Source organism: Methylobacter tundripaludum (genome assembly GCF_002934365.1).
Lineage (GTDB): Bacteria > Pseudomonadota > Gammaproteobacteria > Methylococcales > Methylomonadaceae > Methylobacter_A > Methylobacter_A tundripaludum_A.
This window is the reverse complement of record NZ_PTIY01000013.1, coordinates 57342-112432: the sequence shown is the minus strand read 5'-3', so window position 1 is coordinate 112432 and position 55091 is coordinate 57342. Positions and strand designations below refer to the sequence as shown.

Here is a 55091-nt window from a genome sequence, read left to right as displayed (position 1 = left end):
ATAATAAGCCAGCTTTCCGACTACGACCGGGCTTGTCCAACAACCGGTTCAGATTGTGGCTCGCTATCGCTCACACAATCTAACCTTATTCGTTAGGCAGCGGTCAATATGTTCGCACCAGAAGATAGCCAGCCAGCGGAATAAACGCGAAAAGCACAACGATACCGAGACAGCCTGAACCGGAGCCGACATTGCCACGGGAAAACTGAGGCGGCCTGGATTGAAGCCACTTAGCATGGCACGCTGGGCAGAAAAATTTGGTTTTGTTGTTACGCCATGCCTCGATTGTACGTTCGGTATGACGTGAAACTACACCGCAACGTGCGCACTTAAAGCTTTTCTCCTTGGGCTGACGCTTTGGTAGAAGCCTGCTCACAAAGGATAGGACAATGACGCCTGCAATAATAATTCCGAAGATAGCTTCCGATGACATTTGGCTCCCCATGCCTAACAAGTGATTATATAGTTTCCGTATATCATCCCTGATTGCCGCGTTCTAGGCAATAAACTCTGGAGTTTTTGCAAAATCCTGACTGTATATCTTTCCGTATCGGCAGATTGTAGCTTCTTTTATTACGTGACAGACGGTTTCCGGCCATTCAACGCTCGCGTTAATATCGATCAACAAAAGTAATCAGATCAGGCAATCAGGACAAGCCGGACTTATGCATTATGACCGCGAATTTCTGACGTGCTCGGCCTTGTTCGCCAATTCATAAGTTTCCTAATGCAAATACTTACCTGTAAAATCCACTGTTTTATTATCATTGGAGCAACAGCAAAATGGGTAGAGCCTATCAAAACCGAAAAGTGTCCATGGCTAAGACGGCAGAAGCCAAGACCAAGGTCTACAGCAAATACGGTCGTGCAATTTATGTGAGCGCCAAGTCGGGGGGCGTTGACCCGTCAGCAAACTTGACCTTGCGCGGCTTGATTGAACGCGCCAAGAAAGACCAGGTTCCTACCCATGTTATTGAAAAAGCCATCGACAAGGCTAAAGGCGCCGGCGGTGAAGATTTCGCGGTTGCCCGCTATGAAGGCTATGGCCCCGGCGGCTGCATGGTGATAGTCGAATGTCTGACCGACAATCCTAACCGTACTTACGGCGATGTGCGCCAGTGTTTTGTCAAAACAAAATCCAAAATCGGCACGCCCGGCACGGTCAGCCACATGTTCGACCATGCCGCTATCCTGGCATTTAAACATGACGATGAGGATGCGGTTCTTGAAGCCTTACTCTCGGCAGATGTCGATGTCAGCGATATTGAAAGCGAGGAGGGAAAAATCACCGTATTCACGCCCCAGGCCGATTACTTCAAAGCCAAGCAAGCCTTAACGGATTTGTTAGGCGAAATTGATTTTGAAGTGGACGAGATTCAATTTCTGCCCAAAGGCGGCAGCCCGATCAGCGGCGATGATGTCGCGCAGTTTGAAAGGTTTTTAGACTTGTGCAACGATTTGGACGACGTGCAGAATGTTTATCATGATGCGGAGTATTAACAGCCGTACCGTAAAGCAAACATGACGCCCATTAACAGCATCTGTATCTATTGCGGTTCCAGTCCGGGGCGGCTCGACGCCTACGCCTCGGCCGCTGTTGCGCTGGCCGAGTCGCTGGTCAGCCGAAACATCAGGCTGGTATACGGCGGCGCGAGTATCGGCATCATGGGCAGGGTGGCGGATCAGGTATTGACGCTCGGCGGCCAAGTTGTCGGCGTGATACCGAAAGCCTTGGCGCATAAAGAAGTCGCGCACCATCATCTGACCGAGCTGCATGTGACCCAATCGATGCATGAGCGGAAGATGCTGATGGCCGAGCTTGCGGACGGCTTTATCGCACTTCCCGGCGGCATAGGAACGCTTGAGGAATTATTCGAGATTTGGACTTGGGCGCAACTGGGGTTTCACCATAAACCTTGCGGCCTGCTCAATGTGGAAGGTTATTATGATGCGTTGATCGAGTTTTTAGATCACGTAAAGGCAGAGCAATTTGTTAAAGAACATCACCATGCGATGTTGATGGTGGAGACCCATCCTGATGCGTTGCTGGAGCGCTTTGTCAATTACCGGCCGCCTGCCGTGAAACATTGGCTTGGCAAAGACGAGACCTGATCGGTTAAACTGATTCCAGCCGGGGAAATAAGCCCCCAACTATGGTCGGGTGCTTGGCGCTCTCAATACGACTTAATTTAAAGGAGATAATTATGCATTCCATTTCAGGGCGGTTTAATCATAAATGCTGCCGCTTTGTGATTTTGATCCTACCACTGATAATCACCGGCTGTTCTTTCTCGGACAGTTCCAGGAGTAGTTCCAATAGCTCCGAGAGTATTTCCGACAGCTCAGGGAGTTTATCCGATTCATCAGGCTCTAGTTCCAGCAGCAAGTCGAACAGGGAAAAGAAATACGAAGGCGAAGTGTCGGATTACACGATGGCTTATGTGAAATCTTCCCATGCGGATGCCGATTACGCCGGCTTTCTTAAGGGCTTAAGCGATATTGCCGCGAAGATCGGTATCGTTAACTGGGATGAGGAGCCAAAAACCTACAGGGGGATCGGCAAAGGCTTGAAGAAAGCAGGGGTTGAGGGTGCCGCTTACGAAACCTATAAAAAGAATTTTGCAGGCTCCGATCAGCAGCACATGCAAAGTATTCAAAAAGGTTACGAGTCCGAGAAATAAACTATTCGTCTTCAAGGTCGGCGATCCGGGACGTGATGCGCTCGAAATTACAGGCCATCGGCGTTCTGGCGGCCTTGGCTTTACCGCCATCCGCCGGTACGGCCGCCGGCTTTAATTACCTGTATATAGAAGCCGGCGAAGGCAATTCGAGCGGGGGGCATACCGCGATTCAATTCGATGATGAAATTTACCATTATCAACATGTCGATTCCGGCCTGATCCGCCTGTTCAGGCAAGAAAAAACCGAATTTCATTTTTTATACCGCTACTTGCAGAATCGGCCTATGCATCTAAGCCGCGTCGAGGTTGGCGAAGACACTTTCGATCTGCTTAAAAACCAATTCAAATGGCGGTTTTTGACGCAGGAACGGCAGTTCAAACTGCTCGACGATCTGCATAAAGAGCGGATGTTTATCCGGCATTTGTTGCAGAAATCAACCGGCGGCCACGCTATTGCCTCCTCCGATGCGGCTCCGGTTTTGCGGTTAAAAGGCGTCGGGCTTTTTTATCCTGAACCGGGCCGGCAGCCTCAATACACGGACAGCAACCTAACAAAACAACAATCGCTAAGCGTTCAAAGTTTGCGCCGGAAAGTGGAGCAGCGCTATGGCCCGGACTTTTTGCAGCGCCGCCGTGAAATGATCGAAGCGCAAATCAAAACATTAGCGCCCAGCCAGTGGCCTGCGATAAATTCGGATTTGGTCGCTGAGGAATTTCCTTCCTCAATCTATACCTTCACGGAAAGATATTCGGACTATCTGACCGCATTATTTGCGATCAAGGCCCTAATGGATGCGCCGCCGTTGCAATCAGATGTTCTGTTGCTGACGAGTCAGCCTGTCTTCAAAATTTCCGAAGCGGAAAGACGGGCATTGGCTGAGTTGCAGGGTGATTTCGAAACCGGCCTGATCAAAGCGCTCGATTCAAACCGCCCGGACTGGGGCTATGCCGTTTTAGTCGATATGGCCCGCTATATCGCTATCGACGCGTCATTGCAGTCCGGGTATTGGGTTTTTATCGACGATTTTGCCGACAACAGCGAATCGGTCGGGCCGGATCAGTACCTTGAACACAGCGCCCAAATACGGATGCTGGTTAGCGACGCCAGGGCGACTCTGGAACGTAACCGCCTATCGGCAATATCCCGCCAACAGTTGGGCGAGGCGGAATACAGTCAAATCGAAATGGCGGGCAACCGTTATATCGAACTGCTGAACAGCGAACAGCGTCATGATTTCCGTTATAACGGTCAAAAAGCCTTGCCGTCAAAGAGCGTCGGTTTGCCGAACGGCCCGGTTCCGAATCTTAGCCCGGAACAATTAACAACGGCGCTGTCCGCATTGGATAACCTTGAAAACAGCCTGTCTGAAACGCTGAATCAAAGCTATCGCTATGATCTGTTTAGCCGCAATTGCGTGACCGAACTGTTCGGAACCATCAAACAGGCTTTGATAAAGCCCTACCGTTCCGGCGATAAAGTTGCGGACCCGGAAGCTTTAACGGTAAAGGAATCCGAACAGCGTTTGGGCGGATATATCGAGACAGCCTATAACTTCGTCCCGTTTGTCGCTTACCAATCGGTTCTGGATCGTTACCATGTGACGCAGAGCCGTGATCTGGATTCTTACCGCGGCCTCGAATTGGCAAAACTCTCAGCCCGGCAAAACAGCCTGATAACGGGACTGAGGGAATCGAATATCATCAGCAGCCGTTTATACAAGTACAATCCCGACGACGCGTTATTTGTATTTTTTACCGACGACAATGTGCTGTTGAGGCCGTTGTTCGGTGTTGCCAACATCGGAGCAGGAATAGGCCAAAGCGTTTACGGCTTTTTCAGCTGGCCGCTGGATTCGGGGAAAAATTTGCAGTCGGGCGCAACCGGCATTCTAATGAGTCTGCCCGAATTGTTTTTTTTCAATATGCGCAAGGGCAGTTACCGGTATTTATCCCTGAATCAATTGACCCATGCGGACTTGCCGGATCATTGATATGATCTTTTACGTTTTTAATTTAAACTGCGACAGAGGAGTACGGGCATGAACGATAGATTTTTTGAAAGAGCGGGCGGTCTTGCGATCGTCGCCGTGCTGGTCATTGCCTGTCTGAAGATCATCGCGCCTTTTTTGGGACCGATGCTTTGGGGAGCCATCATCGCAATATCGACCTGGCCCCTGTTTGACCGGCTGCAACAGCGGTTGGGGGGGCGACAGGGCTTTGCCGCCTTTATCCTGACGACAGGGCTGATCCTGGTTTTTGTCGTTCCCATATTCCTGCTGGTTTACTCCTTGACCGAGCATGTCGCTTCAGTGAGCGGGCTGATCAAGGATCTGACAACGATGACATTGCCGCCGGCTCCGGTTTGGCTGGTTGATGCGCCGCTGATCGGCCCGAGAATCGACGCATTCTGGCAGCAGGCCAGCACCGACATGCCGGCCCTTCTGGAGACCGCGAGGCCCGCCCTCAAGGACGGGATGACTTGGCTGCTGAAACAAAGCGGAAATTTGACGCTGTCGCTTTTTGAATTTCTTCTGGCAATCGTGCTGGCCGGATTTCTGTGCGCTAACGGCGCCGGGGCCAAGGAATTGCTGAAGCGTTTAATTTGCCGGGTCGCAGGAGAAACCGGCCTTGAACTGATTGCTATTGCGGGGCAAACCGTCCGGGCGGTATCCGTAGGCGTGGTAGGTACGGCGCTGATGCAGGCTTTATTGAGCGTGTTCGGCTTCGCTATTGCCGGCATCCCGGGTGCGGGCTTGTTAGGCTTATTCTGTTTTATTCTGGCTATGTTGCAGCTCGGCACGTCCTTGGTCTGGATTCCTGCAGCCGTCTGGCTGTCCTATCAGGGCGAAACGGGGTGGGCGGTTTTTACCGTCGGCTGGAGTATCTTTATTAATATAGCGGACAATTTTGTGAAGCCCTACCTGATCAGTCACGGTAGCGGCCTGCCTATTCCGCTTATCTTTCTTGGCGTATTGGGCGGCTTGCTGGCATGGGGTTTTGTCGGCATATTTGTCGGCGCTACCCTGTTGGTCGTCTGTTTTACATTGCTGAAAAGCTGGTTGGATCTGGAACAAGCTATTGATCCCGTCGATACCGGGGATTCTAAGGAACATGCATAAATTAATTTAAGCAATCACCATGAAGCGCATGAAGACTTAAACCCTTCATGCGCTTCATGGTTTAAAAATAAAATTTGCTCAAGTTATTTCATGCACGATCCTAAGCATTAGGCTTGGCCTTAGAAAATTTCGTAGGGTACGCTGTGCGTACCTTATCGAAGGCTCAGCCTCATCGGCTTGGCCTGACTATTTGCGCCAAAAACCGACTTTCCGGCCTTGGCTGAGATGCGCTGGTATTTGGCGTAAGCGAGGCCGGCGGAACTGCGCAATTCCGCTTCACTCGCCTGGGTTGCAAAACCTCGGGCAATCGCTTCCAGCACATAGGCTTCCGGCGCCATGAAGCTGAAAGTGGTTACTACCGGCTTTGAACCTGCGGCAAGCAAATGCCCCGAGAAAAACTCATCGCTCAGGCAGGCCAGGACAACTGCCGGTTTATCGTGTTCGGCATGTTTGGGGAAGCGCTTTATGATGGGCTGGTTTTGTTCGTCCATCAAGCCGTCATGGCCGATGAACACGACCATTTCACGCTGCGCCGCATCGGGCGGCGTAGCGGCTTGCTGCATAAAATCAAGCATCGCCTGGTCAATCCGGCTGCCGCGATATGCGTCGGCGGTAACGGTGAGCCGGTCCTTCCAGGAAAATTGGCAGCGCTCCAGGATAGTCTCGTTAATATCTTTTTCGCAGCCCAAGTTTTTCCAGCCGTCCGCCTTGCTCAAAAAGGTTTTCACGCCATAAGCCGCGCCCCAATAGAGGTTGTTGTGCGGGTCATCGCCATTGCCGATTTTCGCAGGAACAGGCACGATGCCTTGCGATACATTGTCGACCAGGGAAACAATCACGGAAATATGCGTGTTAGGTACGGCTGCTGCATAAGCCGGCAACGCCGCAAAAAACAGCAGGCTGAATAAACAAATCGAGCGTAGGGTAATCATGTGGACGAACCCTCCAGAAGGAAAACCAAGTTTCATTTAAGGACCGTAATATGGGCTCTTCTGATAATTTAAAGCCGGAAAAAGAGGAGTCCGGCAGGAATCATAGCGCAGTGGGTTTAGACATGGCAAAAAATGTTTTTCATTGCTGTCGCCTGGGCCGGGTTCATAAAGTCTACGCTATTTCACTATCCGCCAGATAGCAGCCCGGATCTTCAGCCCAGAAATTTCCTGTTGTTTGCGCGGCCCTAACGCGGGTGTTACCGTTGCAGATAGATTGATAATGGCATCTTGCACAACGCCCTTCCAGCGGCCTTGGGTTTTGCTTGAGCCCCGCCATTAAAGGATCGCTGGTATCCATCCATATTTCCGAAAAGGGCCGCTCTTTTACATTGCCCAGCTCATAATGCCACCAGAAGGTGTCGGGATGGACGTTGCCCAGATTGTCGATATTGGCGACATTGACGCCCGAGGCATTGCCGCCCCATTGTTCCAGCTTGGCTTTGATGTGATCGGCTTGATCGGGAAAATGACGCGCTACCCAGTGTAAAAAATAAACCGCATCGGCGTCGTTATTGCCGGTCACGAATTCCCGGTCTTTACCTTCCTTGAGCCATTGGTAACTGGTTTCAAACAGCAAATCCATCGCGGTCCGGGTCATCGCAAAATGGGCGTCGTCCTTGCGGTTCTTATTGCCGCGGCCGCCGTAATTCAGATGCGACAAATAGAATTTGTCGATATTGTGTTCATCCATTAGCTGCAACAGGGCAGGGAAATCCTGGGCGTTATCCTGCGTCAACGTAAAGCGCAGGCCGACTTTGATGCCTTTTTCCAGGCACAGGCGGATGCCGTGCAGGGCTTGGTCGAATGAGCCTTGTACCCGGCGGAACCGGTCGTGGGTATCCTTGATGCCGTCCAGGCTGACGCCGATATATTGGTAATTAATCGCGGCGATTTCATCGATATTAGCCGCGGATATTTTGGTGCCGTTGGTCGATAACGCGACATAAAAGCCCATGCCTTTCGCGCGCCGGGAAATGTTAAAGATGTCGGGATGCAGCAATGGTTCGCCGCCGGACAAGATCAACACCGGCACTTTAAAGGCTTTCAGGTCGTCCATGACCGTATAGATTTCCGGCGTGCTCAATTCGTTCGGGAAATCGATGTCGGTGGACGTCGTATAGCAATGCTTGCAGGTGAGGTTGCAGCGGCGGATTAAATTCCAGATAACCACCGGAGCCGCCGGTTTGCGCGCCGGTTTTAACGGTGTCGGGTCTATCAGTTCGCGCATGTAGTGGCTTAGTCTAAACATAATCAATAACTACTCAAAAGTTAGAAAAATAGAACACGGATACCAAAAGTAGGCGCCTCTAGGCGACACGGCTTTAACGGATAAACACTGATAAACCGTGAATAAAAAATCCGTTTAAATCCGTCTAATCAGTGCTATCCGTGTTCTATTATGCACTCGTTCGAAAACCGGTTTCGCTCGTTCCCAAGCTTCAGCTTGGGAATGCAGTCTTGGAAGCTCCAGCTTCCCGAGTCGCGAAGCTGGAGCTTCGCTAACTGGGTTCACCACGAACGGTTTAACTTAAAGCGGGGCGGGGTTTGCAACCCCGCCCCTGACGTTTCCGCGAAGCCTAAAGCAAAGTGGGTATGCTTAATCAGCGCAAAACGTTTCGGACGGGGCAACATGCCCCGTCCGGCTTGCTAGGATTTTCTGCTGCTCGGCGACTGCTCCATGCGTCGCCTAAAGCGCCTACTTTTGGTGCTCTACCTCCTTGCAGTCGTCCGAAAACCGGTTTTTTTCAGGATTTTTGTGCTATATAAAACATCAGAACCCAGATTATAGTCGCCGAGCAGATCGGAAATTTGCTGAATCTGTTGATCGACGGCTTCCTGAGTTTTTCCATGCACCATCGCAAACAGGTTGTATAGCCATTCGGGCGGATGCCGGGGGCGATGGTAGCAATGGCTGACAAATTCCAGTTGGCCGACTTTTTGCCCCATTTCATCGATGAACTCATCCGGGATATTCCAGACGGTCATGCCGTTAAAGCGATAGCCCAATTTATAGTGGTTGGGCACTGCGCCGATACGGCGGATGATGCCGCTGTTTTGCATGGTTGACAGTCTCATCATAACATCATCCGCGGTCAGGCCGAGTTGCTCTGCAATAGCCTGGTAGGGCTGAGGCGTTAACGGCAAACCGGCTTGGGTCGCCTGGATGATTTTGCGGTCCGTTTCATCGAGCATGCTTAGGCTTCCAGCTTCAGGTTGACAAAATATTCTTTGTTTTTCGGCATGTTGTAGACGGTCAGTCCCGTTTGTTGTTCTATTGCACTGACGGTTTGCCGGATTTGTTCGGGCGTTTCCGTGGCGATCACAAACCACATATTCAGCTCATGGCTGCGTGCGTAATTATGGGCGACTTCAGGAAAGCTGTTGATGATTTCGGTGATTTCATCGAAGCGCTGTTGCGGGGCTTTAACGGCCGCCAGGGTCAAGGCTCCGCCCATTTGTTCGGCGTTATACAAGGGGCCGAAGCGGGTCAGGACGCCGTTATCCAACAGCGCTTTCAGCCTAGCTATCAGCTCCTGTTCGGTCAGTCCCAATTGCACGGCGACTTGTCGGTAAGGCGCGTCGCAGATCGGAAAGCCGTTTTGCAGGGCGTTGATAATTTTTTTGTCTATTTCATCCATCAGCTAAAGCCGGGGTAGGATTTTTATAAATGGCGCCGCGTTGCTTGAAACAGCGCTTGCTGAACAGGATTTCCTTGTCGAAACCGCTTAAGCCGCAAGCGTCAACGAGTTGTTCCAGTTGCTTTAACACGGTGGCCTTGTCTTTGCCGTGGATCATGCAATACAGGTTATACGGCCATTCAGGCTGCCGGGGGCGCTGGTAACAGAGCGTCACGAACGAAAACCGGCTGATATGGCCGCCCAGTTGCTTGATTAGATGATCCGGTACGTTCCAGACGATCATCGCATTGGCGCGGTAGCCCAGTTGCCGGTGTTTGACGATGACGCCCATGCGTTTGATCAGGCCTTGTTGTTTAAGCCGGGTTAGGCGCTCGATCACTTCGGCTTCGGGCATGTCGCAAAGCTGTCCGATTTCGGCATAAGGTCTGGCGCAAATGGGCAGACCCAGCTGGATATGTTCGAGCAGTTGACGGTCACGAGAATCAATCATTATTCAAGTCCAGCTTAAAACCCAAATCAATGAAAAAATCGTCCAGCATCGGCAGCAGCATGGCCGGGTAGGATGTTTCCCGTTCTATCGAATCGATCACCGCGTGTAAGTGTTCGGTATCGGACGCGATGACCACGAACCAGAGATTAAACCGGTGTTCGCGTTCGTAATTATGATTGACTTCGGGATACGCGCTGATTATATCGGCGACAGTTTGCAAATGTTGTTCGGGTACCGACATGGCGACCAAGGCGCTGACACCGATATGATTGGGCGGAATAACCGGCCCGATGCGGCTTATCAGGTTGTTATCGTTCAGCTCGGTAAATGCCGATAAAACCTCGGCCTCGGTCACGCCCAGCGCATCGGCGATGTCCTGATAAGGCCTGGCCGACAGCGGGAAATCGTGCTGGTAGTCGTTGAGCAGCTGTTTGTGCAAGGTCGTCAGCATGGGTTTATAAACCGATTTTATGCGCGCGCGAGCTAAAGAAAATGCCGTTGGGTTTGTTGGCGGGTAGGCGGGTGATTTCCTGCAAGGTGTCCGTGTCGTAAACCACAAGCTGGTTGTCGTCTCTTAGCGCAACCCAGACTTGCTCGCCGCGCGGCGTGAATTCCATGTGCAGAACGCCTTTTCCGGGCGACAAGGTTTTGTGCAGGGACAGGTCTTTGACGTCGATAATCTGCACCTGATGATTGTCGGGGAAGGCGAAGTTAACCCAGACGTGCCGCGCATCGGGCCTTGCCATCACAAAGACCGGTTGCCCTGCGACCGCTATGGTGTCATGCAGTTCCCAGGTGTTCTTGTCGATGACCAGAACCTTGTGCTGGCCTATCGCGGGTGCAAACACGTAGTCGCCGGCTACCGCCCAGCCTTCAAGATGCGGCATTTTATAAACAGGCAGTTTTTCATCGTCTTTGCCGTAGTCGGGCAATATGTGTTTGACTCCAGCCTCGGTGTTCCATAAATCCAGCAATGCCAGTCCGGGTTCGCCAAACAAACCGGCGATATAGTAGTGTCCGTCCGGCGACATTAACGCGTCGTAAGGCTGTTTGCCGATGTTCGGGAATTTTTTAATGACCGGCGCTTTGGGATTTTTAAAGTCGGCCATCCATATTTCACCGGCATCGAACAGCGAAAATACAAAGCGCTGTCCTGGGGCGTCAACCAGGCCGACCACTTTGGAGCGCAGCCCCTCGCCGTAGTCGGAAGGAATGTCGGCAACCAGTTCCAGCGTTTCGGCTGAAAAAACCTTAACGCCGCCGGGTGTGTAGTTGGACACGGCGATTAATTTTCCGTCCTGGGAAATAGCACCGCCGATGCTGTTGCCGGCCTGGATGATGCGCTTGTCGATGGCATCCTTGAGCATATCGATTTTGGTCAAGCCCCCGTCGCGGCCGAAAACATAGGCGTAACGCTGGTCGCGGGAGAAAACCACGGAAGCGTGGGACAAATCGCCCAGTTTTTCGATCTTGGCTAAGCGTTTATGCTCGGTGGTGTTGATGATCAGCGCATTGCCGTCTTCCCGTTCGATCACGATGCCCAGGTCGCCGGTGGCGCGGGGTTCTGCGATGGCGTTGAGGGAGAATAGCAGGGCTATAAGAGGGAGTAGCTTAATCATAGGTATATGTGTTATTCCAGCGTAGGCCGGAATAAGACCACCCAAGCCTGCCCTGAGCTTGTCGAAGGGCGTAGCGCGAGGTGGCGTTTCCGGTGAATTCGTGTGGTGTTTGCTGTGTTTTTTATTCACCACGAAGATCACGAAGAAAAATAGACTTCGTGATCTTCGTGCCTTCGTGGTGAGAAAAATGCGTAATAAAAATCGATTTTTAATGCTCAGGCTTCCGCAAAACCCCAACCAGCCAAGCAGCCTCATCCCGATTCATAAACGGCTGCCAAGGCGGCATGGCGGTTCCTTCTCGACCGTTAAGAATGGTTGAAATTAAAAAATCATCGGGCTTCCCGGCCAATACTTCGGGCAACAGGGCAGGGCCAAGGCCGCCTTTTAATGTCAGTCCATGACACGCTCCGCAATCATGATTGAGCATGTTGCGCAGCGTGCTTTGCCTTTCCTGAGACGGCTCGCCGGCCAGGCCGGCTTTGGCTAAAACAGCTGTCATAACCAACATTAAAAGCGGCAGTTTTTTCATCGATGTTACGGTTTTAGCCTGCCATAGTACATCGCAACATTACTAATATCGTCATCGCTTAAGGAACCGGCGATAGCATTCATAATGTCGGACTTGCGGGTTTTATCCCGGTACTGTTTTAGCGCCGTTTTCAAGTAATCCGCATCGCGTCCGGCCAACGGCGGAAAAGGCGCGTCGGCTGAAGGCGTTCTAATGCCGTGACATTGCGAACAAACCGCCGCCGCTTTGGCCTCGCCCGCATAAATGCTGGCCGCATTGACGCTTTGGGCGGACATCAAGCCTAATATCAACGATCCTGTAAGAGTTGATAGTCTCATTATTTTGCTCCTTTCATCTCGTCAGGAGAAAGACCGCGAGTCATGTATCTGACGCGGCCGTGAGAAAAGATACCGGCCGGGCTTTCCATGGCTACGGAGGCGACTTTTTGCAATGAGGTGGAATCATAGACGACGACCTCATCTCCGCTGTAACCGGCGCTGACATACAGGAACTTGCCGTCGGCGCTGTATTCAGGGAAATAAGCATGTCCGCCTACATCCAGGGTTTTAACGACTTCCAGGGTAAGCTTGTCGATCAGCTGGATGGTGCGGGCGCGACGGTCTTTAGAGATGATGTCCACCGCGACATAAGGCGCATTGGCGTGAGCTGCTGGGGACTCGGTGCCGCCGGAAACAGGAACCTGCTTGACCACTTCCATTTTGTCCAAATCCCAGACGCTGACCACTTCTTTGTCGCAGTCGCCGAAGTTGGTGCCGAAACCGAGCGTGCGGCCGTCAACTTCAACCGCAGCCCCGCCACCAACGTGAGGCACGCAACCGGCTTCCAGTTTTTTGATGATTTTGCGGTCTTTTAGATCAATCGCGGTAACGATGCTGTCATCATAAGAAGCAACCATGAGTTTTTTACCGCCATGGGACAGGAAGGCGTCATGCAAATGGCGTCCGACGTTTTCTATTTTAGTGACCGGAAAGCCTTCTTTTAAGTCAACCACCCAAACTTGACCGGCGTTTTCCAGGGCGATGGCGAAAATATCGTCAAACGGCGTGCCGATGATCATGCCGGAATCGGAGGAGACCATTTTGCCATCCGGGTCGATGCCTTCCAGTTCGAAGGTTTTCAACGGTTCCAAGGTGTCGGCATTAAGGATAACGGCGTTGTGCGGTACATAAGAACCCGCCATGATGTATTTGCCGTCGCGGGAAACGCCCAGCCCTGGTCCGTTGAATCCGGTTTTAACGCTGCGCACCGCTTGCATCGAATATAAATCGACTTTAAAGATTTCCGCCGTATCGGTTTTTACATAAGCCCAACGCGGGTTGGCGGGGTTATAGTCGATAATGTGCGCGGCGGTGCCGGTGGCGACTTCGCCGATTTGTTTGTGGGTAACGCTGTTGATGAACACCGCCTTGGAGCCTGAGCCGCGCCCGTATTTGCCGCGAGCCGCCACGCCGATTACATCATCCATACTGTTGATTGCGTAGGTGGGCTTTGCGGGCAGGGTGCTTTCGTCCTTGACATACACTTTGATCGACGCCTTGATGTCGTCAAGGGTCCAGGCTGGGTTGGCCTGTTTTGGCGTGGTTTGCAGATGTTTGACCAAGCCGCGGATTTCGTCATCCGATAAACGACCGTAGAACGGAGGCATCAAGGTGTCGAAACTTCCGGTCATGATCAGACTGCGTAAAGCCGTAGGACTGCGGCCTTTCAAACTATCGGCATTCAAGCCGGGAGCAATAAACCCGCCATGGTCCGAGCCGTGACAACTGGCGCAATTATCTTCGTATAGCTGGTGCATGTTTTTGGATGTATCAGAGCTTGCCTGTACACCAAAAGGTAAAATAATAGCGGCTAAGCCGAGAAGGACTGACTTGGGTAGGCGTTTTTTTGTAGTCATTATGTTGGTCTCCAATGTAGTATTGAATCAATATTATCGTGTATGGTTGGAAAGCTCAAGCAATCATGCTTGTTTAATACGAGAAAAATTCATGGTTGCTGCAATTTGTTGTTTTGCATCATGTAATATCTGTAACGACATTTCCGGCGTTGACGGTTGGCGTTCCTGTTTTTGAAAGGCCGGCAGGGTAATGGCGGACCGGTTTTGCCAGGGGCTTTATTATTGTTAGCCCCTCAAAGGGGGATGTTCATGAGCCGCCTAAAGGCGATTATTTTTATTTCCACAAACTGAGTTGTGCTTTTCTTTTTCTAGCGCCCTATATACGCCCTAACAACATTTTTATCCAGTCCCGCCGCCGATACAAAACAACCTCGGGCCCGGAAATTTTCTCCGGTAAAGTTCTTAGTTTTCCCCATAAATTGCCTTGCTATGGAATTATAGTGCTGTTGAAGCGGACACGCCTTGATGAATTCAACTCAATTGGTAAAACTCTCCACGCGCTTCAGACTGTCCGCCGTGTCTATTTATCGAACTCTGAAAGGTACGCACAGCGTACCCCGCGAGACTGAGATTATTTGCTGATTGTGGGACTAAACAGCTAATCAAGTTTTAGTCTTCTGTCGCTCGTTGCCGCCGTTGCAGTTTGGCTACCCGTTTTTGCACCAGCGTCTTGGCGGCATCTGCGCCGATATGAGCTTCACCGCGCTTTTTGGCTAGTTCTATTTGTTTTTCGCGCTCTATGAAACGGGTTTTCCGTTCAGCGGTGATTTTATCGTAACAATGAGGACAGCTAACGCCTTGCTGATATTTGTCGCTGGCTTTATCGGCTTCGGTGATTGGCAGGCGGCAGGCGTTGCATTGGTCGTAAACGCCTTTTTCAAGCTGGAGATTAACCGTTACCCGCTCGTCGAAGACAAAGCATTCGCCTTCCCAAAGCGTTTCTTGTGCGGGGACTTCTTCCAGGTACTTTAATATCCCGCCTTTGAGATGATAAACCTCGGCAAAGCCCTGTTCTTTTAAGAAGGCCGTGGATTTTTCGCAGCGGATGCCGCCGGTGCAGAACATCGCGACTTTTTTGTGTTTTTCGGGGTCGAGGTTTTCTTTAACGTACCGGGGGAACTCCCGAAAGCTGGCCGTATTCGGGTTAATCGCGTTTTTGAAGGTGCCGACTTTAAATTCGTAGTCGTTGCGGGTGTCCACCAGTATGACCTCAGGATCGGAGATCAGTTTGTTCCAATCTTCAGGGCTGACATAAGTACCGACCACGCGCTTGGGGTCGATGCCTTCGACGCCCATCGTCACTATTTCTTTTTTGAGTTTGACTTTGGTTCGGTTGAACGGCGGTTTGTCGGTCAACGATTCCTTGTGGTCAATGTCCGTCAGGCGAGGGTCGCTACGCAGCCAATCCAGCACTGTGTCGATGGCTTGGCGTGACCCGGCTATCGTGCCGTTGATGCCCTCGCCGGCCAGCAACAAGGTGCCGCGAACCTGATTGGCTTCCATGACCTCATGCAGGGGTTGGCGCAAAGCCTGGTAATTTTCCAGGGTGACAAATTTGTACAGGGCACAAACGACTATGTGGGACATTATGATTCCTTGTTGCGGACCGGAACGTAAATCCGGTTATGTAGTGATTACGCGATTGATCGGATCATGTCCAGCGCCAATGCCTCGGCAACTTTGATGCCGTCGACAGCCGCAGAAAGAATCCCTCCGGCATAGCCCGCGCCTTCCCCGGCCGGATAGAGTCCTTTGGTATTCAGGCTTTGGAAATGGTCATTGCGTTTGATTCGGATAGGCGATGAGGTGCGGGTTTCGACCCCGGTCAATACAGCGTCATGCATCGCAAAGCCTTTTATTTTTTTATCGAAAGCCGGGATAGCTTCGCGTATCGCAGCTATCGCATAATCGGGCAAGGCCGAGCTGAGATCGCATAAGTGTACGCCCGGTGCATAGGAGGGCTGTACCGTACCCAGCTGTGTTGAGGGGCGTTTGGCGAGAAAGTCGCCAACCAGTTGCCCCGGCGCTTCGTAGGTTTCTCCGCCCAACTTGAACGCGCCAGCTTCCAGGCGGCGTTGGAAATCGATGCCCGCCAACGGATGACCGGGATAATCGTCAGCGGTGATGCCGACGACAATGCCGCTGTTGGCGTTACGCTCGTTGCGCGAGTATTGGCTCATGCCGTTGGTGACAACATGTCCCGCCTCTGAAGTTGCAGCCACGACAGTGCCGCCTGGGCACATGCAAAAGCTGTACACGGAGCGTCCGTTTTTACAGTGATGGACCAGTTTGTAATCGGCGGCGCCCAGCAACGGATGCCCGGCATTGCCGCCGAACCGGCAGCTGTCGATCAGGGATTGCGGATGTTCTATGCGAAAGCCGATAGAAAAAGGTTTGGCTTCAATGTAAACGCCTCGGTCATAGAGCATTTTGAAGGTGTCGCGAGCGCTATGCCCGACCGCCAGCAGCACATGATGGGTGTTAATGGTTTCGCCGCCGGCGAGCACCACGCCACGCACCTGTCCGTTATCGATAAGGATGTCGTCAACCCGGTTCTGGAAGCGGATTTCTCCGCCTAACGACTCGATGGTTTCTCGTATCTGTTCCACTACGCCTACCAGCCTGAATGTGCCGATATGAGGCTTGCTGACATGGAGGATTTCGGCCGGTGCGCCGGCTTTGACCAGTTCGGTCAGCACCTTGCGTCCGTAGTGATTCGGGTCCTTGATCTGGGTATGAAGCTTGCCGTCGGAAAAGGTTCCGGCGCCGCCTTCGCCGAACTGTACATTGGACTCGGGGTTGAACCGGCTTTTACGCCAAAGGCCGAACGTGTCTTTGGTGCGTTCCCGTACCTCTTTTCCCCGCTCCAGAATGATCGGTTTAAAACCCATTTGAGCCAGAATCAAGCCGGCAAACAGCCCGCACGGCCCTGTGCCGATGATCACGGGGCGTTGCGCCAGATTCTTTGGCGCTTGGGTTACAATACGGTAAGTGGTGTCCGGTGTTGCAGAAATGTGCGGGTCGTTTTGCAGGCGCTTAAGAATAGCCTGTTCGTTTTTGGTTTCTACATCAACGGTGTAAACAAGCAGGATCGCATTGCGCTTGCGGGCATCATAACCTTGGCGGAATATGGTGTAAGCGATCAGCTCTTCCGCGCTGAGGCCAAGCCGCTCAAGTATCGCTGTTTTGAGTTGGTCTTCAGGGTGATCGAGCGGGAGTTTAAGTTCAGTGATTCTCAACATGTAATGTATTTCCGATTGGTTCCTGACAGAACCGATTGTTTTGCCGGTGGCGTATGATGATGTTTTATTTTACCTTAACGCAGTTTTTCTTGTTAGCTGCACCGTGCGTTTGTGCAAGCAGGTCAAAAAGGGGAGGTTGCAAATGGCGCTAGGAAAATTACTGACGGTTATTGGCGTTATTTTAGCGATTATCGGGCTCACGGTTAGTTACGCGCCCTGGCTGATCGGCTGGTTTGGCAAGTTGCCCGGCGATATACGTGTTGAGGACGAGCAGCGGTTCGTGTTTATCCCGATTACCTCTATGTTTGTTGTCAGTATTATTTTGACGCTAATTTTTAATCTGTTTTTTCGTAAATAATGAACTGCATGGTATTATGCTTACAATATATTGTCGGATACCTTGAGTTCTTGTAGAATATTCCGATTAAGTACTGCAGTGCTCATAATACCTGTAATTTGGAACAAGAATGGACATATCACAAGAATTGCTACAGAAAAAGATTCTGATTGTAGATGATGCAGCTTCAATGCGGACACTAACCAAAGCTATTCTGCGCGAGGCCGGATTTACCCACGTTTTTGATGCGCCGGGTGGTGAAGAAGCATTGCTGATGATGAGAAAGGTAAAGATTAATATCGTGGTCTGTGATTGGAACATGCCGGGTATGAGCGGTCTTGATTTGTATAAGACAGTAAAAGACGACGCCAAATTAGAAACGCCGCCCTGGATAATGCTGACGTCTTCGTCCGAAGGCGACAAGGTAAAGGAAGCCATTATGGCCGGAATAACCTCATATATTGTAAAACCTTTTAAGCCGGATAACTTGGTCAAGCAAGTTGTGGCTAAACTTTCTTAACGTTTTATAGGCAAAGCTTTACGCCCCTTACCACATTCGTAGGCAATGCGTTAACTTCGGTGACCGCAAACAAAAAGGCCCCATTCGCAACAGCAGATTGCAAATGGGGCCTTTTTTATGGACGATTGTTTTCTATGTCCGGCTTAGCGGTCGGCACCCGTCTTTTTCCGATATTTTTCTTGTCCCTGTGGCGTATTTTGACTTTTTCGGCGGCTGCTTTTTTAGGTTCTATTTTCTTTTTGCCGCCAGTCGCCTTTCCTGAAGCCTTGAGTTTTTTAGGGCCTTTATACTTGCCTTCCAACTCTTTAATGCTGCGGTGTTTGAACTTCTGTTTCAAAAAACGCTCAATGCCGGACATCAAATTCCATTCGGTGTGTTTTACCAGCGCAATGGTCAGGCCCAGTTCATCGACCCGGCCTGTCCGTCCTATGCGATGGATATAATTGATGCCGTTTCTCGGCACATCAAAATTGATGACCAGATTAATACCCTTGATGTCCAGGCCTCGGGCGGCAAGGTCGGTAGCAATCATGACCTTGACTTGGCCTTCGCGGAATAATTCCATCATCCGGTTGCGGTCTTTTTGATCCATTTCTCCATGCAGCACACCGACACGGAGTTTTTGTCCGCGTAGCGGCCCGCGAAGAGCGTCCGCCTGAATCCGGCTGTTGGTGAAGACCAGCGCCTTGTCATAGGTTTCATTTTGCAGCAGCCAGGCCAGCAGCTTTTGTTTATGATCATTATCGTCGGCCAGCACAATTTGCTGTTCGATGTTGCGGTGTCCGTCATGCAGCGTATTTAAGGCGACGACTTCATGATTTTTCAGCACCTTGTCAGCCATTTTGATGACGCCGAAATGCGTCAAGGTGGCCGAAAACAGCAGGGTTTGCCGCGTAGCGTTGCAGCTGTTGGCGATGGTCAGTACGTCTTCGCTAAAGCCCATATCCAGCATGCGATCGGCTTCATCCAATATCAACACTTCCAGGTTACTGAAGTCCGGTATCTCTTGCTCCATCAGTTCCAATACTCTGCCTGGAGTCGCAATGACGATTTCCGTGTTTCTGCGCAGCATATTTTGTTGCAGCCTGAAATCATCGCCGCCTGTGATCAGGCCGGTTTTCAGGTCGGTAAATTCAGTCAATTGTTGGCAGTGCTTAAAAATCTGCTGGGCCAATTCGCGGGTCGGGGTCAGCACCAAGACTCTTGTGCCGGATTTTGCGGAGGGCAGGGTTAGCAGATGATGCAGCGCAGCCAGCAGGAATGCGGCGGTTTTGCCGCTGCCGGTTTCGGCGCTGACCAGCAGGTCTTTGTGTTCCAGAGCCAGGGGGATCGACTGTAGTTGTACGGGCGTGGGCTGTTCAAAGCCCATTTTTTTAACTGCCGACAGCAGTTGCTCATCGAGTTCCAGGCTGGAAAATGACGGCGTTTTGTTTGTTGGGTTTGTCTGCATGGATCTTTAAATGGCTGCTAAAGCGCAAGGATGATAAGAAGCAATCTGTGCAGGTATTATAGACTTTTTGCAGACGGGGTTATGATTAAATAACTATTCATTGCAAATCGGTTTTTTAGCTTTTAAGCTAGTTCAAAGCAGGAATACCATCCCGTCGACAGAGAACAGGAACAACGATGATACCAATTAGAGACACTGCCCCCTGCCATTCCAGACCTTTAGTCACCTGGGGGTTAATGGCGATTTGCATTACTGTTTTTGTGTCGATGAAATTGATGCCGGATCAGATGAGTTACAGGCTGCTTAATCTTTATGGCATGGTGCCTATCCGCTATACCAATCCGTATTATGGCTTGCCGTTCGATGGCTATTTATCTTTTTTGACCAGCCTGTTTCTGCACGGAAACTGGCTGCACCTGATCATGAACATGTGGTTTTTATGGATATTTGGCGATAATGTAGAAGACAGAATGGGGCGTTTGCCTTTCTTGATTTTTTATTTAGTGTGCGGCCTTTTGGCTACTTTTTTGCAGTGGTTTTTCGACCCGGAACTTGCGATCCCCGTTGTTGGCGCATCGGGTGCGATAGCCGGCGTATTGGCGGCTTATTTCTTTTTATATCCACTTGAGCGGGTTGTCGTGTGGGTTCCCCTGTTTTTTTTGCCGATAGTTATTCATATTCCGGCGATTGCTTTTTTAGGTTTGTGGGTCTTGGTTCAGCTCCATAGCGCGACCACTGCAATGCTGTTTGAAGGGACAGCCGTCGATGTGGCCTGGTGGGCTCATTTAGGCGGTTTTATTGCAGGTACTATTTTATATCGGTTATTTCTTCGTAAAGACCAAGCCGAAAAAAATGAATTAATTTGACGGTATTCAGGTATAATTTGCCGCTTCAAAAAGCGGTGTTTTTGACAATACACCAGTATCAGGAGTTATTTCCTGATTTAAAAAAGAATCCTTAAGTTCAATCAGGTCAAAAGTAATATGAAAAAAATTAACGTTGCGTTGGTCAGGCTACTTCAGTTTGTAGTTTTTGTGGTGTCCATATTCATGGTAATCGTCTATTTCGGCGCCATGGTTTTACTGCCTTTGGATGCCGTTGTATTGCTGATAAAGCTGATGGGAGTAGTGGGTCTTAACGGTTTTATTGCGGCCTTTATTGCTGTGCCGGCTGTCGGCTATTTAGGTTTGATGGTTTATAAAACGCCAGGGCTTTGCAAAATGGTAGTCGATGCAGGCGTTGACCTGATCAAGACCGGTAAAACCCGGGTTGAAGCGTTTAATGAAATCGCCGATGCAGTAAAAGCTTAAGTTTGCGATTGTTCATATTAAAAAAGGGTGTGCCGGTTTCGGCACACCCTTTTTTTTGTGCCTGTTATTTTGAAGACCGCCGCTGTTGCAATGCCCAATAAAAAATCAACGCCCCGAATGCGGCAACCAAATGTTTTAACGAGTGCCCGCTGAGCAAGCCGAAAATGCTGTAAAGTTGAGCGTCGAACAGCTCCATTAGTTTCGAGACCGCATAAGCTATAACGACGCCCCAAATATACTTGTCGTTATCCAGTTTCGAGTCGAACAGCCGCAGGATCAGCGGTATCAACAATACCGGTAAAAACTGCACCAGCACATAAGCGCGTAAATCTCCGTTGCCGTTAATTTCAGTCACATACCAGTAGAGTACCGATGCAATGCCCCCTATCAGCAAGGGGGCAAATAATTGTCGCGCCAGCTGAATCGAAATATATTCCCCGACTATGGCGCAGAACAACGCCATAAAAGCAATCGTCATCGGAAGGCGGTCCCAAAGCAGGGTTTGATTACCGGGTTGAAGGTGGTAATACGCAGAACCGAAACCGGTCAAAAGCACTCCGGCAAAGAATGTCAAATACATGGGCTGCAATTCGGACAATCCTCCCTGTATCCGACGTAGCGCGACCAACCGCATGCCGATGATACCGATAATGACAAACGGTAAACTGGACAACACATTGAAAAAGTTGGCAATGCCTAGGATGCGGCGCTGGTCGGCGAAATTATGGTAGGCCGCTTCCTGGGCAATGGGATCGAGACTAAAAACAGCGATTATTGCGACAACAATAATCGCCGGCATAATTGTTAAGCGGTTATCGGCAAGCATAAATGTAGAGCGTGGAAAAACAAAGGACAGATAGTAATCGCTCTTGTATGATTAGGATACACCTTGTTATTTCATGGAGTACCCTGATGTCTATCCTGCTCGCGTTAATCGCTTTCATTATCCTTGTCGCACTGTTTTTTATCGGCATTTACAACCGGCTCGTCAACTTACGCAACGGCGTTAAAAATGCGTTTTCCCAGATCGATGTCCAGCTGACCCGGCGTTACGACCTGATACCGAACCTGGTCGAGGCCGTTAAGGGTTATATGAAACACGAGAAGGAAACGCTGGACGCGGTTATCAGTGCGCGGAATGCCGCGGTAACGGGGCTTAAGGCCGCCGGGGCAAATCCTTCCGATCCCGAAGCAATCAGGCAACTGGCAGGCGCGGAGGCGGCGCTTCAGGGCAGTCTGGGCAAAATGTTTGCATTGGCCGAGGCTTATCCCGATCTCAAGGCCAATCAAAACATGATGCAGTTTCAGGAAGAGCTGGCGTCTACCGAAAACAAAGTGGCTTTTGCTCGGCAGGCTTTTAATGATGCGGTCATGATTTATAACAACGGCCGGGAGAATTTCCCCAACAATATTCTGGCCGGCATGTTTAATTTTAATGCTGCCGAGCACCTGGAAATAGAAGCGCCGGAAAAACGCGAAGCGCCAAAAGTTTCTTTTACTTAAAACCACTCCGGTTAAGCAGATGAATTTCTTTCAAAGCCAGGAAGATGCCCGCCGCAAGACCCGCACCCTGATATTGATGTTTGTGCTGGCCGTGCTTGCGATTGTCGCGGCGGTCAATTTGGTGATAACGGCTCTGGTCATTAATGCGGGCGATGAAACGGCAGCAACGACGCTTCCCGATTTCGACTGGATCATGAGTCATCTGCCGTTGGTTGGCGGCATTTCATTGGTCACTATCGGCTTCATCAGCTTGTCCAGCCTATACAAGATTGCGTCATTGAGTTCAGGCGGCGGCAAAGTCGCGCGCAGTCTGGGCGCTACGCTGATTACCGCGGAGACCAAGGATCCGTTGCGCCGCCGTTTGTATAACGTCGTTGAGGAAATGGCGATTGCGTCCGGTATTCCGATGCCGGAAGTTTACGTGCTGGAACGGGAGGCGGGCATTAACGCCTTTGCGGCAGGATTTACTACAGGCGATGCGGCGGTAACCGTCACTCGCGGTACGCTGGAAACGCTTTCCAGGGACGAATTGCAAGGCGTGATCGGGCATGAATTCAGTCATATCCTGAACGGCGACATGCGGCTGAACACGCGGCTGATGGGAGTTTTGTTCGGCATCCTGGTTATCGGCCTGATCGGCAGGGCGGTGTTGAACAGCGCCCGATACGGCGCTGTCCGCTCCGACAATTCCCGGCGTGACGGCGCCGGGGCTATTTATCTGGCCGGTTTAGCGCTGTTTTTGATCGGTTATATCGGCGTGTTTTTCGGCCAGCTGATCAAAGCGGCAGTGTCCCGGCAACGTGAATTTTTGGCCGACGCCTCAGCCGTGCAATTTGCCCGCCAGACCCAAGGCATTGCGGGCGCGTTAAAAAAAATAGCCGCCGCTCAGCAAGGCTCTGAGCTACAGACGGTCGATAGCGACGAAGTCAGTCATATGCTGTTTGCGACCGGGGCGTCATTCAATTCATTGCTGGCTACGCATCCGCCGTTACTCCGGCGCATCAAGGCCCTGGAACCGAATTTCGATGAGGCGGAAATAGACCGGCTTGCCGAGCAAATGCGGGGACAAATTCAAAACGGTTCGGAAGTTATTGAAGAAAGTACAGCAACGGCCGGTTTCGCGACGCAACACTTCGCCGTGACGCCGGATGCGGTGACTGAAACGGTCGGCATGCCCGACGAAGGACATATGCAGCTTGCTTCGAGCTTGAGGCGGTCAATACCCGAAAACCTGTATCGCGCCGCGCATTCCGGCACTGACGCCTTGCCGTTAGTCTTGGCGTTGCTGCTGGACGCCAACGAAGCCGTGCGCCGAATCCAATTAGACCTGATTGCCGAACAATTGGGCGGTACGGCGGTAATGGCTGCCGAAACGCTGCAACGGGAGATGCAAAAACCGGGGGCGGCGTTTCGTCTGTCCTTATTGCAAATCGCCTTCCCCTTGATTAAAAACCGGCCGCTGGAACAGCTTGAACGCCTAGCCGATCTGGTAGAGCGCTTGATCAAGGTCGATGGCGTCGTCGATACGTTCGAGTTCGCCTTGGGTTGCGTTTTAAAAACCCACCTGAATGATGCCGTTCAACCGCAGCATCGGCACGGTAATCTCCGTCTGACGCAGTTGCCCGAAGCGGTCGCTACATTGTTTTCTGTCGTGGCGAAGCAAGGCCATGCCGAAGCGGGTATCGCCGGCAAAGCTTACCAGCAAGGCATGGAATCTCTGGGACGCCATGAGCGGCGGATAAAAATGCTGATGGATACGGGACAATGGCCGGAGTATGCCCCTCCTGGGGATTGGGTTTTCTCCACAGATACTGCATTAAAAACGTTGGACGGATTACGGATGCTAGACAAACAAGCACTGATTTCAGCGCTGGTGCTGACAATCTCTCATGACGGTAAAGTTACCTCCGATGAGGCGGAGTTGTTGAGAGCGATATGCGCAACCCTGCATTTGCCTTTGCCGCCGTTTGTTTTTGATGCCGGCTGATAGCATTCGAATCGCTTTTGGTATATTCTCAATAACGTTGTGCGGTTTGCCTTAAAGGACTGTGAAAACGGAAAACCTGGGCAAAATAGTCAATAATTCATTTGAAGATGAGGAGCGGGCATGTCAGCAATAATATATATAGCAACGGTTATCTTTGTCGTTTATGTTGTCTATACGGTAGTGACGGATAAAGAAAAGGGCCGATGATAAGTGTCTCTAAGGTGTAAAGGCTTTGAAAATCCTCTATCTTAGCGTCGCCCCGGTTTTATTTTGACGATGAGTTGAGGTGGTTTTTCGGTTACCTCCGGCGCTCATGGAATTGAAAAGACTGACGAATGCCGGTAAGAAATTGTCGCGTTAAACCGAACGAACGCAATCAGTTTGACCGGGAACAATTAAATTTCTTCCACCATCTACGCCCCTAGGATCAGGGTTTCATGATGGCTATCGATGATGCAGGAATTCCGGCGTTTGCTGCATTGCCCCAATGTTTTGAGAGCCGGGAGCATGCACGATCGTTCATTGGCTATGAGTTATGTTCCTGGGCTTTGGGCTAAGGATGGAAATACGGGCAGTTCAGGTACAATACAACGGGCGTCATTTCAATGTAGCCTTCACCCATTATCGAATTATCCGGGCGTTTATTAATGGGCCCAAACTGTCTACGCCATAAAATTTACATTTATTTTCAATGACCCGAACCGCCATAGATTTATCTCATCGCCTGAAAAAGCTACCCTTAACCCGGCTTTTTCTGTTTTGTATTTTCTTCTCCATAGCCGCGACGGAGATTATCGTCGGAGCAATGGGCTTGCTTCTGAAAGGGGAGATTACCTACGATTACCTGTTGACCGGATTTTTTGCGTCTCTTTGCGTTGCGGCGCTGGTTTCCTCCGTACTGATTTTTTTCCTGAACTTACATCGCTTGGACAAAGATGCGCTGCGCACCAGCGAAGAGCGCTGGAAATTCGCGTTGGAAGGTGCGGGAGACGGCGTATGGGACTGGAATTTGCAAACCGGCGAGGTCTTTTTTTCCCCGCGTTGCAAGGAAATACTCGGATATGATGAGGATGACTATGAAAGCCGGATTTTGAGTTGGGAATCGACGATCTATCCTGACGATTTCCAACGCGTGATGAGCGAGTTGCAGGCTCATCTGGACGGCGATACAGACAGTTACAGCAATGAGCACCGCGCACGATATAAGGATGGAAGCTGGAAATGGCTGCTGACGCGCGGCAAGGTGATCGACCGGGATACAAACGGCAAAGCCTTGCGCATGATCGGTACGCAGACTGACATTAGCCTGCGCAAGCAGGCCGAGGAAGCGGTACAACTGGCGGCGCTGGTGTTCGAAAACGGCAGCGAGGGTATGGTGGTGACCGGCGCAGACGGCACCATCGTTGCGATCAATCCTTCTTTCACGCAACTGACGGGATACACGCCGGAAGATGTCATCGGTAAAAACCCGAAAATCCTCCAATCCGGCCGTCAGGATGCCATGTTTTACCAGGCTATGTGGCGCAAGCTCGTCACTACGGGGCACTGGGAAGGCGAAATATGGAACCGCCGCAAGAACGGTGAGGTTTATGCCGAATGGCTTAGCATCAATTCCATCTTCAACAGCGATGGCTCGGTAAACCGCCGGGTTGCGTTGTTCTCCGATATTACCAAGCGAAAACAGTCGGAAGAACTGATTTGGCGGCAAGCCAACTTCGATCCATTGACCGGACTGCCCAATCGCAGTATGTTCCGTGACCGTCTGGAGCAGGCGGTCAAGAAAACCCATCGTGTCAATTCTTCCTTGGCGTTGATGTTCATCGATCTCGATCGCTTCAAGGAAATTAACGACACGCTGGGACACGAAGTAGGCGACGCGCTGCTTGTGGATGCGGCGCAACGCCTGATCCATTGCGTGCGCGATACCGACACCGTGGCGCGCCTGGGCGGAGACGAGTTTACCGTCATCCTCGGCGATTTGGACGCTACCGACAGCGCCGAACGCATCGCTCACTCGATCTTGAACAGTTTGGCCCAACCGTTCCAATTAGGTAGTGAAAAATCCCAGATATCGGCCAGCATCGGCATTACGTTTTATCCTAAGGACGCCACTGAACTCGAGGATTTACTCAAAAACGCCGATCAAGCTATGTATGCCGCCAAGGATAAAGGCCGCAACGCATACTGCTGCTTTACTCCATCGATGCACGACGCCATGTTGAACCGGATACAACTGACCGCGGACTTGCGCGAGGCTCTCGCCGAAAACCAGTTCCAGGTGTATTACCAACCTATTGTGGATATTACGACCGGCGCCATCAGTAAAGCGGAGGCGTTGATCCGTTGGCTGCATCCCGTGCGCGGCCTTATAAGTCCCGATGATTTTATCGCTTTGGCCGAAGACACCGGACTCATTACCGAAATTGGCGCGTGGGTGCTTCGCACCGCCTGTTCCCAGGCCAAGGCATGGCGCAATCAGGGGCAGCCGTCATTGCGGATTGCGGTGAACGTCTCGGCCCGGCAGTTCCATGATATGCATTTCATAGATACCGTGAGCGCCGTGCTGATAGAAACCGGCTTGCCGCCCGAAGCGCTGGAGCTGGAGATTACCGAAGGCATGATGATGCATAACATGGAACATACCATTGCTGTCATCCAGACATTACGGGTACTGGGGGTGCAAATTTCCGAAGACGACTTCGGCACCGGCTATTCAAGTCTGAACTATCTAAAGCAGTTTCCGATCCATACGCTCAAGATCGACAAGTCGTTCATCCGGGATATTGGCAGCGATCCTGACGACGCCGCGTTGGTAATCGCCATCATCGCGATGGCGAAAAGCCTGCGTCTTTCGATAGTCGCCGAAGGCGTGGAGACAGAGCAGCAGCTTGCCTTCTTGCGCGACCAAGGTTGCACCCAGTGTCAGGGATACTTGTTCGCCAAACCGATGCCGGAACAAGAGTTTGGGGCTTTCTTGGCTGGGCCGCGCAAAGATTGATATATTCTGCGCGACTCTGATATTTATCGAAAATAACCAACCGGGGCTGTTTTAGGCCAAATCCAGCTCGCGCGTCGAGTCCAGTAACTGTTCGGCCAATTGTTTACCCGCTTCTATCAACGGATGAATAACGAAAGTGGCCCCCAATCGATACAGTTCGCTTTCCTCGTCGTTGTGAAAACAAACGGTGCCGATACTGCCGGCGAATTTAAGGCTTTTTAACTGCTTGATCGACGACGATCTTGCTTCAAATTCCGGCATGGTCAGGATAATCCCTTTGACTTTTTCCAAGGGCAGCGTCTCCCATAGCGCAGAGTCTTCGGCATCACCGTAAATCACCCTTCGCCCGTCGGCAAGCAAGTTTTTTAGATTGATAGGGTCGGCATCCAAGCCCAGCACGCGCATATCCTGCTGCTTAAAAGCGAGATATGCCGACATGCCGGTGCGTCCCATTCCCACCACCAGCCATTCCGCTCCCCCGATGCTGCTGGGTAGTCTGTCCAGATGTTCGACCTTACGTTCAAAACGGACTAATCCCGGTTCCAGAAAGGAAAAGATACGGTGTGAAAAGCGATTTAATGGCGCCGCAATAGCCAAGGAAAGCGCAACCGCCAGACCGATGACAGCTTCCCAAGCGGGGGGAAGCAGTTCCGCCTTGACGACCACACTCGAGGTGATCAACGCAAACTCACTGTAAGTCATCAACGCCAGCGCGGAAACAAAAGCCGTGCGTGCGCGTAAGCCGACCAGCAAAAATAACGCAAAGAAAAGCATGCCTTGCAATGGCAATAGAGACAGCAGCTCAAACACTTGTATGACTTCGTCATAACCCGGCAAATCGGCCAAGCCGATTTGAAGGAAAAATGCGGCTAAAAAGGTTTCTTTTAACCCCCATAGTTTTTTAGAAAGATCGTCTATGTCGGGGTGCCCAGCCAGCATAACGCCCATCAGCAATGCGCCAATATCGCTGGAAATACCGACCTTTTGCGCCAATACGCCGCCTGCCAATGCCAGTACTATGCCCAATAACAATTTCAATTCATCGTCGCGGCTGGCGTTAAGCAAGCGATACGCCAAAGGGCGGAGAAAAGGCAACAGCAGAAGGCACAGGGCCCAAGGCGACGGTTGTTTGTTATTGGCGACAGCCAGCAGGCCGATGGCGACAATATCTTGTAAAATCAATATGCTTAATACATCCCGGCCGTACAAGGTGGATAGTTCGCCGCTGTCTTCCAATACTTTAATCGCGAGCACTGTACTGGAAAAAGCCAAGCTCACGCCTATCACTAAGCCGCCGGTAACCTGCCCATTAAAACCAAAGTAGACCAGTGCGGAAACCAGGGTGACGATAAGCAAGTGCAAGGTGCCGACACTAAGCACTTCGCGTCGCAACAACGAAGAAAGCTTCAACTTCAGGCCGACCGTAAATAAGAGTAGTTCAATGCCGATATCGGCTAAATGACTGAGTGTTTCGTTGGGTTCAACGCCGGAAAGATTTAACGCGTATCCCGCCATCAGGTAGCCTACCAAAGGGGGTAAATGCAATCGGCTGGATATTAATCCTGCCAGATAAGCGGCGCCGACCCAAATTAATTCCATAATAAATCCTGTTTCTATAAGTACAATTGCTGATCTATGATAGCGCAAATTTTGTTTAGAATAGAACGGCCTAGTCAAAACTAGGATAAAGTAAGTTATCAGGAACGTTTTTAAATCTGAAAAGCTGACGTTGTGGCGGCAAAGGAGAACATGTGCTTAATAAGATAATCCACGACGCGCTGATGATCTGGGTAACCATTGAACCGATTGGGACTGTTGTGCTTTTTGCGGCGCTGGCTTCGGGACTTTCGGCAAGAGAACGCAGAAAAATTGCAACAAGGGCGATTGCTTATTCGGCTATCGTTTTGCTTGGCGCAATTCTTATAGGGCAAATCCTGCTCGCTGCGATGAACATTCAGCTTATTTCGTTGCAAATTGCCGGCGGCATCATTTTATTTCTTTTTGGACTCCAGATGATTTTCGGCCGAGCGGCAACCACTTTTAGCCAGTCTGAGGCCGGGCACGATATTGCGGTGTTTCCGCTGGCAATACCTTCCATTGTGGGACCGGAAGCTATCATGGTGGTGATTTTACTCACCGACAATTACCTCTATTCCGTCGCCACGCAGGCGATAACGGCCGGGATAATGCTCGGCGTCTTGGCGGTTACTTACCTATTAATGCTGCTCGCGGAGCATCTTCTGCGTATCATCGGGAAGAACGGCGCTGCGATACTGGAGCGTATTATGGGAATAATCCTAGCCACACTGTCCGTAGATTTAGTTATCGATGCGTTTTGGACTCTTCCAAAGCCGTAACCGGATGCGGATCAGGCATGGGAGGCAGGCGGGTGTGTTAAATTAAGTCGCCGGGAGCGGCGTAACTGAAGCGCGAGTGCCTTTGCGGCCGGCTTTATTGCTGTGGGGAATAAACTTAAGCACGAAACAACCGTCTAATTTCAGATGCCGGGGCGTAGTTCATCAATATTCTACGAATGATATGATTTATCGACTTTTAGCAGATTCCGTCCTGATTCTTCATCTCCTGTTTATCGGCTTCGTCGTTTTCGGCGGATTTTCCGCGTTACGTTCTCCCCGGATTGCGCTAGCCCATATACCGGCCGCCTGCTGGGGCGCATTTATTGAGCTGACCGGCGGGCTGTGTCCGCTTACCGTGATCGAAGTCGAATTTCGCCGGCTTGCCGGAGACGCGGGTTATTCGGGTAGCTTTATCGAGCATTATCTTTTGCCCGTGATCTATCCTGTCGGCCTTACCGGAGACATTCAATTTGTGCTGGCGGCTTTGGTGATATTGATCAACGCTGCGATATACGGTTGGCTTGTTTACCGGAAGTGCGGTTCCCGGTTCCAATAGTTTGTCGAAGGGGGAAGTCTGTGGCTGGGGTGCGCGCAGCTTCAACGGTTTTTGTGCCTCAACCCGGAACGAGAGGGTTGAGCGTTGATCCATAGCAATAACGGAGAAGGCAATATGAAACAACTGCGGCTTGCGATCATCGGTCTGGGAAATTTGGGGCGCAAATGCGCCGATCTCATTTCTGCCGATCAAACCACGGAGTTGACGGGTATTGTCAAGCGCATCGTCGCTTCCTCGGATTCCGAGTCTAAAGTGCCTGTAGTTACCCACATCAGCGAGTTGGCGGAAGTTGACGCCGCACTGATCTGTGTCCCGCCGGACGCGGTCGTGGACGTTGCCAAAGGTCTTTTGCAACGCCGGGTTCCGGTCGTGGAGTGCGCGCGTTTCCACGATGAGGCTTTTGTTAAACATAAGTTGGAAATTCACCGGAGCGCGCTGCTGCACAAAGTCCCCGCTATTGTCGGCGCGGGATGCGATCCTGGCGCGCTTTCCCTGTTCCGGCAGTTATTTTGCGCTACTGGCCCCTCACGGTCATACTGAAACCAACCTGCACACTGGAGTCAGCCTGCATCATACGCTGGCGGCGGAGGGCGTCAAAGGGGTCAAAAAAGCACTGGCGACCGAACTTAAATCCGGCGCAACGCTTCAACGCTATGTCTATGTCGAATTGGATGAATCGGCGGGCGAGGCCGGGGTGGAGCGCGCCATCGTAAACGATCCGCTGTTTCTGGACGAGCAAACGCTGGTATTGCCGGTACCGAGTATCGCCGAGCTGGAAGAAACAAACCGCGGCGTGACGCTCGCACGCCTCAGCTCACCTGTCGATGTCGGTCATTGCTCTTTTTTACTGGAAGCGCGTTTTGACGAGACTGGGCTTGCCGCGAGGATGATGCTTGCCGCCGCGCAATCGTTACCGGCTCTGCAAGCGGGCGCTTATTCGCCGCTTGACCTGCCTGTCGGCGCGCTATGGGGCGGATTGCGTTCAGCCGGGGAAAAGAAGTGGGTGTAAATCGGCTGCTTTTAGCGCATCATATCAGCATGAGTCGGGATGTTTGTGCTTATTGCTGTAGGGAGCGGGCTTGTTGCCGGTTTTGCTACAGTTCTACCTTAACTTAAGTGGAGGATTGACAATGGCTATTGGTGAATTTTGCAATCGCGACGTGGTGTTCGCGACCAGGGAAATGAGTCTGCCGGAAGTGGCGCAATTGATGCGCGAATACCATGTCGGCGATCTGGTGGTCGTCGACGAGGTTGGCGGTAAGCGGGCGCCGGTCGGCGTGGTGACAGACCGCGATATAGTCATCGAGATTATTGCTAAATCGCTGAATCTCGATGAGTTTAGCGTGGGCGACATCATGGCTCCGCAACTGGTCAGCGTGCAGGAAACCGAAGGCGTATTTGAGACGATACGGCTGATGCGGACCAAGGCAATTCGCCGTATTCCTGTGCTTAATTCGGAGGGCGGGCTTGCCGGCATCGTGTCGGCAGACGATATACTGGAGCTTCTGGCCGAGGAAATGACCGAACTGGCCAAGGTCGCTCCGCGCGGACAAGAGCGCGAGGCTAAACTAAGAACTTAATCAACGCAGGCTGATTGAGTGCGATGGGCCTGATGTACAAGCCCATCAATCGGTTTAGCATCAGGTCCAATCACGCATAAAGCGGATCATTTATCTTTTGATTTGAACTTATTATAAAAGCCTTTTAGTTTTCCCGGCTTCTTTGCGTCCGGTTTCGATGCTTCGCCAGGAGTAGCCGGTTGTTGCGCCTCAGCCGATGTTAACGGCTGGAATTCTTTTTCATCCGCTTTTGTGGCGCTCCACTGCGGTTCTGTTTTAACCGGTTGTTGTTTTTTACCGAACAGGTTTTTGATTTTGCCCAGCGAACCTTTGGCGGGTGCAGCCGGTGATTGTTCTATATTCAATGCCGCAGGCGGCGCTTCTTCGACGACCGGTTCCGGTTTTATCTCTGGCGGTATGCGCGTGGATACGACGAACTCAATTTGCGTATCTTCATTCTGCAGGGTAACTGCGGCCAGAGGTTCTTCATTAACCTGCGGCGCCAAAGTAACCGGCCCCGGTTCCGCAACAACCGGGGTATCCGCAATTTTGGGGCTTTCTTGCAACTGCACCGGCGGTTCTATGATATTAACCGGTTTTATCGTTTCCGGTTCTGCGGGGCGGGGTGCATCAGTGCGGTATTGTTTCAGGGTATCGGTCAATGCTTGATGGGCGTTATCCTGATGTTGAAGCATCGTTTTTTGCTGTTCAAGCGCCTGCTCCAGTTTTGAAAGCTGATGGGTGTGGGCGGCTAATGTTGTCTGCAAAGCTTGAAAAAGACCTTCTTTTTCGGCCAGTTTCGCCGATTCCGCCTTATAAGCTTGCTGTAATTCGGTTTTCGCCTGCTGCTCGGAACGCAGACGCTCTATTAATTGGCCGATGACTTTGTCATGTTGCTGCCATAACGCGTCCGCTTTCATGTCTTCGCTCGCAAGCAGAGGGCGCTCGCCAAGATCAAAGCTTGTCGCCAGCGTCTGAATAATTCCGGCAATCTGCTGGTTGCGTTGATAGATCAGCTGTTCAACCGCTAAAGCCCGTTGCGTTTCGTCTTGAGCCGCTTGCTGGGCTTTTTCCATTTGTTCGGTAGCCGCGGCTAATTCGTCCTGATTTTGCAGTAGCTGTTGTTGAGCGGCATTTAGATTTTCGATGCCGGCTTTTTCACAGGCGACTTTTCCTCTTTTTAATGCGGCAATCCTGATGCTGTAAAATATCGCGGTCAGCAGCCAGATTGCTGTTGCGAACGCTACCGTAACGGACAATGGATTGTTCATGGCAAAAAAATACCATTCGGGAAACATTGCTTTGATAAGGGGTAGGTATGTTTGCATGGGAGTTCCTCAATAATAAGACTATTGCATATTGTACCCGGAGCATTGTTCGCGACGCTGATATTTTTAACGTAGACGTGTTTATTTAGCCAAAGCAGGGTTCGCTTCCCAGCCGCCGCCCAACGCTTTGTAAAGCGCCGCCAGCGCGGTTGCCGTGGCGGTTTCGCTCTGGGCCAGGCGATCCTGGTCCTGCAACAGACGCGATTCGGAATCCAGTACCGTCAGGAAATCCGAAACGCCTTCGGCAAAGCGAAGATGCGCCAGGTCATGCGCCCTTTCGCTGGCTTGGGCCGCCGAGGTTAGCAAGTCCCGCCGAATTCGCGTCCGGTTGTAATTCACCAACGCGTTTTCCGTTTCTTCCAAAGCGTTCAGCACCGTCTGTTCGTACTCGGCCAGATTGGCTTCGGCGCGGGCATCCGAGGCCTTAATGCGGGCATACACGCGGCCCAAATCCAGCGCCGCCCAACTGATCTTGGGACCGACCGAGTAAGCGTCGGAACCCACTGCGCCGAGCCCGGACATGGTGCTGGCTTCGAGAGAGATGCTGCCGACAAAGGTCACCCTGGGGAAAAGATCGGCAGTGGCGACGCCGATGCGAGCGGTAGCTGCCGCCAGAGTCCGCTCGGCGATACGAATGTCGGGACGGCGGCGCAACAGCTCCGCGGGTCGGCCGATGTCGATATTTGCGGGAATTTTGGGCAAGGGTGCGGGTTTGGACAGTTTTTTCGTCAACGCGCCCGGAAGCTGCCCGGTCAGCACGCTGAGCCGGTGCATAGCTTGGTAAATGGCGCTTTCCAGTGGCGGAATGCCGGCCTTGGTGGAATCGAGCTGGGCTAACGCCCGCGAAGTGTCGAGTTCAGTCCCGCGGCCGCCTTCCAATCTGATGCGGGTTATTTCCAGTGTTTCGGCTTGGTTGTGGGCGTTCTTTTCCGCGGTTGCCAACTGGTTTTGCAGGCCCCGTAATTCGAAATAGTTTCTGGCTACCTCGGCGATCAGGCTGACGCCGAGATCTCGAAGGCCGGCTTCCTGCGCATCGACTTCGTCGCTGCTGGCCTCCACGTCACGGCGGACGCGGCCAAACAAGTCGAGTTCCCAAAACGCATCGAAGCCCGCATTGTAGAGTTTTATTTCGCGGGGCGCGTAATTCAGGTTGTTTAACGCGCCGAGACTGCGTTTCGAGTCCGTATAATTGGCGTGCGAGGTCACCGTAGGCGCCAGATTCAATCCTGCTTGCAGGTACAGAGCCCGTGCCTCGAGCAGATTGGCGCGGGCGGCCTGGAGATTACGGTTGTGCTGCACCGTAAGATCGACAAGCTCGGTTAGCTCCTTGTCTTCAAACAGTTTCCACCATGCTGCTTCCACGCCCTTTTCAGAAAACTCAGGCAGGGCGGCATTAGAGAAAGTTTGGCCTGCTTCGGTGGCCGGGGTCTTGTAATCGGGTCCTACCGCGCAGGCGCTCAGTGCAGCGGCGCACAGGAAAGCCTGTCCCCAAATTAAGCTGCGTTCAATCGCAACGGATAAGGTATTGCCGCGTTGCAGGGCAGGGTGAAATTCTGCGGAGTGCATAGTTATTCCTTGGTTGATAAGTCGGGGCCGGACACAGGCTCATGCGGCATCAAGACCGGGGCCTTGTGCCTTGAGGCTTGCCAGCGTTGCGCCAAGCCCTGAGCGATCACGTAAAAGACGGGCGTTAACAGAAGACCGAACAGCGTCACCCCCAACATGCCGCTAAACACCGCAGTACCCAGCAGCTGCCGTGATTCCGCTCCCGCCCCTTGGGCTTTGACCAGCGGAAACACGCCCATGATGAAAGCGAAGGAGGTCATCAAGATGGGGCGTAGTCGTATCCGCGACGCTTCCACCGCCGCATCGAAACGGTTAATCCCGTCCTCTTGCCGCCGCTTTGCAAACTCGACGATCAGGATAGCGTTCTTGCTGGACAAACCCACCAGTACGATAAATCCGATCTGGGTGAAGATGTTGTTGTCCATATCGCGCAACCATACGCCGGCCAACGAAGACAGAATACACATGGGCACGATCAGGATCACCGCAAACGGTAACGACCAGCTTTCATACAGGGCTGCCAAGGCTAAAAACACAAAGATCACGCTTAGCGGGAAAACCAGCATGGCGACGTTTCCGGCTAATACCTGTTGCAGGCTGAGTTCGGTCCATTCAAAGTCGAAGCCGGGCGGCAGTTCCGCGTCCATCAGTTTATTCATGATGGTAATCGCCTGGCCGGAACTGACTCCCGGCAAGGTGGCGCCGTTAATTTCCGCTGTCGGGTACATGTTGTAATGGCTGATGTTGTTGGGGCCGGTAATTTTCTTAACCGACATCAGCGACCCGAGCGGCACCATGCCGCCTTGATTATTCCGCGTCTTCAGCTCGGCGATGTCCGACGGTTCCATCCGAAACTCCGAGTCGGCCTGCGCCACGACCTGATAGGTTCTGCCAAAATTGTTGAAATCATTGACATACATGGAACCCAGATAGATCTGCAAGGTATCGAAAACTTCTTTCAACGGGACATCCATCGATTTGGCGCGGGTGCGGTCGACGTCCAGGAAAAGTTGCGGCACTTCCGCACGGAAGGTCGTAAACAGTCCGGCCAATCCCGGTTGCTGATTGCCTTTGGCGATCATCTCGTTGGTCGTGCTCTGCAACGCGGCAATACCGGCATTGGAGCGGTCCTGGACTTGCAGCTTGAAACCGCCCACCGAACTCATGCCCCGGATCGGGGGCGGCGCAAATACGGCGATTTGGGCGCCTTCGATTTGAGAAAGACGCTGCTGGAGGTCTTTGATTATAGCGGTGGAGTGAAGCTCAGGATGGCCCGAGCGCTGTCCGAAGTCATCCAGCGTCGCGAACATCGTGGCGACGTTGGATTGGCTGGAGCCGCTCAGGATCGAAAAGCCGGAGTAGGCAATCAAATGTTTGACCCCTTCCGTTTCCAGGATAATACCGGTGGCCTTCTGGACCACTTCCTGAGTGCGCGCAAGAGAAGCTGCGTCGGGCAGTTGCGCATACATAACCAGGTAGCCCTGGTCTTGCGGAGGAATGAAACCTGTCGGCACTTTTTCAAAGGCCAGGAAATTAAGTCCATTGAGGCCGATATACAGCACCCCTACAACCGCGGTCATGCGAATCAGTCTGCCGACCAGCCGAGAATAGCCTTCACTGAAAGAGTCGAAGAAGCGGTTGAAGCGGACGAAGAACCAGCCGAACAGGCGGTCAACCAGCCGCGTGAGCAGGTCCTTGTCGCCGTGCGCCCGATCCAGCAACAGCGCGCATAGGGCCGGACTTAAGGTCAGTGAATTGAATGCCGATATGACGGTGGATACCGCGATGGTTAGAGCGAATTGCTTGTAGAAAGCGCCCGAAACGCCGGTGATGAAGGCGGTCGGTACGAACACGGCGACCAGCACCAAAGCCGTCGCGATGATAGGGCCTACCACTTCTTCCATAGCCTTGCGGGTGGCGTCCCTGGCCGATAATCCCTCGGCGATGTGGCGCTCCACATTCTCCACCACTACGATGGCGTCATCCACCACGATACCGATAGCCAGCACCAAGCCGAACAATGACAAGGTGTTAAGCGACAAGCCTAATGCCGACATCACTGCGAAGGTGCCGATCAAAGATACCGGTACGGCAAGCAACGGAATGATGGTGGCGCGCCAGTTCTGCAAAAATATCACGACCACGAGCACGACCAGAAGGATGGCTTCAAGCAGGGTTTTGATGACGGCGTCGATGGATTGCTCGACAAATATAACGGTGTCGTAAACAATCGTGTAATCAAGGCCTTGGGGAAAGCGCGGCTTGAGTTTCTCCATGGTTTCTATGACCGCTTTTTTTGTTTCCTGGGCGTTGGAGCCGGGCAGCTGGAAGATGGCGAGGCCCACCGAAGGTTCGCCGTCCATCAGCAGTCCCGAATTGTAGTCCTTGGCGCCCAGCTCGATGCGGGCCACGTCCTTCAGATAAGTCACCTGTCCATCTTTGCCCTTCTTAATGACGATTTCGGCGAACTGATCAGGCGCCATGAGCCGTCCCGTGGTACTGACCGTATATTGGAAGTCGACGTTCTCCTTTGTCGGTTGTTGGCCGACTACGCCCGCCGCAACCTGGATGTTTTGCTCGCGGATAGCGTTGACCACGTCACTGGCGGTCAGGTCGCGGGCGGCGATTTTTTCCGGATTCAGCCAGAGACGCATACTGTAGTCGCGGGCGCCGAAAATCAGAATTTCACCGACGCCGGGCAGCCGCGCCAGGGTATCCTTGATTTGCAGCAACGCGTAGTTACTTAAATAAACGCTGTCGTAGCGCTTGTCCGGGGAGATCAGGTTGACGACCAGGCTCAAGTCCGGGCTGCGTTTCTTGACGCTGATGCCTTGCCGACTCACTTCCTGAGGCAGCCTGGGATCGGCCAATGCCACGCGGTTTTGCACCAGCACCTGGGCCTTGTCGAGGTCGGTGCCCGGCTTGAAAGTAATCGTCAGCGCCATGCTGCCGCTATTGGACGACTGGGAGGACATATACAGCATGTCCTCGACGCCGTTCACTTCCTGCTCGATAGGCGTGGCCACGGTTTCGGCCACCACCTGGGCGTTGGCGCCGGGATAGACCGCGCTGACCACGACGGTGGGAGGCGCAATCTCGGGATATTGGGCAATAGGCAGGCCGATCAGCGCAAGTCCGCCGACCAAGATAATGATGATGGATAACACCGCCGCAAAAATCGGGCGGTCGATGAAAAAGTGAGTGAATCGGTTCATGGTCTACTTTGCTCCATCTTGCTTGGTCAGCGAGATGCGTTCAGGATTCACCTTAATGCCCGGTTTGAGTTTCTGGATGCCTTCGGTAACAATCCATTCGTCGGGCTTTAACCCCTCGGTAACCACACGGGAATCGCCGATATGCGCACCCAGCGATAGTTTGCGGTATTCCACTTGGTTTTCCTGATTGACTACCCAGATAAACTGCTGCGCCTGGTCCGTACCGATAGCCCGGTCGGGAATCAATATCGCGGGGTACGGAGTGCTGCCGCGAACCCGCATGCGGGCAAAAAAGCCGGGACTTAACAATCCATCCGGGTTGGCGAACACACCCCGCATGGTCAGGGTACCCGTGGCCGCATCTTCACGCGGCGAGATATAATCGAGTTGGCCGAGGTGGGGGAAGTTAACTTCATCAGCCACAGCCAACTCGACCGGCGTGTGTTCATCGCCCATGTTGCCCGTACCTCCTTTCTGAGCCTGACGCCGGTATTTCAGTACCGAGCGTTCGTCCGCATCCACGTAAACATAAACAGGGTCGGTGGAGACGATAAAGGTCAACAAGGTTGGATCCGATCCGCCGCCGTTGACCACGTTACCGGCGGTGATTAATTCGCGGCCGATCCGTCCGTTTATCGGGGAGCGCACCTGGGTATACTCCAGATTTAACCGTGCCGTGTAAACATTGGCCTCTGCAGACTGAACGGCGGCAAGTGTTTCGCGCAGCCCCTTACTGCGGGCGTCATGCTCCTCTTCGGAAATGGCTTTGGCGCGAAACAAACGCTCGGCGCGCGCCAGATCGTTTTTTGCCAATTCGTGCCGGGATTTAGCGCCTTCCAGTTCAGCTACGGCATAGTTCAACTGAGCGGTGAAGGGTTTCGGGTCGATCTGGAACAAAAGGTCGCCTTTTTTTACCTGGTCGCCCGCCTTGAAGTTGACTTTATCCAGATAGCCGCTGACCCGCGCGCGCACGTCTACCGATTCCACGGCTTCGATACGCCCGGTGTATTCGTCCCATTCAGTAACTTGCTGGGACACAGGCTGTGCGATTTTGACATTGGGCACCGGACGCTGATTAGAGCCGGGATCGTCTTGATTTCCGCACCCGACCAGCGCCAGAAGGGTGACGGCGGCAAGCATGCCGTTTCGTGTGCGCTGCATTGACCTTTTCGGGATGTTCAAGCGATGGATAGCAACCGATAGATACGTTTCTTTTTTCATCGTCTTTACACCCTGATATTTGATAGTAATAAATGATAAGATATATTATCATTTAATCTAAGGTATCCTACTGTTTTAGTCAACTAATTTTGTGAGTGCTACACCATGATTAAATGCGGGCGTCCCCGAAAAGGGGAAGAATGCCTAAGCCGTGACCGGCTGTTGGACACAGCCTTCAGTCTTTTCCTTGAAAACGGCTACGGCAACCTCAGTTTGGAAACCATCGCGCGGGATGCGCGCGTGTCAATGCGGACTATCTATAGTCAGTTCGGCGGTAAGGCCGGATTATTCGGCGCTGTGATCAAGCGCTGCAGCGACCAATTCGTCACCAGCCTGTCGGAGGAAAATGTTCTGGAGAATTCTCCAGAGGAAGCATTAATTTCTTTTGCCAAGCAATTCCTGTATCGGATCACAAGGCCGGAGGTGGTGCGTATGCGCACCATACTGATTGGCGAGTCGCTGCGATTTCCCGATCTTGCCACTCAATTCTATGAGCAAGGGCCGCAACGCACTCTCGATCATCTCAGGCAGTTTTTCGCCCGGCAGCAGCAAACGGGGTATTTTGCGGCGGTAGATCCGCATTTTCTTGCCGACCATTTCTTGAGCGCATTACGCAATGGACGGTTTCAAAAGCTGCAACTGGGTTTGGAACCAACACCCGACGAAGCGGAAATCGATGTTTGGGTCCGGCAGTCCGTTGGCCTCTTCCTGCGCGGTTGCCTGAATAATGTGAGGGGATAGTTTTTGCTGAGGCTTGTTACTCTACATTAATAAATTAATATAACTTAATAAAAAACCATCAAATATTGATTTTTTCGCCATATTGTCTACTCTTTGTAATGACTGAGGTTAGCTTGGGGAAAAATCATGAAAATGGCTATTTTCTTAAAGACGATATTGACGGCTATTATTGTTCTTTGTTATTCGATGCCCGTGCATGCGGTTCCTGTAAAGACATTTAAAAAGACGGCTCCGCCTGCTAAATTAATATTAACATTGCCGAATCAATGGCTCGCGGCAGAAAAAACAAGCGGATTAATGAATGCGGCGACGCGCGACAGCGACACCGAAGCTCAAGCGTTTGCATTAAAGAGAAAACCGGTTAACGTGAATTGCAATATGGATGTTATTCAGAACACGGTAGGCGAGGCTCCCCTCAGCAATCGGCTCTTTGGGAAATGCGGCCTTCATTACCATTATTGAAGAAACCGTGAGTTTTCTTGTCCGGCCTTGCATCTTTACAAGGCTAATAATTACGGCGCAATCATGCCGTTTTGCAGGTAACCTTCGTCATAATTGAAAACGATATTTGCGTCAGGCAATATCAGCTTTTCGTTCTTGTTTTTGTAATCAAGACGAAACAACATATCTTTAATCACGTTGATGCGGGCGGATTGTTTATCGTCAGCCCTGACAACAGTCCAGGGCGCGTTGATGTGATGGGTTCTGGCAAGCATGATGTTGCGGGCCAGACTGTATTCATCCCAATACTTAGTCGCCGCTTTATCGATGGGACTGCTTTTCCATTGCTTGAGCGGGTTTTGCTCCCGGTCTTCCAGGCGTTTTTTTTGTTCATCCCGGCTAATATCCAGATAATATTTCAGCAGTTTAATGCCGGATCGAACCAGCATCTGCTCGAAGTCGGGTACGGTTTCAAGAAACTCATGGTATTGCTCATCGGTGCAAAATCCCATGACGCGTTCCACTCCCGCGCGGTTGTACCAGCTGCGGTTGAACAGCACCATTTCCTGAGTGGAGGGAAGGTGCGCCGCGTAACGCTGAAAGTACCAACTGCTGTTGTCCCGGTCAGAAGGTTTGCCGAGAGCCACCGTGCGCGTTTCACGGGGGCTCAAATATTGGGTAATGCGTTTTATCGTGCCGTCTTTTCCACCGGCGTCGCGGCCTTCAAAGATAATTAGAATCTTATCGTTATGCTTGATAATATGATTCTGGAGCTTGACCAGCTCGATTTGCAATTGGTGTAGCGTTTTTTTGTATTCTTTCCGGTTCATTATTCTTTTTCCATTTCCGCCGTATAGCTTCCGTAGCGCGCAGCGCCATTAAGTTTCGCGCGTTTATACAACGCATTTTGCGCAGCCTTGATATTTTCCGGTTTTCCTTGCCACGCTTGCAGCACCGGTTGCTGCAATGCCCGTCCGTAAGAAAAGCTTAATTGCCACGGTGCATTGCCGGCCATCGCATTCATGGCATTAAGATTTACCGTGGCTTCCTCAGGCGTTTGTCCGCCGGAAAGAAAATTAATTCCAGGCATTGCCGCGGGGACGGAACGGCGCAACTGCGCAAGGGTTTTTTCGGCAATTTCTTCAGGACTTGCTTTGTTTTGAGCGTTTTTACCCGGCACCACCATGCTGGGCTTGAGTACGATATATTCCAGTTCCACACGATGCCTGTGCAAAGCATGGAATACGGCATGTTGGACAGCTTCCGTCACTTCAAGGCAGCGCTCAATGGTGTGGTCGCCGTCCAGCAATACTTCCGGCTCGACAATAGGTACGATGCCCAGTGACTGGCAAATCGCGGCGTAACGCGCCAATACCTCGGCATTAGCGGCTATGCCGAGCGGAGTCGGATTAAGTGCGCTGATGGAATAAATCTCGCGCCATTTGGCGAATCGGGCTCCATGTTCTTTGTAGCCCGTTAGCCGTTCAGCCAGTCCGTCCAGGCCTTGGGTAATTAAATCGCCGGCTGCATTTGCCAGGGGCAGGGTGCCTTTATCCACTTTGATGCCCGGTACTATGCCTTGTTCGGCCGCCACTTGCGGAAGCAGTTTGCCGTCATCGGTTTTTTGCTCCAGGGTTTCTTCAAACAGGATAATTCCGCTGCTGAATTCGCCTAAGCCCGGCGTAGTCAGCAGTAATGAGCGATAAGCGCGGCGGCTTTCCTCGGTTGATTCTACATTGATCGCTTTAAAGCGCTTGGTCATGGTCGGGTGGCTCTCATCGGCGGCCAGTATGCCTTTGCCCTTGACGACCAGGTCGGTAATTGTGGATTGCAGTTCGGTTTGTATGCTCATGATAACTCTCCGGTTATGACTTCGCGCTATTGTAGGCCGCGTTTAAAGAAAACCGAGTAAGCGGATCGGCGGCTGAAGACCGGGCATTGGCGCTGGCCGGATATTTGCCGGGCCGTGTTGTTACGCAGGATCAAACGATCCTCCTGAACTCGATTTTCGGCGGCAATCTCCGTTGTCATGCCGTCAGAAGCACCCCGATTTCGACTTGCAAGGTCTCAAGCCGTGGAATATGGGGTTGGCGGTCTTAATTTACTCGGCAGGGGAGGAATGATGCCGGCTATGCGCCGGTATTTCATCGTTACCGTGTTCGCTTTTCTGGGCGTCAAACCATTCATGTAGCGCTTCAACAAACCGGGGGTATTCAGTCGAATAATGGATTTGTGCGCCATTAGGTAAGGCTTCGTATTCAAATTTTATATCGTTAGTTTCCGCCTTTTTTAATTGGGCGAGGCCCGGCATGCCGGCACCGTGGATGCGCTCTGTCGCAGAAAAATCACCTTTTCTGAACTCATTGGCAATTTTCAGCAGATGCGTCTGGACTAATTTTATTTGCCCGGCATTGTCCGCCGATTTGGCGATTACATGCTGAACTCCGCCATGAACGGTTTTGGTAAATGTTTCCAGGGTTTGATCCAGGGCAAACGGCGCCGATTGCTGAGTGCGTTGATGTACTTGATCGTTAGGCGCGGCGGCGGTTTTTTCAAGAGCCGATGCTGTCGCAGAAAATAGTATAAATCCGGTCAATATTAATAGGTGATTTTTCACAGTCTTACTCCTCGTTTAGTTAAAGCTAGATGAGAACCGCTAAAAACGCATAACGAAGTATCTGGCGTTTGCGCACCATAAGAAATCCGTACAATTACTTACATAACTGATGTTACGCGGTCTTTGTTTGTTGCAGAGCGGTGCTCGGCGCGGCAAACGTGGAAACACCGTCCGTGCGTAATAAAATAAGCGCTAATGGGTACTCTATCCTAAGAAAATGGCGCTCTGCCCTGATCTTCGATGGCTGTACGCCTTAAATATGACCGAAATAATGATCGGTTCCAATGCTGCTGACTGCGGCGATTTCTTCTTGGCGGCATTATTTGGTTTTACATGCTTGTTTTTTGTGTGCTAAAAGACAGATATACTTTTTATCATTGTGGAAATAACCTTTTGTGTGCCGTGTCACATCTTTTTTTGGCATTGTATGGTCGTCAGCTCCTGTTCTTGGCCGAGAGCAGAAACTATACCGGTTAAGCTGTTCCGAAGTATTGCGCTTAAATTGCACAAGTTCGAGAAATAACCGGACCAAGAGTGCTGTGTTTATGGTTTTTAAAAAGCCACGTAAAATGAGCGGGCGGTAAAAAATGACAACAATAAAAACACATTTAACTGCCGTGCTGCTGCTATGCATTCTGCTGCCTACCGGATTAATAGGCGTTGCGGCGTACTGGTTTTTATACGATGCGATCAAGGAAAGCCGTGTCGAGGATGTGGGACAGATAGCCAACACATGCTATGAAGCAACGCGTAGGCGGCTGTATGAAGATAACGAGCGGGCTAAAGGTTTGTTGGAGACTTTAATTGCCGTCTGTCGCGGTAGCGGCGAAGGTTTCAATGCTTGCGCCCGGGACAGAATAGAGATATTTGCCGACATCAATCATGCGGCCGGTCTTACCCTGCATTCAGGGATCGAAAACGACATTATTGTGGGCGCCGATGCTATGTCGCTCGATACCTTTAATAAACCGTTTCCGCCTGGGCAGATAGCAGCCATATCAACCTCCAAGGTAAACGGCGCCCGCTTGATTTCCTTTATTGCGCTCGATTCGGCATCGGGCTTGAGCCTGGTGACGACTTATCCTGGACAACGATTGCAAGATATTTTCGTCGCATCTTCTCTATTGGGGCGGTCAGGGGAAACTTTTCTGACTGATAACCAAGGCTTTTTTGTCACCAAGCCGCGTTTTCCGCCGCCTCAAGGGCTTATTCAAGACATTTCAGTTGAACCGATGGGGCGCTGTTCGCACAATGAAAGCAACCAGGTTCTCGGTGTTGATTATCGCAACGTTCCCGTCATTCATGGTTTTTCGTTTGTGCCGGAGATCGGCGGCGGTTGCATCATGGCACATATTGAGCAGGCGGAAGCTTTCGCGCCATTGAGGCGATTGGTTTTCGGGCTGAGCATCGCGACCTTCCTTTTTGCTTGTGCGGCCTGGTTAATCGCAACGATGGTCGGCAGGAGTATGACAAAACCGCTGATCGACCTAATCGATATGGCGCGGGCCTTGTACAGGGGAGACTTCACGCATAGGGTCCGCTCAACAGATTACTGCGAAATTGCCGAGTTGGGGCAGCTGTTCAATAGCATCGACCAACAATTGGGTGACACGCTAAACAGGCTGAAAACCTCCGAACGTGAGCTGGAGAAACAGGTTGTTGAGCGTACCGCCGAGCTTGAGCAGCGGCATAGAAAATACCATTCGGTCATTCAAAGCACAGGGGAAGGATTCTGGCAAGTGGATAGCGAAGGGCGGTTGTTGGAAGTCAACCCCACGTATGCCCGCCTTTCCGGGTATTCCGAAACGGAATTGGTCGGTATGCGTATTAGTGAATTGGAAGCGCAGGAATCCCCGGAGGAAACGGCAGAACGCATCGCCAATATTATGCGGCAGGGAACCGATACGTTTGAAACCCGGCATCGCCGTAAAGACGGCAGCGAGTGGGATGTTGAAGTCAATGTTTCTTTCATCGATGAAGGCAGTGGATATTTTGTCGCTTTTTTTAGAGATATCACCGAACGCAAACGGGCCGAACAGGAATTGCATATTGCCGCTGCCGCGTTCGAGACTCAGGAAGGTATCGTTATTACCGACGCCGACGAAATTATCGTGCGCGTCAATCGGGCATTTACCCAGATTACCGGTTATACCCCGGAGGAAGCCATCGGCAAGAAACCTTCCATCCTTAAGTCAGGATGTCATGATCCCGACTTTTATCACGCCATGCACTACATTTTGCAACGCGATGGACAGTGGGAAGGGGAAATATGGGATCGGCACAAGGATGGACACGTCTATCCAAAATGGCTCGCCATTACGGCCATTAAGGATGAATTGGGGCGGATCACCCATTATGTGGGGAATTTCAAGGACATTACCGAGCGCAAAGTGTCCGAGGAAAAGATAAAAAACCTGGCTTTCTACGATACGTTGACTGGGTTGGCGAATCGGCGCCTGTTGACTGAGCGCCTGGATCATGCCATCGCCGTTAATGCGCGTACAGGATGTCACGCCGCGTTGTTATTTCTCGATCTGGATAATTTCAAGTTGTTAAATGACACTCAGGGGCATGGTGTGGGCGATGAGTTGCTGATTGAAGTTGCGCACCGGCTGAAAGCCTGTGTGCGTGAAGTAGATGCGGTGGCGCGGTTGGGCGGCGATGAGTTTATCGTGCTGCTGGAGGATCTTGATACCGCCTATGACAATGCCGCGGTTCAAGTAAAAACCGTTGCGGAAAAGATTGTTGCGGCGTTGGCCGAGCCTTATAGCTTGAGCAGTGTCGTACATAATTGCTCAAGCAGTATCGGCGTAGTGCTGATCGGCGATCCCGCCACGACAGCCGATGCCGTACTGGCGCGTGCCGATACCGCTATGTATGCCGCAAAAAAGAGCGGCAAAAATGCGTACCGTTTTTTTGATCCGGCCATGCAACAAGAGCTGGAGCAACGGGTTAACTTTGAATTCGCTTTAAGACAGGCCATCAACAATGATCAATTAAAGCTTTTCTATCAGCCCCAGGTTGACGACAATGGCCAGATGGTCGGCGTGGAGGCGCTGATTCGGTGGAATCATCCCGATCTTGGCTTAATTTCACCGATGCAGTTTATTCCGGTCGCCGAAGAGACGGATACCATTCTGGTTATCGGGCGTTGGGTGTTGCGGACCGCCTGCGCCCAACTCAAGGTGTGGCGCGACCGGCCCTTGACCCGAAAACTCAGTATTGCCGTAAACCTTAGCGCCAGACAGTTCTATCAACCCGGTTTCGTCGATGAAGTGCGCGAGATCATGACGCAATATGCTATTGAGCCGATGCAGCTTAAACTGGAGCTGACCGAGGGGATGGTATTGAAAGAAATGAATACCGCCATCGAAAAAATGCTGGAACTCAGGTCTATCGGTGTGCTTCTTACCATGGATGATTTCGGCACCGGCTACTCATCGCTCAGCTATCTGAAAAACCTGCCGCTTGACCAGATAAAAATCGATAAAAGTTTCGTGGACGGCATTAAGGAACATAGCAATGACGCCTTCATTATAAACAGTGTATTCGCCCTGGGTAAGTTGATGGGGATCAATGTGGTTGCGGAAGGGGTGGAGGATCATGAACAGGATGAATTTCTAAAATCTCTGGGCTGTACGGTGTTTCAAGGCTATCTGTTTGGCAGGCCGGTACCGGTCGAGGAGCTGGAAAGTCAGTTATTGGCCGGTGTTGCAAAACCCAGAGACGCGAGCATGATCTCTATTGATCCTGAAAATCGTAGCTGAGTAAATAATGCAAGGCCGCCGCTGCAGAGCATGTGCCGGATGGCCTGATTTAACGAGGGTATCGCGTTATTCCGATTTGCCGAATTCGACCTTGAGTACGCGGGTGATTCGAGAATCGCTGGATATAATTCAATCTTTCGATTTAATGGTGGCGATAGGTGGAATTGAACCACCGACCCCGGGGTTATGAATCCCAAAACACCCAAAAACCACAACACGCCACAATAAACAATAATAATTAATTCAATCGCTTAACTGTTTTTCCTTGTTGCCCATTATTGCCATTTTTTGCCCTTTTTTATATTCAATTGCAACGTGAGTGCAACGTGAGAGTATAATCAAACCCTAGAAACAAAGCGGCCTTTAGGGTGTAATCAGCACCGACAAGGCCTACCAATAACTTAATTCAGGGTTAAGCAATGGCTGGGAGCATCATATCAGAATGCCGGTTGCTATCCTATAGGGGCAATTATGGCAACTATCACTAAGCGGCTAACCGCAGACGGTAAACCTTATTACACTGCACAAGTCCGGCTAAAAGGCTATCCCGCACAAACCGCCACATTTAACCGTCTTACCGATGCGAAGAAGTGGGCGCAAGATACCGAGAGTGCAATCAGGGAGGGCAGGCACTTTAAAACAGCGGAAGCGAAAAAGCACACGGTCGATGAAATGATTGACCGCTACCTATCCGGCGCGAAGCTTACCAAAGTTCAAGATGACCATACCGGCCTGCACCTAAGACGTTGGAAAGAGGAAATCGGTTATATGTTGTTGGCCGATGTGAACGCTGATGCTATTACTCTGGTTAAGGAAAAACTTCTTAACGAGGAATTTAGAGGTAAGCCACGCAGTCCGACCACTGTACTTAGATACATGGCCTCACTGAGTACGGTTTTTACTACAGCCGTCCGGGATTGGGCATGGCTGGAAGATTCACCCATGAAGAACATCAAAAAGCCTACCGCAGCACGTGGGCGCGTCCGGTTTTTGAATGATGACGAACGGGAACGCCTTTTAATTGCCTGCAAGGAATCCAGAAACAAGCAGCTTTATTTATGCGTGATTCTGGCAATCAGTACCGGTATGAGGCAAGCTGAACTGTTTGGCCTTCAATGGTCAGACGTAAACCTCAAAGAGCGTTATCTAATCCTGCACGAAACCAAGAACGGCGAACGGCGGCGCGTCCCTTTGTCCGGGCTTGTGTTAGAGCTGTTACAAGAACATGCCAAGGTTCGGCGACTTGATACACCTTTGCTATTCCCTGGCATTAAAAACCCACTGAACCCGATTGATTTACAGCAACCTTGGGAGACTGCGAGAAAACGCGCAGGGATAGTTGATTTTACATGGCATGACCTACGACATTGCACCGCGTCTTACCTAGCCATGAATGGGGCTTCACTGGCTGAAATTGCCGAAGTTTTAGGACACAAGACCTTAAGCATGGTGAAGCGTTACGCGCACTTATCAGACGGCCATGTTTCAAATGTGGTCGCTTCTATGAATCAAAAGATTTTTGGGGGCGTGTGATGGCTAACGATGGCGATTATGTTTTGGCGGCAGATATTCCAACCTTAATAGCTGAAAAATTTGAGCCGATACCAGAATACACCGAACGAACTTTGGAAAACATAGAAAAAGGCATTCCAATAGACGCAATGAATTATAGAGCTAGGCAATTGAGTAATGCTGACGTTGAGTTATTAACTAGTGTTTTCAAAGATTGCAGCCTGGATTTTAATAATATTCTTGGTTGTACAGAAAGCGAGTACAAGCTATTTCAAATAGCCTTTGATTCGTCAGAAAATAAGCCGGATTGGGATATTTTCCCCACGTTTACAAACCATCTCAGTGAGGCGTTAAACAGACAATGGAACCTATGTGCCGAACACTCTATACAGCTCGAAAGGGCGGCTAAAAATGGAGAGATTAAGATTTTATCGAAGCAACGCATCCCATTAACCACGCTTGAGCCGGGTGCAATAATCAGTCGTGAACATGCAGAGAAATATTTAAAAGAGCTTGGATTATCACTACCTGATGCACCGAGCCAGAACGGCGAAACCGTGGGGAATGATGACGAGGGCAGCCAAGACGACACTGAACCTAATGAACGCGGATATACCGTGTGGTTGCGCAAAACATGGGTTAAGGAAAATTGTACAACGGGTGCGCCATTTTTTAATGCTCTTAAGAAATATAAAGGTAAAGAAGATAGCCTTGTGATTGACTGGTGGAATTTCTCTACTAAAGGCCTTGGGGTTAAGCTAAAAACCAATACTGGGGAAATTGAACTTTCAAGGGTGCAAATTCAAAAGATAGTAAGCAAATTTAGACGTGAGGAGAAGGAGAGAAAAAACCTGTCAAGTGATAATTAACCAGAAAAGCCACCAAAAATACAAAAAACATTCCTCTAGCTTTTCCTCTAGTTTTTCTTTTTCCTCTTGCTCATTTTAGGAAAAAAACAGGGCTTTAAATACTTATACCGCAAAAACGCGGCGTATTCGGAGTATTTAAAATGCCAGTTCTATCAACAGTAAACCAATTCACAGAAAAACACCCCGCCTTTACTATAGGCGGCCTTAGAGCATGGATTTTCAACGAAAATTCAAACGGTCTTGCCAAGTCCGGCGCGGTTGTAAGGATAGGCCGCAAAGTCTTGATTGATGAAGCCAAGTTTTTTACTTGGATTGAAGCACAAAACCAAGGGGGCAACTAATGAAAGCTCCTACATTCCCACGCACCGACACACTTACAGCCCGCGCCTTAATGCGCCTTGTAACCGGCCAGCAATTCACACACAGAGACTTTCAGAACGAGACAGCAAGTTATCGGCTGTCAGGGTATATCGAGCAGCTACGCAACCGCCACGGCTGGCAGATTGAAACCAAGGAAGAAACAGCCCCAACCAGTGACCCAACAGGACGCGCTACAACTTATGGACGCTACCTAATCGAGCCAGAAATTTTGAAAGCGTTACCGGCTGAACTGGGCGAACGGATAAATAAATTTATTGACGCGGTGAAACGCTTTGAAGCAAGGGCGCGCGATGCGGCATAACATAAAAAAGCCCACTGGATGCGTCAACATCCAGCAGGCTAACTTTCAAAAACTGCGAAATCATTGTAACCGAATTACTGACCGCGGAAAGGCCAAGTTTATCTTGCTGGCTTCGTGGTTATCGTTTATTCAATTTTAAACAGGTTTCCAGTCATGGCAAAGAAAAAACCAAGGCTGGGCTTTGACCAGAGGGGCGGTGTTTTGGCCGTCTCTCGGGCAATGCGCGAGTCATACGCTTATGCGTCGATGCCTGCCACTGCAAAAGTGTTGATGGACTTATTACAAATGCAATGGCGCAATGATAGGCCAGTTGCCTATGGAGTACGTGAAGCAGCTCAAAAAATAGGCTGCACAGCAAATACAGCGACTAAGGCGTTCAAAATCTTATCTGAGCGCGGTTTCATTGTTTGCGATGCTGAGTCACTTTTCAATAGTAAAACGGGCAGCAAGTCGCGTGAATGGCGATTAACGTGGATGCCGTTTGAATATCGAGACCCGATACATAATTGGGAAAAATGGCAACCAGAAAATTAACTCAACCGTATCAAAAAGAGATACGCAAATTGATTTTGTGTGCTTCATTTTGACACACAAATTTTATCAAATAGGATTTGTGTCTTAAAAAGAGATACGCAACAGGCAAAAATCAATGACTTACAAAACCCTTGTGTGCTTCATTTTGAGACACTCCTACTATAACCATACACATAGATAAATAATCAGGGCTACAGCAGCAATCGCAAAGCCGGAACGATAGAAAACTAAAGACCATGCTTTCATGACTGGGATTAACGCACTGACTAAAACATTGTTTCTGCAAATTGGCGAGGTGAATAACGGCAGCATGGAGCCTGTGTAAATTTGCACACCCAAACTAACCGAGTTGGCGACATAACCAAGCCCCATTAATACAGTCTCAATCGTGACCTTTTGTGACTCATCGTGACATTGTGTGACATTGCTTGTGCTGGTATCGTGAGCGTAACGTGACCGGCTTTGTGAGCAAGGGAGGCTTGCGTCAGTAAGGCTGGGTGGCACTTGGTGAGCATGGCGTGACCGCGATAACGGTAACGCAATCTATATGGGACGGCTTATAACAGACATGGCGCGGGTTGAAGATGAATTTGGGACACTAAATGAGTCATCTAAAAGAAACTCCAAACGCAACAGCTAATCATAGGTACGGTGCGGCATGGAGCGGCAAAAGAAACAGTCAAACGCAACAAATAACGCAACGCTAAAAGTGGATTATCAAAACCAACCCCATGCAATAAATTTTTATGAGGCAGTTTCCGCGCAGCTAGCCGCAGAAGCTGTATAGGTTGAGGCGTAATTTATTGCATTGTTTCCGCGCAGATTACCGCGCACCTATTACCATATTGAATTTTTACAGTTAGTACGCACCTAAATACAGGTGCATCAAGGGTTTGAGTCATGTTATTGGGGTTCTTGGTGCGCATAAATCAAGATTGTGAAATCCAACCCATGAATGAAGAAGTCAAGGCCGGGTAATTCCGGCTTTTTTGTGCTAATGTCATACCAATTCTTAATGGCCAATTTTCATTATTGCCCTAATCAAAATACAGGTGATTTCTATGGGATTTTTTGATTTTTTCAAAAGAAGGATTGAGTCAAAAAACAACGATGTTATATCTTCATCTAAAAAGCCAACAAATTAAGCTAGATGCAGAGGATTTGGTTTGTTATAGAGAAGTTCTTCAAAAAGAAATGGCTACTATTACAGCTTTTTCTAAAAAAGAAATTATGGCTATATATGCCTTTATCGAAAAAGGGGGCAGCCCATCAAACCAAGGGCACTACCATCATGTAATTTTTGAGCAGTATTTTAAGAATCGCGAATGGTTTTGGCCGGAATTTGATGGCTTGAAAAATGTTTTTGTTGATTTCGATTTTGATTGTCAATTTGACCCGTGTCGGCCAATTGAAGAACATGAAATAATGTCCGCTCTTGATAGGCTAAAGGTTGCAGAAATAAAAGAAAGATTACTGAGCATTGGCGTGTCGTTTGAACCCAAAACAAAGAAGAAAGATTTAGTTTCTTTGGCGTTTAAACAACCATTAATATTTGAATCCATATCCAATTCTCTTGTATTGATAAGGCGCTCAATAGATTACGTTGTTCAGAGACGTAAAGCGATATATTCCATTCTTATGAGAACGCTTTTGTTTAGGGCATTGAAATTGCGCAATCAGAGGCGAAGTATCAAGGCAGGAATCACAAAGGCTAAGTGGGGTTACGCTGGCAGTTCTTGTGGTCAAGGTCGTGGGTCTTATCCAGGCCACAAGGAAGCGGATGGGGAAATATATGATATATCACGGGGGCTTGAGATTAATGGCCAGTATGTCCAACCAGGTACATTAATTTTTTGTACTTGTGTTGGATACCCAATTATAAATTTTAAGGATTAAACGTTCATGATTGCTGGCCGAGTAAGGTCGGGTAACACCGGCTTTTTTATGGTTGGTTGTACTTATTTGTAGTTGTTTATAATATAATTTTTTTAATAATTCATTAATCAGGGGCATGAATCCTATGGCAATCAAAAGCAGCACATTTGGTCGAGTCGAGTTAAGCGGCAAAGATGCAGCGCGATTCGTCCAGCACATGAACGAAGATAAAGCCAACCCCTTGGCATTTGCGGCGTTGGCGCGTGGTCGTGAAATCAGCGAGAGAATCAAGAAGGGCGAAGTGTTTAAACTGAATTGATAGGCCTCTTTGATATTTTCAAGTTCAGATGGTAGTGCTTTGCTGTCTGTCCCGTGGGGTAAATTTATTTGCTTAGTAAAATTTAGCTACTATAATGTATTCACAACTCATCTTATGGGGCTGTCATTAAGTTGGCTTCACTGTAAGACGAAAAGACCGCCTTCTGGCGGTTTTTTCATTTCTGGGGTAAGGAATGCGCACAATTGTTTATATTGACGGGTACAATTTTTATTTTGGTGTCCTAAAAAATACGGCTTACAAGTGGTTAGATATTGTCAGCTTGGTTAAGCATATTTGCCATGTCCAAAACCCACAAATGGACATTGTTGCCGTAAAGTTTTTTACTGCCCCGGTAATAACCCGAGTTGCGACAAAGGGCGATAAGGCTTTGCAGTCTCAGGATAGTTATCATAGGGCGCTGCTAAATAGTCACCCAGAAATCATAGAAATTATTAACGGGTATTATCTTCTGGAAAAAGGCTGTCCTCCACGTTATAAAAAACCTATCGATAAGCAAGACCGGGTTGAGGTCTGGCGGCTTGAAGAAAAACAAACCGATGTAAATATTGCTCTACAGCTCTATCGTGATGCTGTTTTTAAGAATTGTGACCATGCCGTTTTGGTTTCCAGTGATTCCGACCTTGTACCGGCATTGGATTTTTTAAAGCAAGATTTTCCTGATTACCCAATTGGTTTAATTTTGCCTCGAAGGGAGTCAAATAAAACCGAGCGGCCACCGAACTCGAATTTATCCAATCTGGCTAATTGGACTCGTTCATATATCCTCAATAATGAGTTGGAAAGGTTTCAGTTGGCGGTTAAAGTCGCTACTAAGAAAAAGCCCGCGATTAAACCAGATTATTGGTAAGGCTAACCAATCAACAGAAAATCACTTTGGTGAAGCGTTATCACTTCTTGATATAAGCCGGGGAATACCGGCTTTTTTGTGCCTGAAATATCGGCAAGTGTTGCGGGTTATTATGGGTTTTTATTTTCAACTGCAACGTGAGTGCAACGTGAATAATTTTAGACATAAAAAAAGCCCTTCGTCTAAACGTAAGGACTTGATTTATATGGTGGCGATAGGTGGAATTGAACCACCGACCCCGGGGTTATGAATCCCGTGCTCTAACCAGCTGAGCTATATCGCCATTCGGACAGGCCTTTTGAAGAGCGGGAATTATAAATACCCGCTCTTCCTTTGTCAAACGTTGAATCGGAAATGCACGACGTCGCCGTCTTTAACGATATAATCTTTGCCTTCAAGCCGCCATTTTCCGGCGTCTTTGGCGCCTTGCTCGCCTTTATAGTCGATGAAATCCTGATAGGCGATGACTTCGGCGCGGATAAAGCCTTTTTCAAAATCGCTGTGAATCACGCCGGCCGCCTGGGGGGCGGTTGCGCCGACCGGAATGGTCCATGCCCTGACTTCTTTTACGCCCGCAGTGAAATAGGTGGCGAGATTCAGCAGTTTGTATCCGGCTCTTACGACACGGTTCAAACCGGGCTCTTCCAGCCCCAAATCATCAAGAAATTCTTTCTTTTCGTCTTCATCCAGTTGGGCTATTTCGGCTTCTATCGCGGCGCAGATAGGCACTACCATCGCGCCTTCCTTGTCGGCCAAGGCCTGCACTTTATCCAATAACGGGTTGTTTTCAAAGCCGTCATCCTGAACATTGGCGATGTACATGGCGGGTTTGAGCGTCATCAGACACAGGTCTTTAAACAGGGCTTTTTCGTCTTCGGTTAACGGCAATGTTCGCGCGGGTTCTCCGGCATCCAGTTGCTTGAAGACCTTTTCCAGTACGTCTTTTTTGGCCTGTTCGTCTTTGTTGCCGGTTCTGGCGGCCTTGCTGGCGCGTAACAGGGCTTTTTCAACGGAAGCCATATCGGCCAGCGCCAATTCGGTATTAATGACCTCAATGTCGGAGAGGGGATCGATTTTTCCGGCGACATGGATCACGTTGTCATCCTGAAAGCAGCGCACAACATGGGCTATCGCATCTGTTTCACGAATATTGGCTAAAAACTGGTTGCCCAAGCCTTCGCCTTTTGACGCGCCCGCAACCAGACCGGCGATGTCGACAAACTCAATCGTTGTCGGCAGCACTCGCTCGGGTTTTACAATTTCCGCAAGCTTATCCATCCGGGTGTCGGGTACCGGAACTACGCCTACATTGGGGTCGATTGTACAGAAAGGGTAGTTTTCGGCCGCGATTTTCGCACGGGTTAATGCATTAAATAAGGTCGATTTCCCGACATTGGGTAAACCGACGATTCCACAATACAGCGCCATAGGGTTCTCTGAGGTATTAGATAAGAAGTGAGTGCGGCAAGATGATCAAGCCGAAACAAAGCGGGGATTATACAAGCTATGGCTTTAATCTAAAAAACTAAAACAAATGACGGCGCGGGAGCTTGTGCTGGAGTTCATTGCAGCCGTCAGGTTTTTTCTTCGCGTTCGTTGCGTTGCTCGTGGCAAATCATCAAACAAATGGCTACACTAGAGCATATTGCTGACACGCCAAGATAAAAACTACATGCTGAAAAAGACGTCGCTTTACAATCTTCATCTTGAGTTGGGCGCCAAAATGGCGCCGTTTGCCGGTTACCTTATGCCTA

At 50.5% G+C, this 55091-nt stretch carries 52 protein-coding genes, 1 tRNA gene and 1 pseudogene (1 of these 54 only partly in view); 29 read left to right on the top strand and 25 right to left on the bottom strand.

Features of this window, described 5'->3' with window-relative positions:
• The first annotated feature begins 783 nt into the window (after positions 1–783).
• The 5 genes from B0F88_RS15310 (at position 784) to B0F88_RS15290 (ending at position 5800) form a co-directional block, all read left to right on the top strand.
• Positions 784–1500: a YebC/PmpR family DNA-binding transcriptional regulator gene (locus B0F88_RS15310; RefSeq protein ID WP_104424799.1), complete on the top strand. Its 717-nt coding sequence runs from the start codon at positions 784–786 to the stop codon at positions 1498–1500.
• A gap of 21 nt (positions 1501–1521) precedes the next feature.
• Positions 1522–2112 carry an LOG family protein gene (locus B0F88_RS15305; protein WP_104424798.1) on the top strand — a complete coding sequence of 197 codons (591 nt, stop codon included), beginning with the start codon at positions 1522–1524 and terminating at the stop codon, positions 2110–2112.
• A 92-nt stretch (positions 2113–2204) separates the two neighbouring features.
• Positions 2205–2681 (top strand): putative lipoprotein, encoded by a 477-nt coding sequence (locus B0F88_RS15300; protein WP_181049922.1) that lies wholly within the window; start codon positions 2205–2207, stop codon positions 2679–2681.
• Positions 2682–2713: 32 nt separating this feature from the next.
• Positions 2714–4672, top strand: coding sequence for a hypothetical protein (locus tag B0F88_RS15295; RefSeq protein WP_146083363.1), 1959 nt, complete (start codon positions 2714–2716; stop codon positions 4670–4672).
• A gap of 48 nt (positions 4673–4720) precedes the next feature.
• On the top strand, positions 4721–5800 hold the full coding sequence (locus tag B0F88_RS15290; RefSeq protein WP_104424795.1) for an AI-2E family transporter: 1080 nt from the start codon (positions 4721–4723) through the stop codon (positions 5798–5800).
• 152 nt (positions 5801–5952) lie between these two features.
• Here B0F88_RS15290 and B0F88_RS15285 read toward each other — a convergent pair whose 3' ends face one another.
• The 13 genes and pseudogenes from B0F88_RS15285 to B0F88_RS15225 form a co-directional block, all read right to left on the bottom strand.
• Positions 5953–6732: a hypothetical protein gene (locus tag B0F88_RS15285; protein ID WP_104424794.1), complete on the bottom strand. Its 780-nt coding sequence runs from the start codon at positions 6730–6732 to the stop codon at positions 5953–5955.
• Between the two features lie 172 nt (positions 6733–6904).
• Positions 6905–8041, bottom strand: a complete 1137-nt coding sequence (gene nirJ, locus B0F88_RS15280) for a heme d1 biosynthesis radical SAM protein NirJ (RefSeq protein WP_104424793.1) — start codon at positions 8039–8041, stop codon at positions 6905–6907.
• Between the two features lie 461 nt (positions 8042–8502).
• Complete coding sequence (gene ahbB, locus B0F88_RS15275; RefSeq protein WP_181049921.1) at positions 8503–8985, bottom strand: siroheme decarboxylase subunit beta; 483 nt, start codon at positions 8983–8985, stop codon at positions 8503–8505.
• A 2-nt stretch (positions 8986–8987) separates the two neighbouring features.
• Positions 8988–9431: an Lrp/AsnC family transcriptional regulator gene (locus tag B0F88_RS15270; protein WP_104424792.1), complete on the bottom strand. Its 444-nt coding sequence runs from the start codon at positions 9429–9431 to the stop codon at positions 8988–8990.
• Positions 9424–9921, bottom strand: coding sequence for a siroheme decarboxylase subunit beta (gene ahbB / locus B0F88_RS15265; protein ID WP_104424791.1), 498 nt, complete (start codon positions 9919–9921; stop codon positions 9424–9426). The genes B0F88_RS15270 and ahbB (B0F88_RS15265) overlap by 8 nt, the downstream gene beginning before the upstream one ends.
• Entirely contained in the window at positions 9914–10372 is a 459-nt protein-coding gene (locus tag B0F88_RS15260) for an Lrp/AsnC family transcriptional regulator (protein ID WP_104424790.1), read from the bottom strand. The genes ahbB (B0F88_RS15265) and B0F88_RS15260 overlap by 8 nt, the downstream gene beginning before the upstream one ends.
• Positions 10373–10376: 4 nt before the next feature.
• Positions 10377–11540, bottom strand: coding sequence for a cytochrome D1 domain-containing protein (locus tag B0F88_RS15255; RefSeq protein ID WP_104424789.1), 1164 nt, complete (start codon positions 11538–11540; stop codon positions 10377–10379).
• Positions 11541–11748: 208 nt separating this feature from the next.
• Positions 11749–12048 (bottom strand): c-type cytochrome, encoded by a 300-nt coding sequence (locus B0F88_RS15250; protein ID WP_104424809.1) that lies wholly within the window; start codon positions 12046–12048, stop codon positions 11749–11751.
• 26 nt (positions 12049–12074) lie between these two features.
• Positions 12075–12386 (bottom strand): c-type cytochrome, encoded by a 312-nt coding sequence (locus B0F88_RS15245; RefSeq protein ID WP_104424788.1) that lies wholly within the window; start codon positions 12384–12386, stop codon positions 12075–12077.
• Positions 12386–13963 (bottom strand): nitrite reductase, encoded by a 1578-nt coding sequence (locus B0F88_RS15240; protein ID WP_258076691.1) that lies wholly within the window; start codon positions 13961–13963, stop codon positions 12386–12388. The genes B0F88_RS15245 and B0F88_RS15240 overlap by 1 nt, the downstream gene beginning before the upstream one ends.
• Positions 13964–14237: 274 nt before the next feature.
• Positions 14238–14397, bottom strand: a pseudogene (locus B0F88_RS20005) (IS200/IS605 family transposase); the annotation flags it as partial.
• Positions 14398–14572: 175 nt separating this feature from the next.
• Entirely contained in the window at positions 14573–15550 is a 978-nt protein-coding gene (trhO, locus tag B0F88_RS15230) for an oxygen-dependent tRNA uridine(34) hydroxylase TrhO (RefSeq protein WP_104424787.1), read from the bottom strand.
• 47 nt (positions 15551–15597) lie between these two features.
• Positions 15598–17205: an NAD(P)/FAD-dependent oxidoreductase gene (locus B0F88_RS15225; RefSeq protein WP_104424786.1), complete on the bottom strand. Its 1608-nt coding sequence runs from the start codon at positions 17203–17205 to the stop codon at positions 15598–15600.
• 142 nt (positions 17206–17347) lie between these two features.
• On the opposite strand from B0F88_RS15225, the gene B0F88_RS15220 reads away from it, so the two are divergent.
• Both B0F88_RS15220 and B0F88_RS15215 read left to right on the top strand, forming a co-directional pair.
• Positions 17348–17563: a DUF2905 domain-containing protein gene (locus B0F88_RS15220; RefSeq protein WP_104424807.1), complete on the top strand. Its 216-nt coding sequence runs from the start codon at positions 17348–17350 to the stop codon at positions 17561–17563.
• A 109-nt stretch (positions 17564–17672) separates the two neighbouring features.
• Positions 17673–18062 carry a response regulator gene (locus B0F88_RS15215; RefSeq protein WP_104424785.1) on the top strand — a complete coding sequence of 130 codons (390 nt, stop codon included), beginning with the start codon at positions 17673–17675 and terminating at the stop codon, positions 18060–18062.
• Positions 18063–18177: 115 nt separating this feature from the next.
• Here the strand turns inward: B0F88_RS15215 and B0F88_RS15210 are convergent, their stop codons facing one another.
• On the bottom strand, positions 18178–19512 hold the full coding sequence (locus B0F88_RS15210) for a DEAD/DEAH box helicase (RefSeq protein WP_104424784.1): 1335 nt from the start codon (positions 19510–19512) through the stop codon (positions 18178–18180).
• 176 nt (positions 19513–19688) lie between these two features.
• Here B0F88_RS15210 and B0F88_RS15205 point away from each other — a divergent pair, with 176 nt between their 5' ends.
• Together B0F88_RS15205 and B0F88_RS15200 are read left to right on the top strand one after the other, a co-directional pair.
• The gene (locus B0F88_RS15205) at positions 19689–20378 is read left to right on the top strand and encodes a rhomboid family intramembrane serine protease (protein ID WP_104424783.1); all 690 of its coding nucleotides are present in this window, start codon (positions 19689–19691) and stop codon (positions 20376–20378) included.
• Between the two features lie 117 nt (positions 20379–20495).
• Positions 20496–20822: a hypothetical protein gene (locus tag B0F88_RS15200; protein WP_104424782.1), complete on the top strand. Its 327-nt coding sequence runs from the start codon at positions 20496–20498 to the stop codon at positions 20820–20822.
• A gap of 64 nt (positions 20823–20886) precedes the next feature.
• Here B0F88_RS15200 and B0F88_RS15195 read toward each other — a convergent pair whose 3' ends face one another.
• A complete protein-coding gene (locus B0F88_RS15195) occupies positions 20887–21621 on the bottom strand; it encodes a ceramidase (protein WP_258076690.1) in 735 nt (244 codons plus the stop codon).
• A gap of 113 nt (positions 21622–21734) precedes the next feature.
• Here B0F88_RS15195 and B0F88_RS15190 point away from each other — a divergent pair, with 113 nt between their 5' ends.
• The 3 genes from B0F88_RS15190 (at position 21735) to B0F88_RS15180 (ending at position 27310) form a co-directional block, all read left to right on the top strand.
• The gene (locus B0F88_RS15190) at positions 21735–22325 is read left to right on the top strand and encodes a LemA family protein (protein WP_181049920.1); all 591 of its coding nucleotides are present in this window, start codon (positions 21735–21737) and stop codon (positions 22323–22325) included.
• Positions 22326–22344: 19 nt separating this feature from the next.
• On the top strand, positions 22345–24312 hold the full coding sequence (locus tag B0F88_RS15185; protein WP_104424779.1) for a M48 family metallopeptidase: 1968 nt from the start codon (positions 22345–22347) through the stop codon (positions 24310–24312).
• Positions 24313–25003: 691 nt separating this feature from the next.
• Positions 25004–27310 carry a bifunctional diguanylate cyclase/phosphodiesterase gene (locus tag B0F88_RS15180; protein WP_104424778.1) on the top strand — a complete coding sequence of 769 codons (2307 nt, stop codon included), beginning with the start codon at positions 25004–25006 and terminating at the stop codon, positions 27308–27310.
• 51 nt (positions 27311–27361) lie between these two features.
• On the opposite strand, the gene B0F88_RS15175 is transcribed toward B0F88_RS15180, so the two are convergent.
• Positions 27362–28909: a cation:proton antiporter domain-containing protein gene (locus B0F88_RS15175; protein WP_104424777.1), complete on the bottom strand. Its 1548-nt coding sequence runs from the start codon at positions 28907–28909 to the stop codon at positions 27362–27364.
• A gap of 152 nt (positions 28910–29061) precedes the next feature.
• Between B0F88_RS15175 and B0F88_RS15170 the strand changes: the two genes are divergently transcribed.
• The 5 genes from B0F88_RS15170 to B0F88_RS15155 all read left to right on the top strand — a co-directional run bounded on the left by B0F88_RS15170 (position 29062) and on the right by B0F88_RS15155 (position 31803).
• Entirely contained in the window at positions 29062–29667 is a 606-nt protein-coding gene (locus B0F88_RS15170; RefSeq protein WP_104424776.1) for a MarC family protein, read from the top strand.
• 181 nt (positions 29668–29848) lie between these two features.
• Complete coding sequence (locus B0F88_RS15165) at positions 29849–30223, top strand: DUF2784 domain-containing protein (RefSeq protein ID WP_104424775.1); 375 nt, start codon at positions 29849–29851, stop codon at positions 30221–30223.
• Positions 30224–30337: 114 nt separating this feature from the next.
• The gene (locus B0F88_RS19575; protein ID WP_219820879.1) at positions 30338–30763 is read left to right on the top strand and encodes a Gfo/Idh/MocA family oxidoreductase; all 426 of its coding nucleotides are present in this window, start codon (positions 30338–30340) and stop codon (positions 30761–30763) included.
• The gene (locus tag B0F88_RS19570) at positions 30681–31232 is read left to right on the top strand and encodes a hypothetical protein (RefSeq protein WP_219820878.1); all 552 of its coding nucleotides are present in this window, start codon (positions 30681–30683) and stop codon (positions 31230–31232) included. Before B0F88_RS19575 ends, B0F88_RS19570 begins: the two co-directional genes overlap by 83 nt.
• 121 nt (positions 31233–31353) lie before the next feature.
• Positions 31354–31803, top strand: a complete 450-nt coding sequence (locus B0F88_RS15155) for a CBS domain-containing protein (protein ID WP_104424774.1) — start codon at positions 31354–31356, stop codon at positions 31801–31803.
• 86 nt (positions 31804–31889) lie between these two features.
• Here the strand turns inward: B0F88_RS15155 and B0F88_RS15150 are convergent, their stop codons facing one another.
• From B0F88_RS15150 to B0F88_RS15135, 4 genes are all read right to left on the bottom strand, one after another.
• Positions 31890–33110 (bottom strand): hypothetical protein, encoded by a 1221-nt coding sequence (locus B0F88_RS15150; protein ID WP_146083362.1) that lies wholly within the window; start codon positions 33108–33110, stop codon positions 31890–31892.
• An 81-nt stretch (positions 33111–33191) separates the two neighbouring features.
• On the bottom strand, positions 33192–34676 hold the full coding sequence (locus B0F88_RS15145) for an efflux transporter outer membrane subunit (protein WP_104424772.1): 1485 nt from the start codon (positions 34674–34676) through the stop codon (positions 33192–33194).
• A gap of 2 nt (positions 34677–34678) precedes the next feature.
• Positions 34679–37891: an efflux RND transporter permease subunit gene (locus B0F88_RS15140; RefSeq protein ID WP_104424771.1), complete on the bottom strand. Its 3213-nt coding sequence runs from the start codon at positions 37889–37891 to the stop codon at positions 34679–34681.
• 3 nt (positions 37892–37894) lie between these two features.
• The gene (locus B0F88_RS15135) at positions 37895–39052 is read right to left on the bottom strand and encodes an efflux RND transporter periplasmic adaptor subunit (protein WP_258076689.1); all 1158 of its coding nucleotides are present in this window, start codon (positions 39050–39052) and stop codon (positions 37895–37897) included.
• A gap of 165 nt (positions 39053–39217) precedes the next feature.
• On the opposite strand from B0F88_RS15135, the gene B0F88_RS15130 reads away from it, so the two are divergent.
• The gene (locus tag B0F88_RS15130; RefSeq protein WP_104424769.1) at positions 39218–39853 is read left to right on the top strand and encodes a TetR/AcrR family transcriptional regulator; all 636 of its coding nucleotides are present in this window, start codon (positions 39218–39220) and stop codon (positions 39851–39853) included.
• A gap of 126 nt (positions 39854–39979) precedes the next feature.
• Positions 39980–40315, top strand: a complete 336-nt coding sequence (locus B0F88_RS15125; RefSeq protein WP_104424768.1) for a hypothetical protein — start codon at positions 39980–39982, stop codon at positions 40313–40315.
• 50 nt (positions 40316–40365) lie between these two features.
• On the opposite strand, the gene ppk2 is transcribed toward B0F88_RS15125, so the two are convergent.
• The 3 genes from ppk2 to B0F88_RS15110 form a co-directional block, all read right to left on the bottom strand.
• Complete coding sequence (ppk2, locus tag B0F88_RS15120; RefSeq protein ID WP_104424767.1) at positions 40366–41124, bottom strand: polyphosphate kinase 2; 759 nt, start codon at positions 41122–41124, stop codon at positions 40366–40368.
• The gene (locus B0F88_RS15115; RefSeq protein ID WP_104424766.1) at positions 41124–42146 is read right to left on the bottom strand and encodes a class I fructose-bisphosphate aldolase; all 1023 of its coding nucleotides are present in this window, start codon (positions 42144–42146) and stop codon (positions 41124–41126) included. The genes ppk2 and B0F88_RS15115 overlap by 1 nt, the downstream gene beginning before the upstream one ends.
• A gap of 249 nt (positions 42147–42395) precedes the next feature.
• A complete protein-coding gene (locus B0F88_RS15110) occupies positions 42396–42911 on the bottom strand; it encodes an aspartate carbamoyltransferase (RefSeq protein WP_104424765.1) in 516 nt (171 codons plus the stop codon).
• A 587-nt stretch (positions 42912–43498) separates the two neighbouring features.
• On the opposite strand from B0F88_RS15110, the gene B0F88_RS15105 reads away from it, so the two are divergent.
• From B0F88_RS15105 to B0F88_RS15070, 9 genes are all read left to right on the top strand, one after another.
• Complete coding sequence (locus tag B0F88_RS15105; protein WP_219820876.1) at positions 43499–46678, top strand: EAL domain-containing protein; 3180 nt, start codon at positions 43499–43501, stop codon at positions 46676–46678.
• Between the two features lie 471 nt (positions 46679–47149).
• Complete coding sequence (locus B0F88_RS15100; protein WP_104424764.1) at positions 47150–48211, top strand: tyrosine-type recombinase/integrase; 1062 nt, start codon at positions 47150–47152, stop codon at positions 48209–48211.
• On the top strand, positions 48211–49059 hold the full coding sequence (locus B0F88_RS15095) for a hypothetical protein (protein ID WP_104424763.1): 849 nt from the start codon (positions 48211–48213) through the stop codon (positions 49057–49059). Before B0F88_RS15100 ends, B0F88_RS15095 begins: the two co-directional genes overlap by 1 nt.
• 140 nt (positions 49060–49199) lie before the next feature.
• Complete coding sequence (locus B0F88_RS15090; RefSeq protein WP_104424762.1) at positions 49200–49400, top strand: hypothetical protein; 201 nt, start codon at positions 49200–49202, stop codon at positions 49398–49400.
• Positions 49400–49741 carry a hypothetical protein gene (locus tag B0F88_RS15085; RefSeq protein ID WP_104424761.1) on the top strand — a complete coding sequence of 114 codons (342 nt, stop codon included), beginning with the start codon at positions 49400–49402 and terminating at the stop codon, positions 49739–49741. Before B0F88_RS15090 ends, B0F88_RS15085 begins: the two co-directional genes overlap by 1 nt.
• 153 nt (positions 49742–49894) lie before the next feature.
• Positions 49895–50275: a hypothetical protein gene (locus tag B0F88_RS15080; protein WP_258076688.1), complete on the top strand. Its 381-nt coding sequence runs from the start codon at positions 49895–49897 to the stop codon at positions 50273–50275.
• Between the two features lie 1071 nt (positions 50276–51346).
• Complete coding sequence (locus B0F88_RS15075) at positions 51347–52171, top strand: hypothetical protein (protein ID WP_146083361.1); 825 nt, start codon at positions 51347–51349, stop codon at positions 52169–52171.
• 124 nt (positions 52172–52295) lie between these two features.
• Complete coding sequence (locus B0F88_RS19420; RefSeq protein WP_181049919.1) at positions 52296–52469, top strand: hypothetical protein; 174 nt, start codon at positions 52296–52298, stop codon at positions 52467–52469.
• Between the two features lie 193 nt (positions 52470–52662).
• Positions 52663–53337 (top strand): NYN domain-containing protein, encoded by a 675-nt coding sequence (locus B0F88_RS15070; protein WP_104424759.1) that lies wholly within the window; start codon positions 52663–52665, stop codon positions 53335–53337.
• Between the two features lie 206 nt (positions 53338–53543).
• On the opposite strand, the gene B0F88_RS15065 is transcribed toward B0F88_RS15070, so the two are convergent.
• Positions 53544–53620 (bottom strand) — tRNA-Met (locus B0F88_RS15065).
• A gap of 53 nt (positions 53621–53673) precedes the next feature.
• Complete coding sequence (gene ychF / locus B0F88_RS15060) at positions 53674–54765, bottom strand: redox-regulated ATPase YchF (protein WP_104424758.1); 1092 nt, start codon at positions 54763–54765, stop codon at positions 53674–53676.
• Positions 54766–55009: 244 nt separating this feature from the next.
• On the opposite strand from ychF, the gene gcvT reads away from it, so the two are divergent.
• Positions 55010–55091, top strand: the 5' portion of a protein-coding gene (gene gcvT, locus B0F88_RS15055; protein ID WP_104424757.1) for a glycine cleavage system aminomethyltransferase GcvT. 1022 nt of this gene lie beyond the right edge of the window; only the first 82 of its 1104 coding nucleotides appear in the window; its start codon is at positions 55010–55012; its stop codon lies beyond the right edge, outside the window.

Excerpts from the sequence above, each read along its gene's own strand:
- B0F88_RS15310 (WP_104424799.1), top strand. The coding sequence starts at position 784 with ATGGGTAGAGCCTATCAAAACCGAAAAGTGTCCATGGCTAAGACGGCA.
- B0F88_RS15305 (WP_104424798.1), top strand. The coding sequence starts at position 1,522 with ATGACGCCCATTAACAGCATCTGTATCTATTGCGGTTCCAGTCCGGGG.
- B0F88_RS15300 (WP_181049922.1), top strand. The coding sequence starts at position 2,205 with ATGCATTCCATTTCAGGGCGGTTTAATCATAAATGCTGCCGCTTTGTG.
- B0F88_RS15290 (WP_104424795.1), top strand. The coding sequence starts at position 4,721 with ATGAACGATAGATTTTTTGAAAGAGCGGGCGGTCTTGCGATCGTCGCC.
- B0F88_RS15285 (WP_104424794.1), bottom strand. The coding sequence starts at position 6,732 with ATGATTACCCTACGCTCGATTTGTTTATTCAGCCTGCTGTTTTTTGCG.
- nirJ (WP_104424793.1), bottom strand. The coding sequence starts at position 8,041 with ATGTTTAGACTAAGCCACTACATGCGCGAACTGATAGACCCGACACCG.
- ahbB (WP_181049921.1), bottom strand. The coding sequence starts at position 8,985 with ATGCTCGATGAAACGGACCGCAAAATCATCCAGGCGACCCAAGCCGGT.
- B0F88_RS15270 (WP_104424792.1), bottom strand. The coding sequence starts at position 9,431 with ATGGATGAAATAGACAAAAAAATTATCAACGCCCTGCAAAACGGCTTT.
- ahbB (WP_104424791.1), bottom strand. The coding sequence starts at position 9,921 with ATGATTGATTCTCGTGACCGTCAACTGCTCGAACATATCCAGCTGGGT.
- B0F88_RS15260 (WP_104424790.1), bottom strand. The coding sequence starts at position 10,372 with ATGCTGACGACCTTGCACAAACAGCTGCTCAACGACTACCAGCACGAT.
- B0F88_RS15255 (WP_104424789.1), bottom strand. The coding sequence starts at position 11,540 with ATGATTAAGCTACTCCCTCTTATAGCCCTGCTATTCTCCCTCAACGCC.
- B0F88_RS15250 (WP_104424809.1), bottom strand. The coding sequence starts at position 12,048 with ATGTTGGTTATGACAGCTGTTTTAGCCAAAGCCGGCCTGGCCGGCGAG.
- B0F88_RS15245 (WP_104424788.1), bottom strand. The coding sequence starts at position 12,386 with ATGAGACTATCAACTCTTACAGGATCGTTGATATTAGGCTTGATGTCC.
- B0F88_RS15240 (WP_258076691.1), bottom strand. The coding sequence starts at position 13,963 with ATGACTACAAAAAAACGCCTACCCAAGTCAGTCCTTCTCGGCTTAGCC.
- trhO (WP_104424787.1), bottom strand. The coding sequence starts at position 15,550 with ATGTCCCACATAGTCGTTTGTGCCCTGTACAAATTTGTCACCCTGGAA.
- B0F88_RS15225 (WP_104424786.1), bottom strand. The coding sequence starts at position 17,205 with ATGTTGAGAATCACTGAACTTAAACTCCCGCTCGATCACCCTGAAGAC.
- B0F88_RS15220 (WP_104424807.1), top strand. The coding sequence starts at position 17,348 with ATGGCGCTAGGAAAATTACTGACGGTTATTGGCGTTATTTTAGCGATT.
- B0F88_RS15215 (WP_104424785.1), top strand. The coding sequence starts at position 17,673 with ATGGACATATCACAAGAATTGCTACAGAAAAAGATTCTGATTGTAGAT.
- B0F88_RS15210 (WP_104424784.1), bottom strand. The coding sequence starts at position 19,512 with ATGCAGACAAACCCAACAAACAAAACGCCGTCATTTTCCAGCCTGGAA.
- B0F88_RS15205 (WP_104424783.1), top strand. The coding sequence starts at position 19,689 with ATGATACCAATTAGAGACACTGCCCCCTGCCATTCCAGACCTTTAGTC.
- B0F88_RS15200 (WP_104424782.1), top strand. The coding sequence starts at position 20,496 with ATGAAAAAAATTAACGTTGCGTTGGTCAGGCTACTTCAGTTTGTAGTT.
- B0F88_RS15195 (WP_258076690.1), bottom strand. The coding sequence starts at position 21,621 with ATGCCGGCGATTATTGTTGTCGCAATAATCGCTGTTTTTAGTCTCGAT.
- B0F88_RS15190 (WP_181049920.1), top strand. The coding sequence starts at position 21,735 with ATGTCTATCCTGCTCGCGTTAATCGCTTTCATTATCCTTGTCGCACTG.
- B0F88_RS15185 (WP_104424779.1), top strand. The coding sequence starts at position 22,345 with ATGAATTTCTTTCAAAGCCAGGAAGATGCCCGCCGCAAGACCCGCACC.
- B0F88_RS15180 (WP_104424778.1), top strand. The coding sequence starts at position 25,004 with ATGACCCGAACCGCCATAGATTTATCTCATCGCCTGAAAAAGCTACCC.
- B0F88_RS15175 (WP_104424777.1), bottom strand. The coding sequence starts at position 28,909 with ATGGAATTAATTTGGGTCGGCGCCGCTTATCTGGCAGGATTAATATCC.
- B0F88_RS15165 (WP_104424775.1), top strand. The coding sequence starts at position 29,849 with ATGATTTATCGACTTTTAGCAGATTCCGTCCTGATTCTTCATCTCCTG.
- B0F88_RS19575 (WP_219820879.1), top strand. The coding sequence starts at position 30,338 with ATGAAACAACTGCGGCTTGCGATCATCGGTCTGGGAAATTTGGGGCGC.
- B0F88_RS15155 (WP_104424774.1), top strand. The coding sequence starts at position 31,354 with ATGGCTATTGGTGAATTTTGCAATCGCGACGTGGTGTTCGCGACCAGG.
- B0F88_RS15150 (WP_146083362.1), bottom strand. The coding sequence starts at position 33,110 with ATGCAAACATACCTACCCCTTATCAAAGCAATGTTTCCCGAATGGTAT.
- B0F88_RS15145 (WP_104424772.1), bottom strand. The coding sequence starts at position 34,676 with ATGCACTCCGCAGAATTTCACCCTGCCCTGCAACGCGGCAATACCTTA.
- B0F88_RS15140 (WP_104424771.1), bottom strand. The coding sequence starts at position 37,891 with ATGAACCGATTCACTCACTTTTTCATCGACCGCCCGATTTTTGCGGCG.
- B0F88_RS15135 (WP_258076689.1), bottom strand. The coding sequence starts at position 39,052 with ATGCAGCGCACACGAAACGGCATGCTTGCCGCCGTCACCCTTCTGGCG.
- B0F88_RS15130 (WP_104424769.1), top strand. The coding sequence starts at position 39,218 with ATGATTAAATGCGGGCGTCCCCGAAAAGGGGAAGAATGCCTAAGCCGT.
- B0F88_RS15125 (WP_104424768.1), top strand. The coding sequence starts at position 39,980 with ATGAAAATGGCTATTTTCTTAAAGACGATATTGACGGCTATTATTGTT.
- ppk2 (WP_104424767.1), bottom strand. The coding sequence starts at position 41,124 with ATGAACCGGAAAGAATACAAAAAAACGCTACACCAATTGCAAATCGAG.
- B0F88_RS15115 (WP_104424766.1), bottom strand. The coding sequence starts at position 42,146 with ATGAGCATACAAACCGAACTGCAATCCACAATTACCGACCTGGTCGTC.
- B0F88_RS15105 (WP_219820876.1), top strand. The coding sequence starts at position 43,499 with ATGACAACAATAAAAACACATTTAACTGCCGTGCTGCTGCTATGCATT.
- B0F88_RS15100 (WP_104424764.1), top strand. The coding sequence starts at position 47,150 with ATGGCAACTATCACTAAGCGGCTAACCGCAGACGGTAAACCTTATTAC.
- B0F88_RS15095 (WP_104424763.1), top strand. The coding sequence starts at position 48,211 with ATGGCTAACGATGGCGATTATGTTTTGGCGGCAGATATTCCAACCTTA.
- B0F88_RS15090 (WP_104424762.1), top strand. The coding sequence starts at position 49,200 with ATGCCAGTTCTATCAACAGTAAACCAATTCACAGAAAAACACCCCGCC.
- B0F88_RS15085 (WP_104424761.1), top strand. The coding sequence starts at position 49,400 with ATGAAAGCTCCTACATTCCCACGCACCGACACACTTACAGCCCGCGCC.
- B0F88_RS15080 (WP_258076688.1), top strand. The coding sequence starts at position 49,895 with ATGGCAAAGAAAAAACCAAGGCTGGGCTTTGACCAGAGGGGCGGTGTT.
- B0F88_RS19420 (WP_181049919.1), top strand. The coding sequence starts at position 52,296 with ATGGCAATCAAAAGCAGCACATTTGGTCGAGTCGAGTTAAGCGGCAAA.
- B0F88_RS15070 (WP_104424759.1), top strand. The coding sequence starts at position 52,663 with ATGCGCACAATTGTTTATATTGACGGGTACAATTTTTATTTTGGTGTC.
- ychF (WP_104424758.1), bottom strand. The coding sequence starts at position 54,765 with ATGGCGCTGTATTGTGGAATCGTCGGTTTACCCAATGTCGGGAAATCG.